Annotated in this window: 55 protein-coding genes (2 of these 55 only partly in view); 26 read left to right on the plus strand and 29 right to left on the minus strand. The window is 69.4% G+C overall.

Going from position 1 to position 55,969, the window contains the following annotated elements:
• The 9 genes from ACWIHT_RS20035 to ACWIHT_RS20075 all read left to right on the plus strand — a co-directional run.
• Positions 1–173, plus strand: partial view of a nitrate- and nitrite sensing domain-containing protein gene (locus tag ACWIHT_RS20035; RefSeq protein ID WP_456169455.1) — the end only. The gene continues 3,742 nt to the left of window position 1, outside the view; only the last 173 of its 3,915 coding nucleotides appear in the window; its start codon lies off the left edge, out of view; the stop codon is at positions 171–173.
• Between the two features lie 9 nt (positions 174–182).
• Positions 183–596 (plus strand): roadblock/LC7 domain-containing protein, encoded by a 414-nt coding sequence (locus tag ACWIHT_RS20040; protein WP_005479910.1) that lies wholly within the window; start codon positions 183–185, stop codon positions 594–596.
• Positions 597–707: 111 nt separating this feature from the next.
• A complete protein-coding gene (locus ACWIHT_RS20045) occupies positions 708–1,106 on the plus strand; it encodes a DUF742 domain-containing protein (RefSeq protein ID WP_019058642.1) in 399 nt (132 codons plus the stop codon).
• The gene (locus tag ACWIHT_RS20050; protein WP_006375318.1) at positions 1,087–1,662 is read left to right on the plus strand and encodes a GTP-binding protein; all 576 of its coding nucleotides are present in this window, start codon (positions 1,087–1,089) and stop codon (positions 1,660–1,662) included. The genes ACWIHT_RS20045 and ACWIHT_RS20050 overlap by 20 nt, the downstream gene beginning before the upstream one ends.
• Positions 1,663–2,063: 401 nt before the next feature.
• Positions 2,064–5,378 (plus strand): nitrate- and nitrite sensing domain-containing protein, encoded by a 3,315-nt coding sequence (locus ACWIHT_RS20055; RefSeq protein WP_456169456.1) that lies wholly within the window; start codon positions 2,064–2,066, stop codon positions 5,376–5,378.
• A gap of 10 nt (positions 5,379–5,388) precedes the next feature.
• Entirely contained in the window at positions 5,389–5,802 is a 414-nt protein-coding gene (locus ACWIHT_RS20060) for a roadblock/LC7 domain-containing protein (RefSeq protein ID WP_005479603.1), read from the plus strand.
• A gap of 94 nt (positions 5,803–5,896) precedes the next feature.
• Positions 5,897–6,469, plus strand: coding sequence for a DUF742 domain-containing protein (locus ACWIHT_RS20065; protein ID WP_200686380.1), 573 nt, complete (start codon positions 5,897–5,899; stop codon positions 6,467–6,469).
• The gene (locus ACWIHT_RS20070) at positions 6,450–7,031 is read left to right on the plus strand and encodes a GTP-binding protein (RefSeq protein WP_009314218.1); all 582 of its coding nucleotides are present in this window, start codon (positions 6,450–6,452) and stop codon (positions 7,029–7,031) included. Before ACWIHT_RS20065 ends, ACWIHT_RS20070 begins: the two co-directional genes overlap by 20 nt.
• 94 nt (positions 7,032–7,125) lie before the next feature.
• Entirely contained in the window at positions 7,126–10,233 is a 3,108-nt protein-coding gene (locus tag ACWIHT_RS20075) for an NACHT domain-containing protein (protein ID WP_456169457.1), read from the plus strand.
• 59 nt (positions 10,234–10,292) lie between these two features.
• On the opposite strand, the gene ACWIHT_RS20080 is transcribed toward ACWIHT_RS20075, so the two are convergent.
• Both ACWIHT_RS20080 and ACWIHT_RS20085 read right to left on the minus strand, forming a co-directional pair.
• A complete protein-coding gene (locus tag ACWIHT_RS20080; protein WP_456169458.1) occupies positions 10,293–10,484 on the minus strand; it encodes an acyl-CoA carboxylase subunit epsilon in 192 nt (63 codons plus the stop codon).
• A 35-nt stretch (positions 10,485–10,519) separates the two neighbouring features.
• On the minus strand, positions 10,520–12,103 hold the full coding sequence (locus ACWIHT_RS20085) for an acyl-CoA carboxylase subunit beta (protein WP_456169459.1): 1,584 nt from the start codon (positions 12,101–12,103) through the stop codon (positions 10,520–10,522).
• A gap of 436 nt (positions 12,104–12,539) precedes the next feature.
• Between ACWIHT_RS20085 and ACWIHT_RS20090 the strand changes: the two genes are divergently transcribed.
• Entirely contained in the window at positions 12,540–13,148 is a 609-nt protein-coding gene (locus tag ACWIHT_RS20090; RefSeq protein ID WP_456169460.1) for a YceI family protein, read from the plus strand.
• A gap of 14 nt (positions 13,149–13,162) precedes the next feature.
• On the opposite strand, the gene ACWIHT_RS20095 is transcribed toward ACWIHT_RS20090, so the two are convergent.
• Positions 13,163–13,927, minus strand: coding sequence for an AraC family transcriptional regulator (locus ACWIHT_RS20095; RefSeq protein WP_456169461.1), 765 nt, complete (start codon positions 13,925–13,927; stop codon positions 13,163–13,165).
• A gap of 54 nt (positions 13,928–13,981) precedes the next feature.
• On the opposite strand from ACWIHT_RS20095, the gene ACWIHT_RS20100 reads away from it, so the two are divergent.
• The gene (locus tag ACWIHT_RS20100) at positions 13,982–15,199 is read left to right on the plus strand and encodes an MFS transporter (RefSeq protein WP_456169462.1); all 1,218 of its coding nucleotides are present in this window, start codon (positions 13,982–13,984) and stop codon (positions 15,197–15,199) included.
• On the opposite strand, the gene ACWIHT_RS20105 is transcribed toward ACWIHT_RS20100, so the two are convergent.
• The 4 genes from ACWIHT_RS20105 to ACWIHT_RS20120 form a co-directional block, all read right to left on the minus strand.
• Positions 15,168–15,494, minus strand: a complete 327-nt coding sequence (locus tag ACWIHT_RS20105; RefSeq protein ID WP_456169463.1) for a DUF1048 domain-containing protein — start codon at positions 15,492–15,494, stop codon at positions 15,168–15,170. The two genes, ACWIHT_RS20100 and ACWIHT_RS20105, sit on opposite strands and share 32 nt — an antisense overlap.
• 1 nt (position 15,495) lies before the next feature.
• Positions 15,496–15,852, minus strand: coding sequence for a DUF1048 domain-containing protein (locus ACWIHT_RS20110; RefSeq protein ID WP_456169464.1), 357 nt, complete (start codon positions 15,850–15,852; stop codon positions 15,496–15,498).
• Positions 15,849–16,175: a PadR family transcriptional regulator gene (locus tag ACWIHT_RS20115; protein ID WP_456169465.1), complete on the minus strand. Its 327-nt coding sequence runs from the start codon at positions 16,173–16,175 to the stop codon at positions 15,849–15,851. The genes ACWIHT_RS20110 and ACWIHT_RS20115 overlap by 4 nt, the downstream gene beginning before the upstream one ends.
• 136 nt (positions 16,176–16,311) lie before the next feature.
• Positions 16,312–16,890, minus strand: a complete 579-nt coding sequence (locus tag ACWIHT_RS20120) for a TetR/AcrR family transcriptional regulator (RefSeq protein ID WP_456169466.1) — start codon at positions 16,888–16,890, stop codon at positions 16,312–16,314.
• 91 nt (positions 16,891–16,981) lie between these two features.
• On the opposite strand from ACWIHT_RS20120, the gene ACWIHT_RS20125 reads away from it, so the two are divergent.
• Positions 16,982–17,428, plus strand: a complete 447-nt coding sequence (locus ACWIHT_RS20125; RefSeq protein WP_456169467.1) for an anthrone oxygenase family protein — start codon at positions 16,982–16,984, stop codon at positions 17,426–17,428.
• Here ACWIHT_RS20125 and ACWIHT_RS20130 read toward each other — a convergent pair.
• Positions 17,421–17,834 (minus strand): ATP-binding protein, encoded by a 414-nt coding sequence (locus ACWIHT_RS20130; RefSeq protein WP_456169468.1) that lies wholly within the window; start codon positions 17,832–17,834, stop codon positions 17,421–17,423. The two genes, ACWIHT_RS20125 and ACWIHT_RS20130, sit on opposite strands and share 8 nt — an antisense overlap.
• Before the next feature lie 112 nt (positions 17,835–17,946).
• Between ACWIHT_RS20130 and ACWIHT_RS20135 the strand changes: the two genes are divergently transcribed.
• The 5 genes from ACWIHT_RS20135 to ACWIHT_RS20155 all read left to right on the plus strand — a co-directional run bounded on the left by ACWIHT_RS20135 (position 17,947) and on the right by ACWIHT_RS20155 (position 19,725).
• On the plus strand, positions 17,947–18,765 hold the full coding sequence (locus tag ACWIHT_RS20135) for a helix-turn-helix domain-containing protein (RefSeq protein WP_456169470.1): 819 nt from the start codon (positions 17,947–17,949) through the stop codon (positions 18,763–18,765).
• Entirely contained in the window at positions 18,765–19,010 is a 246-nt protein-coding gene (locus ACWIHT_RS20140) for a DUF397 domain-containing protein (protein WP_456169471.1), read from the plus strand. Before ACWIHT_RS20135 ends, ACWIHT_RS20140 begins: the two co-directional genes overlap by 1 nt.
• Positions 19,007–19,198: a DUF397 domain-containing protein gene (locus ACWIHT_RS20145; protein WP_456169472.1), complete on the plus strand. Its 192-nt coding sequence runs from the start codon at positions 19,007–19,009 to the stop codon at positions 19,196–19,198. Before ACWIHT_RS20140 ends, ACWIHT_RS20145 begins: the two co-directional genes overlap by 4 nt.
• 96 nt (positions 19,199–19,294) lie before the next feature.
• Positions 19,295–19,477, plus strand: coding sequence for a DUF397 domain-containing protein (locus tag ACWIHT_RS20150; protein WP_456169473.1), 183 nt, complete (start codon positions 19,295–19,297; stop codon positions 19,475–19,477).
• Entirely contained in the window at positions 19,474–19,725 is a 252-nt protein-coding gene (locus ACWIHT_RS20155; RefSeq protein WP_456169474.1) for a DUF397 domain-containing protein, read from the plus strand. The genes ACWIHT_RS20150 and ACWIHT_RS20155 overlap by 4 nt, the downstream gene beginning before the upstream one ends.
• Here the strand turns inward: ACWIHT_RS20155 and ACWIHT_RS20160 are convergent.
• The 3 genes from ACWIHT_RS20160 to ACWIHT_RS20170 are packed head-to-tail and all read right to left on the minus strand — an operon-like array spanning position 19,706 to position 22,931.
• Complete coding sequence (locus tag ACWIHT_RS20160) at positions 19,706–20,455, minus strand: ABC transporter permease subunit (RefSeq protein ID WP_456169475.1); 750 nt, start codon at positions 20,453–20,455, stop codon at positions 19,706–19,708. The genes ACWIHT_RS20155 and ACWIHT_RS20160 overlap by 20 nt on opposite strands.
• Positions 20,452–21,990 (minus strand): hypothetical protein, encoded by a 1,539-nt coding sequence (locus tag ACWIHT_RS20165; RefSeq protein WP_456169476.1) that lies wholly within the window; start codon positions 21,988–21,990, stop codon positions 20,452–20,454. Before ACWIHT_RS20165 ends, ACWIHT_RS20160 begins: the two co-directional genes overlap by 4 nt.
• The gene (locus tag ACWIHT_RS20170) at positions 21,987–22,931 is read right to left on the minus strand and encodes an ABC transporter ATP-binding protein (protein WP_456169477.1); all 945 of its coding nucleotides are present in this window, start codon (positions 22,929–22,931) and stop codon (positions 21,987–21,989) included. The genes ACWIHT_RS20165 and ACWIHT_RS20170 overlap by 4 nt, the downstream gene beginning before the upstream one ends.
• Positions 22,932–23,908: 977 nt before the next feature.
• On the opposite strand from ACWIHT_RS20170, the gene ACWIHT_RS20175 reads away from it, so the two are divergent.
• A complete protein-coding gene (locus tag ACWIHT_RS20175; protein ID WP_456169478.1) occupies positions 23,909–25,000 on the plus strand; it encodes a sensor histidine kinase in 1,092 nt (363 codons plus the stop codon).
• Positions 24,997–25,656, plus strand: a complete 660-nt coding sequence (locus ACWIHT_RS20180; protein ID WP_456169480.1) for a response regulator — start codon at positions 24,997–24,999, stop codon at positions 25,654–25,656. The genes ACWIHT_RS20175 and ACWIHT_RS20180 overlap by 4 nt, the downstream gene beginning before the upstream one ends.
• On the opposite strand, the gene ACWIHT_RS20185 is transcribed toward ACWIHT_RS20180, so the two are convergent.
• Positions 25,620–26,687 (minus strand): FUSC family protein, encoded by a 1,068-nt coding sequence (locus ACWIHT_RS20185; protein WP_456169481.1) that lies wholly within the window; start codon positions 26,685–26,687, stop codon positions 25,620–25,622. The genes ACWIHT_RS20180 and ACWIHT_RS20185 overlap by 37 nt on opposite strands.
• A 62-nt stretch (positions 26,688–26,749) precedes the next feature.
• Here ACWIHT_RS20185 and ACWIHT_RS20190 point away from each other — a divergent pair, with 62 nt between their 5' ends.
• The gene (locus ACWIHT_RS20190) at positions 26,750–27,169 is read left to right on the plus strand and encodes a MarR family winged helix-turn-helix transcriptional regulator (protein WP_456169482.1); all 420 of its coding nucleotides are present in this window, start codon (positions 26,750–26,752) and stop codon (positions 27,167–27,169) included.
• Between the two features lie 114 nt (positions 27,170–27,283).
• Here ACWIHT_RS20190 and ACWIHT_RS20195 read toward each other — a convergent pair whose 3' ends face one another.
• Together ACWIHT_RS20195 and ACWIHT_RS20200 are read right to left on the minus strand one after the other, a co-directional pair.
• On the minus strand, positions 27,284–28,636 hold the full coding sequence (locus ACWIHT_RS20195) for a hypothetical protein (RefSeq protein ID WP_456169483.1): 1,353 nt from the start codon (positions 28,634–28,636) through the stop codon (positions 27,284–27,286).
• 131 nt (positions 28,637–28,767) lie between these two features.
• Positions 28,768–31,779, minus strand: a complete 3,012-nt coding sequence (locus ACWIHT_RS20200) for a glycoside hydrolase family 3 protein (protein WP_456169484.1) — start codon at positions 31,777–31,779, stop codon at positions 28,768–28,770.
• Between the two features lie 134 nt (positions 31,780–31,913).
• Between ACWIHT_RS20200 and ACWIHT_RS20205 the strand changes: the two genes are divergently transcribed.
• The 3 genes from ACWIHT_RS20205 to ACWIHT_RS20215 are packed head-to-tail and all read left to right on the plus strand — an operon-like array spanning position 31,914 to position 34,766.
• Entirely contained in the window at positions 31,914–33,782 is a 1,869-nt protein-coding gene (locus ACWIHT_RS20205; RefSeq protein ID WP_456169485.1) for a ricin-type beta-trefoil lectin domain protein, read from the plus strand.
• A gap of 7 nt (positions 33,783–33,789) precedes the next feature.
• Positions 33,790–34,281, plus strand: coding sequence for a hypothetical protein (locus tag ACWIHT_RS20210; RefSeq protein ID WP_456169486.1), 492 nt, complete (start codon positions 33,790–33,792; stop codon positions 34,279–34,281).
• Positions 34,275–34,766, plus strand: a complete 492-nt coding sequence (locus ACWIHT_RS20215) for a hypothetical protein (protein ID WP_456169487.1) — start codon at positions 34,275–34,277, stop codon at positions 34,764–34,766. Before ACWIHT_RS20210 ends, ACWIHT_RS20215 begins: the two co-directional genes overlap by 7 nt.
• A gap of 7 nt (positions 34,767–34,773) precedes the next feature.
• On the opposite strand, the gene cimA is transcribed toward ACWIHT_RS20215, so the two are convergent.
• The 10 genes from cimA to ACWIHT_RS20265 all read right to left on the minus strand — a co-directional run bounded on the left by cimA (position 34,774) and on the right by ACWIHT_RS20265 (position 46,959).
• Positions 34,774–36,378 carry a citramalate synthase gene (cimA, locus tag ACWIHT_RS20220; RefSeq protein WP_456169488.1) on the minus strand — a complete coding sequence of 535 codons (1,605 nt, stop codon included), beginning with the start codon at positions 36,376–36,378 and terminating at the stop codon, positions 34,774–34,776.
• Positions 36,379–36,800: 422 nt separating this feature from the next.
• Positions 36,801–37,538: a TolB family protein gene (locus tag ACWIHT_RS20225; RefSeq protein ID WP_456169489.1), complete on the minus strand. Its 738-nt coding sequence runs from the start codon at positions 37,536–37,538 to the stop codon at positions 36,801–36,803.
• A 122-nt stretch (positions 37,539–37,660) separates the two neighbouring features.
• A complete protein-coding gene (locus tag ACWIHT_RS20230; protein ID WP_456169490.1) occupies positions 37,661–38,266 on the minus strand; it encodes a TetR/AcrR family transcriptional regulator in 606 nt (201 codons plus the stop codon).
• A 25-nt stretch (positions 38,267–38,291) separates the two neighbouring features.
• Positions 38,292–39,308, minus strand: coding sequence for an agmatine deiminase family protein (locus ACWIHT_RS20235; RefSeq protein WP_456169491.1), 1,017 nt, complete (start codon positions 39,306–39,308; stop codon positions 38,292–38,294).
• A 17-nt stretch (positions 39,309–39,325) separates the two neighbouring features.
• Positions 39,326–40,996, minus strand: a complete 1,671-nt coding sequence (locus ACWIHT_RS20240; RefSeq protein WP_456169492.1) for an urease subunit alpha — start codon at positions 40,994–40,996, stop codon at positions 39,326–39,328.
• Positions 40,993–41,676, minus strand: coding sequence for an urease subunit gamma (ureA, locus tag ACWIHT_RS20245; RefSeq protein ID WP_456169493.1), 684 nt, complete (start codon positions 41,674–41,676; stop codon positions 40,993–40,995). The genes ACWIHT_RS20240 and ureA overlap by 4 nt, the downstream gene beginning before the upstream one ends.
• 101 nt (positions 41,677–41,777) lie before the next feature.
• Positions 41,778–43,082: a KamA family radical SAM protein gene (locus ACWIHT_RS20250; RefSeq protein WP_456169494.1), complete on the minus strand. Its 1,305-nt coding sequence runs from the start codon at positions 43,080–43,082 to the stop codon at positions 41,778–41,780.
• 315 nt (positions 43,083–43,397) lie between these two features.
• Positions 43,398–44,468: a hypothetical protein gene (locus tag ACWIHT_RS20255; protein ID WP_456169496.1), complete on the minus strand. Its 1,071-nt coding sequence runs from the start codon at positions 44,466–44,468 to the stop codon at positions 43,398–43,400.
• 95 nt (positions 44,469–44,563) lie between these two features.
• The gene (locus tag ACWIHT_RS20260) at positions 44,564–45,652 is read right to left on the minus strand and encodes a branched-chain amino acid aminotransferase (protein WP_456169497.1); all 1,089 of its coding nucleotides are present in this window, start codon (positions 45,650–45,652) and stop codon (positions 44,564–44,566) included.
• 263 nt (positions 45,653–45,915) lie between these two features.
• Positions 45,916–46,959 carry a 3-isopropylmalate dehydrogenase gene (locus ACWIHT_RS20265; RefSeq protein WP_403978952.1) on the minus strand — a complete coding sequence of 348 codons (1,044 nt, stop codon included), beginning with the start codon at positions 46,957–46,959 and terminating at the stop codon, positions 45,916–45,918.
• A 142-nt stretch (positions 46,960–47,101) separates the two neighbouring features.
• On the opposite strand from ACWIHT_RS20265, the gene ACWIHT_RS20270 reads away from it, so the two are divergent.
• Positions 47,102–48,670 (plus strand): purple acid phosphatase family protein, encoded by a 1,569-nt coding sequence (locus tag ACWIHT_RS20270; protein WP_456169498.1) that lies wholly within the window; start codon positions 47,102–47,104, stop codon positions 48,668–48,670.
• A 55-nt stretch (positions 48,671–48,725) separates the two neighbouring features.
• Here ACWIHT_RS20270 and ACWIHT_RS20275 read toward each other — a convergent pair whose 3' ends face one another.
• From ACWIHT_RS20275 to ACWIHT_RS20295, 5 genes are all read right to left on the minus strand, one after another.
• Complete coding sequence (locus tag ACWIHT_RS20275; protein WP_019068673.1) at positions 48,726–48,857, minus strand: hypothetical protein; 132 nt, start codon at positions 48,855–48,857, stop codon at positions 48,726–48,728.
• Positions 48,858–49,119: 262 nt separating this feature from the next.
• Positions 49,120–49,659: a GNAT family N-acetyltransferase gene (locus tag ACWIHT_RS20280; protein WP_456169500.1), complete on the minus strand. Its 540-nt coding sequence runs from the start codon at positions 49,657–49,659 to the stop codon at positions 49,120–49,122.
• A gap of 105 nt (positions 49,660–49,764) precedes the next feature.
• A complete protein-coding gene (locus ACWIHT_RS20285; RefSeq protein WP_456169653.1) occupies positions 49,765–50,613 on the minus strand; it encodes an alpha/beta fold hydrolase in 849 nt (282 codons plus the stop codon).
• A gap of 50 nt (positions 50,614–50,663) precedes the next feature.
• The gene (gene pruA / locus ACWIHT_RS20290) at positions 50,664–52,295 is read right to left on the minus strand and encodes an L-glutamate gamma-semialdehyde dehydrogenase (protein ID WP_456169501.1); all 1,632 of its coding nucleotides are present in this window, start codon (positions 52,293–52,295) and stop codon (positions 50,664–50,666) included.
• 38 nt (positions 52,296–52,333) lie between these two features.
• Positions 52,334–53,260, minus strand: a complete 927-nt coding sequence (locus ACWIHT_RS20295; RefSeq protein ID WP_456169502.1) for a proline dehydrogenase family protein — start codon at positions 53,258–53,260, stop codon at positions 52,334–52,336.
• A 144-nt stretch (positions 53,261–53,404) separates the two neighbouring features.
• On the opposite strand from ACWIHT_RS20295, the gene ACWIHT_RS20300 reads away from it, so the two are divergent.
• Both ACWIHT_RS20300 and ACWIHT_RS20305 read left to right on the plus strand, forming a co-directional pair.
• Complete coding sequence (locus ACWIHT_RS20300) at positions 53,405–54,679, plus strand: PucR family transcriptional regulator (protein WP_456169503.1); 1,275 nt, start codon at positions 53,405–53,407, stop codon at positions 54,677–54,679.
• A gap of 113 nt (positions 54,680–54,792) precedes the next feature.
• Positions 54,793–55,969: the 5' portion of an NAD(P)/FAD-dependent oxidoreductase gene (locus ACWIHT_RS20305; protein ID WP_456169504.1), read on the plus strand. It continues 17 nt past the right edge of the window; the window shows 1,177 of its 1,194 coding nt (coding positions 1–1,177); its start codon is at positions 54,793–54,795; the stop codon falls past the right edge of the window.

Here is a 55,969-nt window from a genome sequence, read left to right on the forward strand (position 1 = left end):
GCACGGCTCAGCAGCAACAGCACCAAACCGGTCCGCAGGTCTCGCGTGCGCCTGATGACGTACGCGGCCGGCTGACCAATCTCCGTCGGGGCATCGCACAGGGCCGCCAGGCCGGTACGGGTACCGGCCAGACCGGCAGCTTCCCCAGCCCCACTCACCAGCAGGAGCGTTAGTTGAGCCAGATGAGCCAGGCGGCACAGAACCTCAACTGGTTGATAACCAACTTCGTGGACAACACCCCGGGTGTGTCCCACACCGTCGTCGTATCCGCCGACGGACTCCTTCTGGCCATGTCGGAAGGCTTCCCGCGCGACCGCGCCGATCAACTCGCGGCCGTGGCCTCCGGGTTGACCTCGCTGACGGCCGGGGCCTCCCGGATCTTCGAGGGCGGCGACGTGGCACAGACCGTCGTGGAGATGGAGCGAGGGTTCCTCTTCCTCATGTCCGTCTCGGACGGCTCGTCGCTGGCGGTGCTCGCGCATCCGGAATGCGACATCGGCCTCGTCGGCTACGAGATGGCACTGCTCGTCGACCGTGCAGGGGCGGTCCTCACACCGGACCTGCGCGCCGAACTCCAGGGCAGTCTGCTTCACTGACCGGCCCCGGCACCACCCGTCTCACCAAATCACCGTCCGGCCGCCACAATCCCCCCACCGGCCCTGTCAGACGGCTAGCCCGACCGACTTGCTGTCCCGCCCGGAGGATTCATGACCCCGCCCACCGCCTCTCATGATCCGTACGCCGAGCCGTACGGGGACGAGGGCGACCAGCCGCTGGTACGTCCGTACGCGATGACCGGCGGCCGGACCCGGCCGCGTTATCAGCTCGCCATCGAGGCACTGATCAGCACCACGGCCGACCCGGCAGCGCTGATGGGACTGCTCCCTGAGCACCAGCGCATCTGCCACCTGTGCCGTGAGGTCAAGTCGGTCGCGGAGGTGTCGGCACTCCTCGCCATGCCCCTCGGTGTGGCGAGGATCCTCGTCGCGGACCTCGCCGAGGCCGGACTGGTGGCCATCCACCAGCCGGGCGGCGACGAGAACAACGGCGGCGCACCGGACGTGACGCTGCTCGAAAGGGTGCTCAGTGGACTTCGCAAGCTCTGACGGAGGGCGGGCGACCACCTCCGCGAAGATCGTGGTGGCGGGTGGCTTCGGCGTCGGCAAGACCACGTTCGTGGGTGCCGTCTCCGAGATCAACCCGCTGCGCACGGAGGCCGTCATGACGTCCGCCTCGGCGGGCATCGACGACCTCACCCACACCGGGGACAAGACCACCACCACGGTGGCCATGGACTTCGGCCGTATCACCCTGGACCAGGACCTGATCCTGTACCTCTTCGGTACGCCGGGTCAGGACCGTTTCTGGTTCATGTGGGACGACCTGGTGCGCGGCGCGATCGGCGCCGTCGTCCTGGTCGACACCCGCCGTCTCGCCGACTGCTTCCCGGCGGTCGACTACTTCGAGAACAGCGGGCTGCCTTTTGTCATAGCCCTCAACGGTTTCGACGGCCACCAGCCGTACAACCCGGAGGAGGTGCGCGAGGCCCTTCAGATCGGGCCGGACGCGCCGATCATCACGACCGACGCCCGGCACCGTTCGGACGCCAAGAGTGCGCTGATCACGCTGGTCGAGCACGCGTTGATGGCCCGGCTCCGGTAGCTGTCGGCGGGCCTCGACATGCGGTTCACAAGTCGGCAGCGCCATACGGCAGTTGTCGTAGACACCCCGGAGCCGGCTGTGGCCTTTGACACGGTCGGCCCCGGTGTTCATAACGTTTCGGCAGAGGTATTGGGTGGTATCGCAACGCGTCGCGGTCACCCGGTGCCACTGCGCTAACAAAGCCCCGTCTTTTGGCGGGGCTCGCTCTTTATGACCGTTTTATGTGGGGCTTACATCACTCGGAATCCGCCGTTCCGACTGTTTGGAATCGCGCAGGCTGACGTGCTGGAATGCCTGAACTGCCCAATAGTCAACGACGTACTCATAGTCAGCGCTCGTTGACGGGCCTGAGACACTGCGGCACGAGGATAGGTGCCGACCGCCGGAAGGTTGTTGGTCGAGTGAGGCGAAGCAAGAACGGTCCCGAGCCGTCGGCCCGGGGCAACTTCACCCCGCCGCCGCGCGGAGCGGCGCCCGCCCCTGTGCCAGGCTCGGAGCCTTCGGCACCACCCCCTCCCAGCGGGGGCCGTTTCTCGCCCCGCAACTGGCGGGTGCCGACCCGGCTGAACGCGATCCTGCTCATACCCGTGGGCGTCGGCCTCATCATGGGCGGCTTCCAGGTCAAGAGTTCGATCGACACCTGGCAGAACGCCGAGGACGCGGAGAAGACCGCCCGCGTGGTGCAGGCCGCGCTGACCTACAGCAACGCGGTCACCAACGAGCGTGACGTCACCGCCGCTCCGCTGCTGGAGGGCAAGGGCCAGAAGAACGCGACCGTCGTCGCGGCCCGCAAGGCCACCGACGACGCGGCCGACGCCTTCGACAAGGCCGTGCAGAACATGCCGGACTCCCCCGGCCTGGAGCGCCGCCTCAGCCGCTTCCGCAAGGTGGAGCCGTCGCTTCAGACGGTCCGGGCCAACGCGTACACCTCCAAGAACAAGGGCGTCCAGACCGAGGAGAGCTACGTCAACCTGGAGCACCCGCTCCTGGAGTTCTCCAACGAACTGGGCCTCGGCACCGGCAACATCACCAGCTACGGCCGCTCGGTCTACGCCATCGCGCTGGCCAAGGGCGCGCTCTCCCTGGAGCGCTCCATCGGCACCCACCTGCTGATCAACCCCGGCCCCGACGCCAACAGCCTGGCCACCCAGCGCACCGCCCTCACCTCGTACGCCTACCTGGAGGGCATCGCCATCCAGGAGTACCAGGCCGGTGGTACGGACGCGGACATCGCGAAGCTGAACACCGCCCTGGCGAAGGTGCAGACCGACGGCGCGGCCATGGTCAAGCAGGCCGCCGCGCAGGCGAAGGCCGCCGGCAAGACGTATGTGCCGCCGCCGACCGACCCGGTCAAGACGGTCACGGCCATGTCGCAGCTGAACACCACCGACATCTCGGCGCGTGACGCCCTCGCCCAGCAGGGCATCACCGCGCAGAACTGGTGGGCGGGCACGACCCTCAAGTACGAGGCGTACCGCAAGATCGAGGAGGACAAGGCCGACATCGCGGTGAGCGAGGCCTCCGACATCGCGAACAACGCCAAGCGTGACGCCATCATCACCGGTGCCGCGGTCGTCGTCGCCCTGCTCCTCGCCTTCATCCTCGCCGGCGCGGTCGCCCGCCAGATGAGCCGCGCGATGCGCCAGCTGCGCAACGCGGCCTTCGGCATCGCCGAGCAGCGCCTGCCGATGCTGGTCGACCAGCTCTCCCGCACCGACCCAGGCCGCGTGGACACCCGGGTCCAGCCGATCCCCATCACCACCACGGACGAGATCGGCGAAGTCGCGAGAGCCTTCGACCAGGTCCACCGCGAGGCCGTACGACTCGCCGCCGAGCAGGCCCTCCTGCGGGGCAACATCAACGCGATCTTCACGAACCTCTCGCGCCGCAACCAGTCGCTGATCGAGGGCCAACTGACCCTGATCACCGACCTGGAGAACAACGAGGCCGACCCGGACCAGCTGGAGAACCTCTTCCGCCTGGACCACCTCGCGACCCGTATGCGCCGCAACGGCGAGAACCTCCTGGTCCTCGCCGGCGAGGAGCCCGGCCGCCGCTGGGACCAGCCGGTCCCGCTGGTCGACGTGCTGCGCGCCGCCTCCTCCGAGGTGGAGCAGTACGAGCGCATCGAGCTGTCGGGTGTCCCGGAGGCCGAGATCCACGGCCGCGCGGTCACCGACCTCGTGCACCTGCTCGCCGAGCTGCTGGAGAACGCCACCACGTTCTCCTCCCCGCAGACCAAGGTCCGCGTCACCGCGACCCGTCTTCCCGACGGCCGCGTGATGATCGAGATCCACGACAAGGGCATCGGCCTCACCGCCGAGGACTTCGCGGACATCAACCACAAGCTGGCCAACCCGCCGACCGTGGACGTCGCGATCTCCCAGCGCATGGGCCTGTTCGTGGTCGGCCGCCTCTCCGACCGGCACGGCATCCGCGTCCAGCTCCGCCCCTCGGGCGAGCAGGCCGGCACCACCTCGCTGGTCATGCTGCCCGACGCGATCACCCACGGTGGCGGTGGCGAACAGCAGCTCCAGCGCGACGAGTTCACCGTCTCGCAGATCATGCCGGAGCAGCCGCAGTACCCGGGCGAGGACTTCAACCAGACCCCGATCCGCACGGCGGCCGAGCTGGGCTTCGACGACACCCGCTACCCCGAGGTGCCGGACGACATCCGCGAGCTGGACCCGGTCGGCCGTTCGCTGATGCGCGAGGAGCGCCGGGCGGCCCTGGAGTCCCAGAAGCCGGGCCAGGAGGCCCTTGAGCCGGGCGCCTACCCGGAGTTCGGCGAGTTCGAGGAACCGCAGCAGCAGCCGTACGCCGAGAACGGCCAGCAGGCGTACCAGGAGCAGCCGACGGCGTACAACGGGCAGCCGACGTACGAGGAGCAGCAGCAGACGTCGTACGACGAGCCGCTTCAGCCCGCGTACGACGAGCAGTACTTCGCGCCGAACGGCAACGGGACGCAGAACGACACCTTCGCCGACTCCTTCGCGGCCAACGGCGGTTACCCGGAGCCCGGGTACGCCGAGCCGGTGCGGGAGGAGCACGCGTCGGCGCACTCGGTGGCCCCGGAGACGTATCCGGGCTTCGAAGAGCCGTCCTATCAGGACGACTGGCCGCAGCAGGACGGTTACCGCAACGGTTACCCGGACCAGTACGCTCCGGATCCGGAACCTTCGCAGGCCGCTGACGTGAGTGAGCGGGATCACGTAGGCTTCGACCGTCCGGGACCGGCCCCCTCGGCTGTCCACGCGCTGACCGACGCCGGGCTGCCGCGCCGCGGTTCGGCCGCGAAAGGCACCAACGGTTCGCAGCCCGCGCGCCAGGAGTCGTCGGCCTCCGCCCCGGAGAGCAGCACCAACATCTTCGGTACGGCGAACGGCACCGCGAACGGCAGCGCCAACGGCACCACCGGCACCGTGGACTGGCAGTCGGCGAACGACGCGCGCTGGCAGCAGGCCTCGGCGCTGAAGAAGCCGAAGGCCGGCGGGGTCACCTCCTCCGGTCTGCCGAGGCGGGTGCCCAAGGCCAACCTGGTCGAGGGCACCGCCGAGAGCACCCCTCAGGGCGGCCCCCAGGTCTCCCGCGCTCCCGAGGACATCCGGGGCAGGCTCAGCAACCTGCGCCGTGGCGTCCAGCGGGGTCGCAGTGCGGGAAGTGAAACGAACGGTCAGGGTTTCGGCTCTGACAGCACCTACAACCAGGAGCGTTAGTGTGAGCCCGATGAGCCAGGCGGCGCAGAACCTGAACTGGTTGATCACCAACTTCGTGGACAACACCCCCGGTGTCTCCCACACGGTGGTGGTCTCCGCCGACGGACTCCTTCTGGCGATGTCCGAAGGGTTCCCGCGTGACCGTGCCGATCAGTTGGCGGCCGTCGCGTCGGGTCTGACCTCACTGACCGCCGGTGCCTCGCGCATCTTCGAGGGCGGCAGCGTGAACCAGACGGTTGTGGAGATGGAGCGGGGATTCCTCTTCATCATGTCCGTGTCCGATGGTTCCTCGCTCGCGGTTCTCGCACACCCCGAGGCGGACATCGGCCTCATCGGGTACGAGATGGCCCTTCTGGTGGACCGTGCCGGTACGGTCCTGACCCCGGACCTTCGAGCAGAGCTCCAGGGGAGCCTTCTCAACTAACAAGCGGACGGTGCGTTTTGGCGTCCCGAGGCCATAAGGTTTCGGGACGCGGCTCCACATTGATGGGTGCCCGGCACAGTCGGAGGAGGAGAAAGTGGCAACACCCCCAGGCGGTTCGTCTTCGGGCAACTGGTCGTACGGCCCCGGCCAGGGGCAGGGCGACGGTTCCGGGAACCGGTACAACTTCCCCTCCTCGCCTTCCCCGCGTCACCCTCAGTACCCGCAGGGCCCCGGTCCGTCACCGTACGACCAGCCGCCGGCGCCGCGCATCCAGCCCGTGCAGCCGCACCGGCGCTCCCCCGAGGCCGCGCCCGCGGGTTCGTCGAGCAATCCCCTGGTGCGTCCGTACGCCATGACCGGCGGCCGGACCCGCCCCCGCTACCAGCTCGCCATCGAGGCGCTGGTGCACACCACCGCGCAGCCGCACCAGATGCAGGGCCAGTTGCCCGAGCATCAGCGGATCTGCAACCTCTGCCGGGAGATCAAGTCGGTGGCCGAGATCTCGGCCCTCCTGACGATCCCTCTCGGTGTGGCCAGGATCCTCGTCGCCGACTTGGCGGAGGCGGGCCTGGTCGCCATTCATCAGCCCGGCGGCGACGAGAACGCCGGCGGCCAGCCAGACGTGACACTGCTCGAAAGGGTGCTCAGTGGACTTCGCAAGCTCTAGCGGCGGTCCTTCCCGCTCCACCACCTCGGCGAAGATCGTGGTGGCGGGTGGCTTCGGCGTGGGCAAGACCACGTTCGTCGGGGCCGTCTCGGAGATCAACCCGCTGCGTACCGAGGCCGTCATGACGTCCGCTTCCGCGGGCATCGACGACCTCACCCACACCGGAGACAAGACGACCACCACGGTCGCCATGGACTTCGGACGCATCACCCTGGACCAGGACCTGATCCTGTACCTGTTCGGCACCCCCGGTCAGGACCGCTTCTGGTTCATGTGGGACGACCTGGTACGCGGCGCGATCGGCGCGATCGTCCTCGTGGACACTCGCCGTCTCGCCGACTGCTTCCCCGCGGTCGACTACTTCGAGAACTCGGGCCTCCCCTTCGTCATCGCCCTCAACGGCTTCGACGGCCAGCAGCCGTACAACCCCGACGAGGTCCGCGAGGCCCTCCAGATCGGCCCCGACACCCCGATCATCACGACGGACGCCCGGCACCGCGCCGACGCGAAGTCGGCCCTGATCACCCTGGTGGAGCACGCGCTGATGGCCCGCCTGCGGTAGCAGTTCCGCTGTATCCGGCTCGTTCGGCTTGCGGCCCCCGTTCCTCCTGTGGGAGGAACGGGGGCCGTAGGTCATATGCGGGAGGGGTACGGGGATGAGCGCGGAAGTCGCCGCACTACGTCTGGGCACGACCGTGGCGAACACGGCGGCGCAGATGTGGCTCGGAGGAAAACGGCGAGAGCAGGAGCGCCTGCTGCCGATGGAGGATCTCCTACGGCTACGGGTGCCGGGGTTACGTCAACAGCGCAGCGTCCGGCGGCAGTTCGAGGGAATGGCCGACGCGGTGGCCGAACGGATCGAACCGTTCCTGGCCCAGAAGTTCCGCGGCCTCGACGAGAACAGCCGCGAGGCCGCGCTCAACGGCGTGTGCGACACGCTCGCACACGCCGACCTGTCCGACGAGGCGATCCTCGCGGCCGACGCACAGCCGGCCGAACTGATCCGCCACATCAGGCGATCGGTGAGCCCACCGGTAGGCCTGAACGAACCGGAGACACAGCTCTACGACCTCCTCTTCAGCGAGTGCTGCGAGTACTACGTCAGCATCGTGCGGACGCTGCCGGTCTTCGAGGAACGGACCCTGGCCGAACTCCTGGCCCGCACCAGCTCGTTGAGCGACGGAGTCACCCGCGTCCTCGAACGCCTCCCGGACCGCTCCCTGTTCGCCCCGGACGGCACCGACCAGGACGGGGGGTTCCGCCGCTGGTACATGGAGCTGGTCAGCAACAGCCTCGACGAGGTGGAACTGTTCCGCCGCACGTCCGACCGCGCCGCCGCGCAGGTACGGCTGTCCGTGGCCTACGTCAGCCTGCGCGCCACCGGGGACGACGGCACCCGCCGCCGTACGGCCCGCGCGCTGCCGCCCCTGAGGCCGGATCTGAGCGGCTGGGAGGAGTTCGGGGCGGAGAGCTCCGGGATGCGGGTGGAGTCGGCGCTGGGGGGCGCCTCACGGGTGCTGCTGCGCGGGGAAGCGGGATCCGGCAAGACCACGCTGCTGCGCTGGCTGGCGATCACGGCGGCACGCGGCGCCTTCACCGCCGAACTGGCCGACTGGAACGGCCTGACGCCCGTCTTCGTCAAACTCCGCGAGTACAGCGGCCGTTCGCTCCCCAAGAAGCCCGAGGAGCTGCTGGACGGCGTAGCCGGGAACATCACCGGCATCATGCCCAGGGGCTGGGTGGAACGCCAACTCCATGACAACAAAGTCCTGTTGCTGGTGGACGGGGTCGACGAGCTCCTCGGCTCGGAACGCCGCTCGGTACGGGACTGGCTGCGCAAGCTGCTCGGGACATACGCCGGCATACGGGTCGTGGTGACCTCACGCCCGACCGCCGCCGGGGCGGACTGGCTGCGCCGGGAGGACTTCACCGCGCTCCACCTGGACCGGATGACACCGCCGGACCTGGCCGCGTTCGTACGGCAGTGGCACGAGGCGGTACGGGAGCTGGGTGATGAACTCCCTTGCGGGGTGGACGAGTTGCCGTGCTACGAACAGTCCCTGCTGAACAGCCTCAAGGACCGCGCGCATCTCCAGTCGTTGGCGGGGACGCCACTGCTGGCGGCGATGCTGTGCGCGATGCATCTGAACCGGGGCAGTCAACTCCCCCGGGATCGAATGGAGTTGTACCGCAACGCGCTGCACACGCTGGTCCACGACCGAGACGCAGACCGGGGCGTACCGAGCGCGCAGGACAGCAAGCTGAGTCTCAGCGACAAGTTGGTGGTGCTGCGGGATCTGGCGTGGCGGCTGTCGGACAACAACCGTAGTGAGATCGCCTTGGACCAGGCTGCGGTCCATGTCACGGCCAAGCTCACGGCGATGCGGCATCTGGAGGTGCAGGACGGCCACGGGGTCCTGGAGCAGCTACGGGACCGGTCCGGGATCCTCCGCTCCCCCGTCGAGGGGCGGCTCGACTTCGTCCACCGGACGTTTCAGGAGTACCTGGCGGCGAAGGAGGCCACGGAGGAGGATCGGATCGGCAATCTGGTCGGGCGGGCGCATCTGGACCTGTGGCGCGAGACGATCATCATGGCGGCGGGGCACGCCAACTCCCGCCAGCGGGAAGAGCTGTTGGACGGCATCCTCGACCGGGCGGAGGCGGAGCCTCGGCATGCGCGGGTGCTGCGGTTGCTCGCGGCTTCTTGTCAGGAGACGTTGCCGACGGTGCCGGAGGGGTTGGCGGGGCGGCTGGACGGGGCGATGTCAGCGCTGCTTCCGGCTCGTCGGCGCACGGACCCTCCGGCTCTGGCAGCTGTGGGGACGAGTCTGCTGCGACGGTTGCCACGCTCGCTGGGCGAGTTGACGGAGAAGGCCGCGATACAGACGGTGCGGACCGTGGCGATGGTCGGTGGTGAGGAGGCGCTGGCGTTGATGGTGGGGTATGCCGAAGACCGGCGTGCCTCAGTCGTCGCCGCAATCATCGAGGCCTGGGCGTACTTCGACGCGGACGCCTACGGCGAGCAGGTACTGGCCGGGTTGCCGTTGGGTGGACACCACGTACGTCTCACGCACTCCCAGCAGTGGCGCGCAGCGACTCAGTTGAAGTCCATCACACAGCTGTCGATTCACTACCCACTCCCGACGCTCGCTGTCGTGGACCAGCTCCCATCTGTGGCGGGCCTGTCGGTCTACGACCTCCGTGGCACCGGAGACCTCTCAGTGCTGCTGACGGCTCACCCACAGTTGGAGTTGCTCACAGTCCTTGGACAAGGAAAGCTGCATGGACTCGAATCCGTGGAGACCTTGGGGAACCTTTCCTACCTGGGGCTTGGTCACGGGGGCACGGTTGGCCTCGACAGTTTGCGTCTCGCGCCGGTCACATCATGGCTGAGCCTCAGCGAGCTGAACTGGACCAGCGAACTGACCGCTCTGAGTAACTTCCCCTACGTCAAATATCTTTCGGTGTCGACCGCGAGCACTTGTACGCCGCGTAGCCTGAGCAGCGTCTCCGCCATGCCCGGGCTCCATGCCCTCAACCTCAGAGGCCTGCACTTGCAGGAGTGGCTGACAGCGCGTGAACCTCTTCCGGCCGGATTGCGAACGCTCACGCTCACGCTGGAGGATTGCGTCGTGCCTGGAGACTCCCGTGCCTACCGCGACCTCAGGTCCCTCGGCTTGCTGCTCATCACATCTTGCCGGTCTCCCGACGGCGACCCCATCACTACCCTCGACCTTCCGATCGAATACCTCATCATCGACTGAACAGCAACGACCCCACCCTCCCGAAGAAGAGTGGGGCCGCAGCGAACGCGCCAAAAGCCTCAGTGCCAGCTGTGCGGCGCCCGGAACCCGCCCTCGCGCTCCAGCCGGCGCCAGCCGGCCTTGGGCAGGGGGCGGTGAGCCGGGGCTTCGGTGGGGGCGGCCGCCGCGCGGGCCAGCAGGATCGCCGTGATCGCGGCGACTTCCTCGGGCTCGGCGTGGCCCTTCTCGACACGAATGTCAGGGGTGCTCATAGGTCTCAGTCTCCGTGAGAGAGGTTTCCGCGGGGTTACTGCGGGGGGTTGCCGTGCTTGCGCGAGGGAAGGTCCGCGTGCTTGGTGTGCAGCATCGCGAGCGACTGGATGAGTACCTCGCGGGTCTCGGCCGGGTCGATGACGTCGTCGACGAGTCCGCGCTCGGCCGCGTAGTACGGGTGCATCAGCTCGGACTTGTACTCCTTGACCATGCGCGTCCGCATGGCCTCGGGGTCCTCGGCGTCGGCGATCTGGCGGCGGAAGATGACGTTGGCGGCACCTTCGGCGCCCATCACGGCGATCTCGTTGGTGGGCCAGGCGTAAGTGAGGTCCGCACCGATGGACTGGCTGTCCATGACGATGTAGGCGCCTCCGTACGCCTTGCGCAGGATGAGCGAAATCCTCGGCACGGTGGCGTTGCAGTACGCGTAGAGCAGCTTCGCTCCGTGCCTGATGATTCCGCCGTGTTCCTGGTCGACGCCGGGAAGGAATCCCGGGACGTCCAGAAACGTAACGATCGGAATGTTAAAAGCGTCACACATCTGGACAAAGCGCGCAGCTTTTTCGCTCGCTTCGATATCCAGGACGCCCGCGAGGGTCTGCGGCTGGTTGGCGACGATGCCGACGACCTGGCCGTCGAGGCGGGCCAGCGCGCAGATGATGTTGCGGGCCCAGCGCTCGTGGATCTCCAGGTAGTCGCCGTCGTCGACGATCTCCTCGATGACCTTGGCCATGTCGTACGGCCGGTTGCCGTCGGCCGGGACCAGGTCGAGCAGGATGTCCGAGCGGCGGTCGGCGGTGTCGGAGGACTCGGCGCGGGGCGGGTTCTCGCGGTTGTTCTGCGGGAGCATCGACAGGAGGTAGCGCACCTCGGCGAGGCAGGTCTCCTCGTCGTCGTAGGCGAAGTGGCAGACGCCGCTCGTCTCGGCGTGCACGTCGGCGCCGCCGAGGCCGTTCTGGGTGATCTCCTCGCCCGTCACCGCCTTCACGACGTCCGGGCCGGTGATGAACATCTGGGACGTCTCGCGGACCATGAACACGAAGTCCGTCAGGGCGGGCGAGTACGCCGCGCCGCCCGCGCACGGGCCGAGCATCACGCTGATCTGCGGGATGACCCCGCTCGCCTTGGTGTTGCGCTGGAAGATGCCGCCGTAACCGGCGAGGGCCGAGACGCCCTCCTGGATGCGGGCGCCCGCGCCGTCGTTCAGCGAGACCAGCGGCGCGCCGGCCGCGATGGCCATGTCCATGATCTTGTGGATCTTCGTGGCGTGGGCCTCGCCCAGCGCGCCGCCGAAGATCCGGAAGTCGTGCGCGTAGACGAAGACCGTGCGGCCCTCGACCGTGCCCCAGCCGGTGATGACACCGTCGGTGTAGGGCTTCTTGGCCTCCAGGCCGAAGCCGACGGCGCGGTGCCTGCGCAGCTGCTCGACCTCGCGGAAGGACCCGGGGTCGAGGAGCAGGTCGATGCGCTCCCGGCCGGTCAGCTTCCCCTTGGCGTGCTGCGCCTCGGTCGCCTTCTCGCTCGGGCCGGCCAGTGCCAGGGCTCGGATCTCGCGCAGTTCGGCCACTCGCCCGCGCGCGTCCGTCGGCTCACCCGGCGCCTCATCCAAAACGGTCATGTACCGACCCTACGAAGCACACCAAGGATTGTGCGCCGTCGACTCTGCACAGTCTCCGGCCCGTTTTCCTGGTACCACCGAACAGAACCTCACCGGCATGCAGCCGTTCCGACTGCTCAGGGGGCGTGCCGGTTGTAGGAGTCACACAAAGGCGTCAGCTGAGAGCCACCTCACATTCACATGGGGAGGATGCCATCCCCAGAGTGATTCCCGGAGTGGTTCCCAGAGTGGTTCCCGAAGCGATTCCCCGAGGGCCCCGGGCGCGATTCTCGCGTTGCCGACCCCACCGGGAGGGCGTACTCGTAGTAGTTGATGCAACACCCTGCGGATGATGTTGAAAATTGAATGGAATAGGTCTACGGTCCTTCGTGTTGGCATCGTTGAACATTCAACAGCTTCATCCCCGCACACCCCCGTCCCCCCTTAGGAGCACGTCATGGGCATCTTCGGCCGCAAGAGCGACGAAACCGAAACCACCTCGGCCCCCGCCGCCGTCAACCCCGACCTGGCCGCGCTGACCGGTGACTACAGCATCGACCCGTCGCACACCACGCTCGGCTTCACCGCCCGCCACGCGATGGTCACCAACGTCAAGGGCAAGTTCCTCGACTTCACGGGCACGCTGCACCTGGACGGTTCCGACCCGGCCAAGTCCACCGCGTCCCTGGACGTGAAGATGGAGAGCATCGAGACGGGCTCCCCGGACCGTGACGGTCACCTCAAGAGCGCGGACTTCTTCAAGACGGAGGAGTTCCCCACGATGACCTTCCGTTCCACCTCCGCGGAGTCCCTCGGCGGCGACGACTACCGCATCACCGGTGACCTGGAGATCCTCGGCACCACCAAGCCGATCACCATCGACCTGGAGTTCAACGGCGCCGCGAAGGACCCGTTCGGCAACGAGCGCGTCGGCTTCGAGGGCAAGGCCGAGATCCTGCGCTCCGAGTTCGGCCTCACCTGGAACGCGTCGCTGGAGACCGGTGGCGTCCTCGTCTCCGACAAGATCAAGCTGAACTTCGACATCTCGGCGATCAAGAGCGCCTGACGTCACTCCCCCCTTCACCCCGTCGACGATGCCCGTCGGCGGGGTTGATGTGTTCCGGGGGTGTGTCCGAAGGTGCGCCGGAAGACGTCGATGAAGGCACTCGCGGACGACCAGCCGCACTGATGGGCGACGGTGGTGACCGGGGTGTCCTCGGCGAGCAGCACCAGGGCGCGGTACAGGCGGAGTTGGGTGCGCCACTGCGGAAAGCTCATGCCGAGGTCGGACTTGAAGAGCCGGGACAGCGTACGGTCGCTCGCCCCGACCTCCCTGCCGAGCGCGGCCAGAGTGCGGTCGTCGGCCGGGTTCGCGCGCAGGATCTCGCAGACTGCCCGCAGGAGAGGGGCAGTTGGGGTGGGCAGGTGCAGGGGCTGCTGGGGCGAGGCCTTCAACTGGTCGAGCAACACGGCTCGTAGGCGGGCGCGTTCGGGACTGCCGTCGTCGGGAGTCTGGGTGTAGGCGAGGATCAACTCCCGTAGCAGGGGCCCGACTTCGAGCACCGTCGGCTGGTCGAGCCCCAGCGGGTTGTCGCTCGCGGGCAGGCCGACCGTCCGCAGTTCGAGTTCGCCGTGGGCCTGGTGGGCGTGCACGGTGCCGGCCGGTACCCAGATGGCGCGGGTGCCCGGCGCGATCCACGAACCCGCGCCGGTCGTCACGGCCAGCACGCCTCGCCCCGCGTAGACGATCTGGTGGTCGTCGTGGCGGTGGGCGTCGATGGCGGCGCCGGGGGCCAGCCACAGGGTGCGGGTCGGCGCCACCGGCTCATGGCGGATTTCTGTCATTGCCTGGCAGTTTATCGGAAGCGCGACAGACCGCCCGGCCATGAGCATGGCGACATGTCGAGCATCAACGCATCCCGGAACAAGGCGATCACGCTGCTGGCGGTCGGCCACGCCTGCGTGGACATCTACCAGGGCGCGGTCGCCGCGCTCATCCCCTTCTTCGTCGCCGAGCGCGCCTACAGCTATGCCGCGGTGTCGGGCATCGTGCTCGCCGCGTCCCTGCTCTCCTCGGTGGCGCAGCCGGTGTTCGGTCTGCTGACCGACCGCTGGGCGATGCCGTGGATCCTGCCGCTGAGCACGGTCCTCGGCGGACTCGGTATCGCGCTGAGCGGCCTGACCGGCTCCTACGCCCTCACCCTGGTGTTCGTGGCCGTGTCCGGTGTCGGGGTCGCCGCCTACCACCCGGAGTCCGCCAGGGTCGCGCGCCTCGTCAGCGCGGGCAGCCACAGCGCGATGGGCTGGTTCTCGGTCGGCGGCAACCTCGGTTTCGCCGCCGCGCCGCTCATGGTCAGCGGCGTGATCGCCACGGGCGGTCTGCGCCTGTCACCGCTGCTCGTGCTCCCCGCCCTCGCCGGCAGCGCGCTGTGCCTGCCGGTGCTGCGCGCGCTGGGGCGGCCGGAGACCGCCGCCGCCCACGGCACGCTCGCGCCGGGCACCGACGACAAGGCGTCGTTCGTACGCCTCTCGCTCTCCGTGGTCCTCCGCTCCATCGAGTTCATCGGCCTGAGCACCTTCATCTCGCTCTACGCCCAGCAGCGCATGGGAGGCGGTACGGCGTCCGGCACGGTGGCGCTGTTCGTCCTGTATCTCGGGGGCGCCCTGGGCTCCGTGGTGGGCGGCAACCTCGCGGGCCGCTGGGACCGGGTTACGGTCGCCCGCTGGTCGTACGTGCTGACGATCCCCGCGATCGCGGGCACGGTGTTCGTCCCCGGCCCGGCGTTCTACGTCTTCGTGGCGCTGGCGTCGCTCGCCCTGTACGTCCCCTTCTCCCTGCATGTCACCCTCGGCCAGGACTACTTGCCCACCCGCGTCGGCACGGCCAGCGGCATCACGCTCGGCCTGACCGTCAGCATCGGCGGCATGGTCACTCCGCTGATCGGGGCGATCGCCGACGCGACGTCCCTGCGGACGGCACTGGCACCGCTGATCGTGCTGCCCGCGCTGAGCTGGCTGCTGTTCCGGGGGCTGCCCGAACCGACCGCGCCGGGCAACGGCCTCTCCCCGGCCGAGCCCGTCGGGCCTACTTCCCTGCCGTACCGGGCTTCCCGCTGATGGACTCGCGATAGATGTCCCCGTAGGTGCGCTGGTCCTTGATCAGGTCGTCGGCGAAGGCGGCGACGTCGGTGCCGATGAGTTCCAGGACTCCCTTGCCGTCCGCGGCGCCCTCCTCGAAGAATTCGACGATTCCCGGGAGCAGGGTCAGGTCGGGCAACTCGACCGGCCCGACCTTGAAGTAGTACTTCTGCATTTCCTTGTAGACGACCTGGTAGTCCGGCGGGAGCGCTTTGACCCGCGCCATGTGTGCCCGCCAGTGCTTCTTGCCCTCGATGATGTCCTGAATGCTCACGTCAGCCTCCCAGCCGGGCCAATTTCCTGGCGACGTTCCGGTTCAACTGCTCGCGCCACCGGTCGCGATAACTCCGGGTTCCTTTTCCGCCGGCCAGCGCCGCGCAGAAGCCCGCGATGTCGTCGCCCAGTACGTCGTGAATGCTCTGGCCGTCCGCCGCGGTCTCTTCGAGCAGCCCCAGGGCGCTGTCGAGGATCGGCATCAGGTCGCGGCCCGTGAAACCGGAGTACGGGGAGAGGTGGACCTTGATCTCCTCCCACGCCGCCCGGTAGTCGTCCGGCAATGCCTCGGCCCGGGCTTCGAAGCCCTTCCATTCCCGGGTGAGGTCGCTGCCGGTGATGGTCTGCCAGTAGTTCATCTCCCGCCCTCCTTCAGCTTGTTGATGCGCGCGGAGAGGTAGTCCCATTTCGCCCAGAATCGCGTGAGCTCTTTACGTCCCGCCGCGTTGAGCGCGTAGAACTTGCGCGGCGGACCCACTCCGGACGGTCGCTTCGTCACCTCGACGAGCCCGTTCTTTTCGAGTCGCAGCAGGATCGTGTAGACCGTGCCCTCGATGACATCGGCGAAGCCGAGTTCATTCAGCCGGCGCGTGATGGCGTACCCGTAGGTCTCCTCGCCGCCGATGATTTCGAGCACGCAGCCCTCAAGGGTGCCCTTCAGCATCTCCGTCAGGTCGTCCATCGCCGGCCTCCGCTCCGCCCGTTCCACCCGCTCCAGGTACTCCGTAGTACCGAGTACCACTATACGGTATCACCGAGTAGCTGGGCCAGGGGCGGACGCCAAGCGACGAACGGCGAACGGCGAACGGCGAACGGCGTCAGACCACGGCGAGGCGATCCACCAGTAGCCGGGTCCTCCGCTCGGCATCGGCCGAGGGCAGGCGGCCCGCTCGCGTCAGGGTGGCCAGGCCGTGCAGGGACGCCCAGAACACCTCGGTGAACAGGCCCGGTTGGACACCCTCCCCGGCGACCGCGTCGAGGTTCTCCAGTAGCGCGGCGAAGGCGTCCTTCATCGGCTCCGGGGTGTCCTCCTGCGCGAACGTCAGGCCGCCGTCGAGCTGGAACATCGCGTCGTAGACCGCCGGGTTGCGCTCGGCGAAGTCGAGGTAGGCGCGGGCGAGGGCGGCGGCCCGGGCGCGCGGGCCGTCCGCCGCGGAGGCCGCGGCCCGCAGCTCTACGGCCATCTCGGCGGCGCCCTGGAGGGCTACGGCGCCGATGATCTCGCGCTTGCCGCGGAAGTGGCTGTAGAGGACGGGCTGACTGTACTCGATGCGCTCGGCCAGCCGACGGGTCGTGACCGCGTCCCAGCCCTGCTGTTCGGCGAGTTCGCGGGCCGTCGCCAAGATGAGGCGCTCGCGGCCCGCCCGTTCGCGCTCCTTGCGTTCCTGTACCGACATGATTCGACACTAGCACCGCTAGACATTCGATCGGCAGTAGGTCTAGCGTTGCCTCGTCAGCTAGCAATGCTAGAAACGAGGGAGAGTCGTCATGCTCACCGCACTTGAGGTCTTCACCACCGTGGTCGTCGGCGTGATGGTCGGGGTGGAGTTCTCCGTCGCCTTCGTCATGAACCGGATCTTCAACGCCCTTCCCGACGACAGCGGCCAGCTCGCCCGCGCCCACGGGGGCCGGATGCTCGGCGCCGTCATGCCGTTCTGGTACATCGGCTCGCTCGTCCTCAGCGCGGTTTGGGCCGTCGCCGAATGGCACCACTCCGGCGCCAGCCTCGTCGTCAGCGCCGCCGGGCTACTGATCGTGAGCGTGGTCATGTCGATCCTGCTGCTCGTACCGATCAACAACCGGGGCAAGACCTGGACCCCCGAGAACCGGCCCGCCGACTGGAAGGAGCAGCTGAACCGCTGGGACCGGTACCACTACGTCCGCGTCGCCGTCATAGTCGCCGCGTTCGCTCTGCTGGCGGCGGCCCTCACGTGAGCGCGAACTCGCACCAGACCACCGTGCCCGGGTCCCGTTCCCCCACCCCCCACTTGTCGGACAGCGCGGCGACCAGCATCAGGCCCCGCCCTTCCTCCGCATCCAACTGCCGGTACGGCGTACGCACCTTGCGGAGTTCTGTGGTGCCGCTGTCGTGGACCTCGATACGGAGGATTCCGTCGGGGTGCAGCGACAGGTGGACGGCGAAGCCCCGGCCCGGCGGTACGCCGTGGAGGATCGCGTTGGTCGCCAACTCGCTTACGCAGAGCAGCACATCGTCCATCCGGCTGGTGACCGACCAGGACGTGAGCGTCTCCCGGGTGAAGTCGCGGGCCAGGGCGACCGATCTGCGGTCCCGCCGGTAGAACGCCTCGCGGGTGTGGCCTTGTTGGAGTTGTTCATTCACGGGACCACTGTCACAGGGAGTCACTATCGTGGGTCAGTGAGTGAGGTCGTAGTTCTTTTTGCTACGACCTCACTACGACGTCTTCGGGTGTGCGCGGGGGAAAGGGACACGCATGCAATCGGCGAAGAGGCCTAAGAAGGTCGGCACTTGGGAAGCGGTGGGTGGGCTGGTCGCCCACTTTCGGAGGAAGGCGGGGTACACGCAGGAGCGGTTCGCCGAGATCGCGAGGGTGCACATCGACACCCTCAGGTCCATCGAGCAGGGCCGGCTCGCACTCCAGGACGACCGGGCGAAGCAGTTTGACGAACTGCTGGGTACGGGTGAGGCGTTGTTCGCGCTGGTGGATAAGTTGCCCGTGCGGGAGCGGATGCCGCAGTTCGCTCAAGAGCTGGCCGACAACGAGCAGGAGGCGCTCAGCATTCTGTCGTACGAGAGCCAGGTGATCCCTGGGCTGCTCCAGACCAGGGACTACTGCCGCGCCATGTTCGAGTACCGGTATCCACGGCTCGGGAACGAAACTGCTGAGCAGTGGGTGGACAATCGGATGGAACGGCAGTTGATCTGGCAGCGTGAGCAACCCCCCGTGGGCCACTTCATCATCGAAGAGAGCGTCCTGCGGAGGCAGGTCGGCGGACCAGAGGCAATGCGGGCGCAGATCCATCAGATCCTGGACTTCACCGAACCCGCGCACATGAGCGTGCAGATCATGCCAATGGATCGCACGCCGCACGCCTGCCTCGCCGGGCCCATGGTGCTGCTGGAGACCCCCCACCACCAGCACCTGGTCTGGCTGGAGGTGCAGCGCGCCAGCTTCCTCGTAGAGGATCCCGACGAGGTCAGCGACTACCACCACAAGTATGGAATGCTGCGGTCACAGGCCCTCACTCCTGACGAGAGTGCGCGCCTCTTGGAGAGACTGCTAGGAGACTGATGAACACTGTGGACGCGCTGACGTGGTTCAAATCCAGCTACAGCAGCAGCGAGGGCGGCAACTGCATCGAAGTCGCCTACACCTGGCGGAAGTCCACTTACAGCAGTGACGAGGGCGGCAACTGCATCGAAGTCGCCGCCCACCCCTCCGCCATCCACGTCCGGGACTCCAAGGTCACCGCCGGTCCCATCCTCACCGTCACCCCCGGCACATGGGGCGCCTTCCTCGACGCGGTCACGCAATGACCACCGCAGCGCTGCACTGGTTCAAGTCCAGCTACAGCGGCAGCGAGGGTGGCAACTGCATCGAGGTTGCCGTGCACCCCTCCGCCATTCACGTTCGTGACTCCAAGGTCGCCACCGGCCCCATCCTCACCGTCACCCCCGGCGCTTGGACCATCTTCCTCGACACCGTCACGCATCCCGCAGCCTGAACCACACTCCCCGACCCACCGCGCACGCCGCCAGGACGCCGAGGCCCTCGCTCTCTCCGAGAGTGCGAGCCTCTTGGAGAGACTGCTAGGAGAGTAATGAACAGCGCAACACTGCAGTGGTTCAAGTCCAGCTACAGCAGCAGCGAAGGCGGCGACTGCATTGAGGTTGCCGCGCACCCCTCCGCCGTCCACGTCCGGGACTCCAAGGTCACCGCCGGGCCCATCCTCACCGTCTCGTCGGGCACTTGGGGCACCTTCCTCGACGCGGTCACGCAATGACCACCGCAGCACTGCACTGGTTCAAGTCCAGCTACAGCGGCAGTCAAGGCGGGGACTGCCTTGAAGTCGCTTACGCCTGGCGGAAGTCCAGTCACAGCAGCAACGAGGGCGGGGACTGCGTCGAAGTCGCCGCTCACCCCTGCGCCATTCACGTCCGGGACTCCAAGGTCACCGTCGGCCCCATCCTCACCGTCACCCCCGACACCTGGGGCACCTTCCTCGGCGCCGTCACGCATCCCGCAGTCTGAACCACACTCCCCCGGCCCCCAACAAGCCCACCGCGTACGCCGCCAGGACAGCCAGGCCCGGCCACGGGGCGATTGCCAACGCGCCCAGGTTCTTGGTCGCCTGGATGGACAGGCCCGCCGGCATCGGGGCCCAGCGTTGCAAACGGTGTTGCCAGGTTGGGGAGTTGACCAGGTGGGACAGGATCGGGACTACGTAGAGGATGCCGAGTCCCAGGGTGATCGAGCCTGCCGTGTCGCGGAGCAGGGTGGCCAGGGACAGGCCCAGGAGTGTTACCAGGACGAGGATCAGGATCGAGCCCGTCGCCGGTCGGAGCAGGGCACCGTCCGGCGGGGTCGGGAGGATCACGCGGGCCAAGCCCAGGGAGGCCAGCACCCCGACCGCTCCCGCCACCGCCGTGAGTAGTGACAGGATCGCTGCCTTTGACGCCAGTACTCGCCATCTGCCCGGCATCGCCGTCAGCGTCGTACGGATCGTGCCCGTCGCGTACTCCGCGCTTATCGACAGGGCGCCCAGGACCAGGCAGATGGCCTGGCTCAACTCGACGCCCGAGAGGGTCAGTTTGGTCGTGTCCGCGTTGCAGGGGGACGGGCAGATCCGGGGCGTGACCGACGAGGCCGCCGCCGCGCCGATCGCCGCTGTGAGGACGACCGTTGCCGCCAGGAGCCACCAAGTGCTGGGCAGGGTGCGGAGTTTGGTCCATTCGGCGTGGAGAGAGCCCGGCCACCTCACGCGTCTCGCCTCCTTACCGTCCAGGCCGCCAGCACGAGTGCCGCCACGGTGTAGGCGACCAGGACCGCCAGGCCGTTGTACGGGGTCAGGGGGTAACAACCGTTCTCCGGGAGGCAGTTGTGTTGGACCTGCGGGTAGTACTTCTTGCCCTGTTCGATCGCGAAGGCCGCTGCGGGGGTGACTCGTAGGAGCCATTGCGCCGCCGGGAGCGGGAAGGCGAACGAGAGGATCTGCGGGAGGACCACGAGGACGACGACCGTGGCGATCGTGCCCGCGCTGTTGCGCAGCACCACTCCCACGGACAGGGCCAGGACCGCTACCAGGGAGAGGAGTGCTGCGCTGCCCACCACCGCCCGCAGGGACGGGTTCTCCAGGAGGGACAGATCGGGGAACTCGGGGGGCTTGAAGCCGTTGGAGCGCAGGGTTTGTTGGGCCCAGGTGAAGCCGACTGCCGTTGCCAGCAGACCTGTTGTGAAGGTGATCGCCGCGACGACCGTCGCCTTCGCCGCCAGCACCTTCAGCCGGGACGGGGTCGCCGTGAACGTCGTACGGATCAGGCCCCGTTTGTATTCGGTGGTCACGAAGAGCGTGCCGAGGGCGGTCATGAAGAGGAGGCCGACGAAGACTCCCTGGAAGCCCATCTGGACGGTGTCGGGGCCGTTCTCCTCGGGGGCGATGTCGCCCTGACCGGTGAGGGTGTACGTGCCGGTCGCGGACACCCGGGTGGTGTTCGGCGGTGCGTTCCGGGCGCTCGGGTCGTTGGGCTCGGCACCTCCGATGTCCGTGCTCGACCAGCCGGTGTCGGACGACGTGCCCTGGAGGGTCAGGTGGTCGAAGGTGGCGGTGACCGAACTCCGGCCCGCCCGCGCGCTCGTGCCGCCCAGGGATCGCCGCACGATCTCATGATCGGGCGTCCCGAGCAGCAGCCCCACCTGAACCGTCCTCCCCAGCCCCCCGACCCCCACCTCCCCAAGCTGGGTCCATTTCTGACCGTCTACCGACGCATAGCCAGTTAGATTTCCCCCCACGCTTTTCAACCTGAGCCACTGCGGGGCCGTGGCCAGATCGCTGCCCGGGCCCGCCGTGTCATGAGTGAAGTCCCACTGCATACGGACGCCATGGCCAGGGGTCACCACCACCGCCGCGTACGGCGAGCCCTGCCTCAGGCTCGACTTGACGATGATCCCGGCCTTCGCCCAGGGCTCCAGGGCCTTGCCGTCACCGCTCTTCAGCCCGGTGACCCGGACGGTGAGCGTGCCGTCGCCGGTCAGCGCGCGGTGGGTGAAACGGAAGGAGTCGTTGACCACCTCACCACCCGGCCCGAGGACGATCGGTGGACCGCCCCCCGTGACGGACCCGCTCGCGCCCATCTGACTGATCCCGACCGTGACCACGGCCGCCGCCGCCAACACCAGCAACCAGGCCCTGACCGTCCAGAACTTCGTCCATTCCGCCCGCAGCAGCCGCCCGAACCCGGCCCGGGCCGGGTGCAGCGCCGAACGGTACGGCGCGGGCGTCCTCGTCGGCGCCGTCATCGGGTCACCTCGTCCGTCGTCCCGGCGGGCGTCGACGTGAACTCGACGGCATCCCGGGTGAGTTCCATGTACGCCTCCTCCAACGAGGCCCGATGCGCGCCCACTTCGGCGAACGGGACCCTGGACGCGGACAGCAGCTCCACGATCCGCTCGGCGGGCAGCCCGGTCACGGTGAGCAGCTCACGGTCGACGACGGCCACGGTCCCGCCCTCCCGGGCGAGCAGTTCCATCGCCTCCGTACGACTGCTCGTACGCAGCCGTACCCGGTCGCCGGAGGCCGCCGCGAGAAGGTCGGCCACCGCGGTGTCGGCGATGAGACGACCCCGGCCGATGACCACCAAGTGGTCGGCGGTGTCTTCGAGTTCGCTCATCAGATGGCTGGAGACGAGGATCGCCCGGCCCTCGGCGGCAAGGTGGCGGAGCAAGGTACGGATCCACTGAATGCCCTCGGGATCCAGGCCGTTGACCGGTTCGTCGAGAAGCAGAACCGGCGGGTCGCCGAGCAACGCGGCTGCTATGCCGAGCCGTTGGCGCATCCCGAGGGAGTAGCCGCCGGCTCGTCTCCGAGAGGCCTGCTCCATACCGACCTGTTCGAGGACCTCGTCCACGCGACGCATCGGCAGCCCGTGCGAGTTGGCCAGCCAGCGCAGGTGATCACGGCCCCGGCGGGCGGGATGCAGCGCGGCGGCGTCAAGGAGCGCGCCGACCTCCAACAACGGTGTGCGCAGCGCCTGATAGGGCCGCCCGCCGATCAGCGCCCGCCCCTCGTCGGGGGTGTCCAGGCCGAGCAGGGAGCGCATGGTGGTGGACTTACCGGCACCGTTGGGACCGACGAATCCGGTCACCGTACCGGGCTCGACCGTGAAGGAAAGGCCGTCAACCGCGAGGGTCCGACCGAACCGCTTCCGTAAGTCGCGGACTTCGATGCTCGCATCACTCATGGTGAGCGAGGCTAGGTGCCCGCCCCACAGGGTGTCGTCACACCGTGGAGGTCCCTCACGAGGGGGACGCCGAGCGGAACGGCGGTCGGCACAATGGCCGGGTGGGCGTGGAGGATTCGTCGGATGCGGAGAGTTCGGGTGCGGAGAGTTCGACACCGCCGAAGAACACCGTCGGCGCGAACACCACCACGGCGGAGGCACCTGGGCGACCGATGACGATTCGAGAACCGGGCGGGGACTCCATACCGGTTCAGGACCCGGGCAAGGGCTCCACGCCGGTTCGGAATCCGGGCGAGGGCTCCACACCGGTTCGGGACCCGGGCACGGTTCAAGGTCAAGGCCGGGCCCCCGGCACGGTTCGGCGCCCGGGCCAGAACTCCACACCAGATCGGGGCCCGGACCGAGCCCCCGGGACAGTTCGGGACCAAGGCCCGGGGCCTGGCACGGTTCGGGCCCCGGACACGACACCGGGCCCCCACCCGAACCAAGACCCCACGCTGAGTCGGCCCCCAGGCCTAGACCCCGGGATCGATCGAAACCCCGACCGAGACCCCAGGACAGACCCGAACCCGGACCAAGACTCCGCGCCGGGCCAACACCCGGACCAGAACCCCACGTCGGGCCAGCCCCCGAGACGGAACCCCGAGACAGATCGGAGCCCGGACCGAGACCTCGGGACGGACCGAGGCGCGGGTCAGGTCTCCACGCCGGATGAGGGCCCGGACCGGGGCCTCAGGGCAGACCGGGAGCCGGAGCAGGACCCCACACCAGGCCGACGCCCGGACCAGAACTCCGCACCGGGCCAACACCCGAGCCAGGACCCCACGCCGGGTCGGGACCCAGACCCCCGGACGGTTCGGGGGCCGGGGCGGGAGTGGGTGGTCGGTGTGGGGCGGGCGGGGGGTGGCGCTGGCTCGTGGTGGGGGGTTCTCGTCGTTTCCGGTGGGCTGGCCGTTCTCGCGGTCTTCGAAGTCCTTTTGCGTGGGGGCGACTTGGGCGGCGGCTTCGCCGCCCTGCTGCTGCTCGCGCTCGCCACCACCGTCCCGCTCCCCTTCGTCCTCGGGACCGGCATCGGGATCGGGGCCGGACCGCTCGCCCGGAGTGGTGCCGCCGTCGCGATCAGCGCGGCCTGTGTGCTGTCCCTCGTGCCGTTCGGCATGCTCACCGTCGGCGGGGTCGTGGCCCAGCTCGTCTGCGTGTACGTGCTGGGGCGGGCCGGAGCCACCGCGCTCGGCGGGCTGTTCGTCCTCCCGTACGTCGTGATCGCGCTGGCCGGTCACGAGGACCCGACCCGGATCGTCGCCGTCCTCGTGGCGACCCTCGCGTCCGCCGCCGCGGCCACCGGCATCGCCCACCACGTGCGCAGCACCGCACTCGCCCACAGCGTGACCGAGCAGGCCTTCGCCGACACCCTCCTCGAACACGCCGCCCGAGGCGAACGCGCGCGTATCGCACGGGAGTTGCACGACGTCGTCGCACACCACATCTCGATGATCGCCGTCCAGGCGGAGACCGCCCGCCTCACCACCCCGGGACTGCCGACCGAGGGCGCCACCCGCCTCCTCGCCATCGGCGACACCGCGCGCACCGCCCTCACCGAGATGCGGCGGTTGCTCGGCGTCCTGCGGGAGGACGCGCACACGGGGGTCCAGCGGCGGCCCCAGCCCGGTCTCCGTCAGCTCATCGAACTCGTCGACGAGTCGCGGGACGCGGCCGGTTCCCGCACCCGGCTCATCATCAGCGGGCCGGTCACCACGCTCGACCCCGGCATCGAGGTCACCGCGTACCGCATCGTGCAGGAAGCCCTCACCAACGCCCGGCGGCACGCGCCCGGCGCCGCCGTGGACGTGGAACTCCGTTACACGGACGCGGACTTGGCAGTGCGCGTCCGCGACAACGGGCCCGGTCAGCCCGCCGCCCACACCTCCGGCCACGGGCTGCTCGGCATGCGCGAGCGCGCCGCCACCGTGGGCGGCACCCTGCGCACCGGCCCCGCCCCCGGCGGCGGATTCCTCGTGGAGGCCCGACTACCCGTCACCCCGGACGACGACGAGGAGGCACCGGCATGACCATCCGTATCGTCGTCGCCGACGACCACGAACTCGTCCGGGCCGGATACGCCGGACTCCTCGCCACCCAAGGCGACTTCACCGTCGTCGGCACGGCACACGACGGCGCCGAGGCGGTACGCGTCTGCCGCGAACAGCTCCCCGACGTGGTCCTGATGGACGTACGCATGCCGGTCATGGACGGCATCGAGGCAACGGCGAGGCTCCAGGGCCCGGACGCGCCACGCGTGCTCGTCCTGACCACCTTCGACCTCGACGAGCACGTCTACGACGCGCTGACCGCGGGGGCGAGCGGCTTCCTGCTCAAGGACGTGACGGCGGAACGGCTCTTCGACGCGGTCCGGGTCGTAGCGGCGGGCGAGGCGCTGCTCGCCCCCGCGATCACCCGTCGGCTCATCTCCGAGTTCGCGCGCCAGCGACCCCGAACCACCCCTGTACGCAGCGCACTTGACTCCCTCACCCCACGCGAGACCGACGTCCTGCGGCTGCTCGCGGAGGGCCTGTCCAACCCGGAACTCGCCGTCCGCCTGCGCGTCGGCGAGGAGACCGTGAAGACCCACGTCAGCCGCATCCTGTCCAAACTGGGGCTGCGGGACCGTACGCAGGCGGTGGTGATGGCCTACGAGACGGGACTCGTCGTGCCGAGAACGGGCTGACGGCGGGCGCGCGGCACCGGCAGCAGCCACCACGCCGACACCACCGACAACACCGCGCCGACCGCGATCCCTTCGAGCCGGGTGGGCAGCAACCGCAGCGCGTCCTGGCCGAAGTAGCCGAAGAGGAGGGACAGGGCGCAGGTCATCCCGGCGGCCCAGTAGGCGTAGTTGAGGGGCCGCAGCCACAACGCGACCGCGAGGACGGCGAACATCAGCGCCACAGAGGTGTCGCCGGTGACGCCGATCGCCGCGACGCCCGCCGCCAGCAGGGTGCCGACCGCGGCTCCGGCCAGGCGCTCAATTCCCTTGCGCAGTACGTCCGTTCGGCCCCGGTTGCCGCTCGCGGCGACGTACGCGGTGAGAACCACCCACGGCCAGTGGTCGTCGAAGAGCAACCGCCCGACCGCGAAGGCGGCGACGATCCCGGCCGCCATCTGGAGCGCCATACGGGTGCTGGGACGGGGGTGGAGGCGCGAGCGGCGCGCCGGTTGTCCGGGGTCGGGTTCGGCTCGCCAGGGCCGGGGGCCGAACCGGTCCCCCAGCCCCTGCACCAGCCACACCACCCCGCACGCCAGCCCTCCGACCAACGCCGACCAGCCCCAAGTGACCAGCCCGCTCTGCGCCTTGGCCGGAAGCGCGGGGCCGGGTACGACGAGGAGGGCCACCAGCGGCAGCGCCAGCAGCGTGCCGGCCTTCGTGGCGACGGGGCCGTAGCGGCGGATCCAGATGGCCAGGGCCATGCCCGCCGTGTAGACGGCGGCGCCGATCGCGTAGTGGGAGACGATCAGCCGGCCGACGAAGATCGAGGCACCGGCCGTGGCAGGCAGCACGACGAGCGCGGTGAGCCTCCGGCGGGTGTCGGCGGTGCGCTGGGTGGAGGACAGGGTGAGGGTCAGGGCGACCGCGAGGACCAGCACGTCGGTGTGCAGTCCCGCGGCACCTTCCAGCCAGAGGGCGACGCCCCAGGAGAGCAGGACGGCGCTCATCGTCAGAGCCGCTTCGTACGCGTTGCGTATTAGTTTTGCGGTCACTATCACCACGGTAGCGGGCGTTACGAGCGCTGAATAGTAAGTTGATGCGTACGATATCCCGCATGGATCATCTCTCCGAAGCCACCCGGATCCGTCGTGGTGTCGTACGGCTGAACCGGCGGTTGCGCCAGGAGCGCGGCGACGGTGGGCTCACGCCCAACCAGCTGATCGTGCTCGGGCATCTGCACCGGAACGGTTCGGCGACGCCGGGTGAGGTCGCGGTGGCCGAGCGGCAGCGGCCTCAGTCGCTCACGCGGGCCTTCGGCGAGTTGGAGGCGGAGGGGTTGATCTCGCGTGAGCCGAGCGCGGTGGATCGGCGGCAGTCCGTGCTCACGTTGACGGCAGCGGGGCGGCAGGCACTCGACCGGGATATGGCTGAGCGGGATATGTGGCTGGCGGAGGCGTTGGGGGCGTTGAGCGAGACCGAGCGGGGGGTGTTGTCGTTGGCGGGGGCAATTATGGAGCGGATGGCGGGTCGTTGATCAGGTGCGGGTCGGTGGGGGCTGGTCGCGCAGTTCCCCGCGCCCCTAAGGGAGTTGCTCTGGGCAGAGTTACCAGCGCACGCCCCCTCGCACTCATCCCCCAGCCACCGTAGATCAGAACCCTCCGCCGAAGTCCCCGCCGCCTCCCCCGTCTCCACCCCCGCCGAAGTCCCCTCCCCCTCCGAAGTCGCCGCCGAAGTCCCCGGGGTCGAAGTTCGCGCCGGACACATCCCCGCCCTCGTAACCGCCGCTGCCGAAGTCGCCGTAACCCGTGCCGTAGTCGGAGGCGTAGGACGGGGTGGACATCATGCTGCCCAGCAGGGTGCCGACGAGCAGCCCGGGGAGGAGGCCGCCGCCGAAGTAGCCGCCCGCCCAGGGGCCGTAGGCCGGGCCCGCGTCCCAGTACGGGCGGCGGCCGTAGTCCGTGTCGACCTCGCGGATCATCGGGTCCCGGCCGTCGGCGAGCCGGGCCTGGTCGGCCGCGCAGACCGGGACCTCGCGGGGTGCGCCACCGGCCGGGGTCCAGGTGGCGTCGGCGACCGAGGGGCCGTGGCGCGGGTCGAAGAAGCAGGGGGCGCGGCGCTCGGGCAGCGGGCGGCCCTCGCGCCGGGCGGCGAGCTGCGCGAGCGAGAAGCGGCCGTCCTCCAGGGCCTGGGTGACCGACCGGACGTCCTCGGGTTTCGTGGCCGCCGCCATGTACGACTTCGCCTGCTCGTACGCGTCGAGGGCGCGTTCGTAGTCGGCGCGCATCGCGTCGTCGGCGCCCGGCTCCGCCGGGTGGAAGTCGAGGCGGTCCAGTTCCTCGCCGAACGCGGTGATGTCCTCGTCGACCACCACCCGCAGCTTGTCGAGGGCGGCCCGCTGCTCCTCCAGCCTGCGGCGGCGGGAACGGCGTACGAGGGTGTACGCCCCGGCGCCACCGGCCACCAGGACCCCGCCCGCGACGATCAGCGCCGTACCGGAGACGCCGTTGTCACTTGAAGAACCGCCCCAGGACGCGGGCGCCGAGCCGCCCATACTGGCGAGCGCGCGGTCGGTGAAGTCGGTGAGCTGGGTCTTCGCGTCCTCGCCCTGCACGCTGCTGACCAGGTTCTTCACCGCCGCGTTCGACAGGACCGAGGAGTCCGCGCGGGCGTCGAAACGGTCGCCGAGGCGGATCGCGTAGAGACCGGTGATGCCGGTGGCGGTACGCAGATCGGAGAACAGGTTCGCCGTCGGGTAGTCGGCCGGGAGGACCGCGACGAACACCGGCTTGTCGGCCTTCTTGATGCGCTGCGCGAGCGCGTCGGCGTCGGCGGACGACAAGGAGGAGGCAGCGGGGTCGACGTAGACGGGCCCCTTGCGCAGGGCCTCCCCGATCGTCGAGACGCCGGTCGCCGCGACGGCCGGGGACACCATGGTCAGCACGGTGAGCAGCAGGGCCACGAGCAGCCCCGGGAGGCTCCGGCCCCAAACGACAGCCTTCATAATCCGACGCTAGCGGAAGCGCCCTGAAGGGGCGCGGGGAAGTATCGATATGCGGCTCCGCCGCGTGGGCGCGACCAGCCACGACGAGTCCGCAGCCGACCGACAACCCTCGCGCCCCTCCAGCGGCGACCTCACGCCACCCGATAAGCCTCCTCCAGCTTCTTCACCGCCGCCCCGTACTTCCCCGTCAGCAGCAGATGGTCCGCGTCAGCGAACGGCTTCGACACCGCCGCCGTGATGTTCTGCCCCACCTTCTGCTGGACGATCAACCGCGCCTGCGTGACGAGCGCCTTGCCCGTCGCCGCCGACCGGGCCTTCGCCGCCGCGGCCTCCAGCGCCTTCAGGGTGGACGCGCCACCCGTCGGCGTCTTCGTCGCGGTCGTCAGACCCCAGCCGTACGGGAACTGCGGATCGTACGTCGTGTCACCGACGTTGATCGGCAGCTGGGCCTCCGACTTCGGCCAGGTGACCGGGAGTTGACCGGTGAAGGAGCGCTTGCCGTAGAGGACGTCGGCCACGCCGTCGCCCTCCGTGCCCGGCAGCCAGGAGGCCACCACGGCGTCGATCTTCGGCAGCCGGTCGCCGATCAGCTGCGGGCGCCCGGAGACGATCAGCACCGCGCACTTCATCGCCGCGCACACCTTGTCCACGGCTGCCTGGTCGGCGGGGGTGAGGGTCAGGTCGTTGCCGTTGCCGACATCGCCGATGCCCTCGGCGTACGGGGTCTCGCCGACCACGACCACACCGACGTCGTAGCCGCTGGTCGAGGCGGACGCGTCCTTGGAGTACGTGACGTCACCGCCGGCGTTCTTCATGCCCTGGAGGATCGTCGTGCCGGTGGTGTTCGTGCCGGACGAGCCCTGCCAGGTGATGGTCCAGCCACCGGTCTGGTTGCCGAGGTCGTCGGCGTTGGAACCGGCGACGTAGACCTTCTGCGACTTCTTCAGCGGGAGGACGCCGTTCGCGTTCTTCAGCAGTACCTGCGACTCGGCCGCCGCCTGCCGTGCCACGGCCCGGTGTGAACTGGACCCGATCTGCGCCGCGTTGCTCGTGTCGGCGTACGGCTTCTCGAAGAGGCCGAGCTTGAACTTCTGCGTGAGGATGCGCGATACGGCGTCGTCGACGCGCTTCTCGGTGACGGCGCCGGCCTTCACCTGGGCGATCAGGGTCGCGGTGAAGTCCTTGTAGCTGTACGGGACCATCATCATGTCGACGCCCGCGTTGACCGAGGTGCTGACGTGGGACGCGTAGTCGCCCGGGAGTTGGTCGATGGCGTTCCAGTCGCTGATGACGAAGCCGTCGAAGCCCATCCGGTTCTTGAGCACGCCGTTGATCATGTCGGCGCGGGCGTGCATCTTCACCGGGCCGAGGCCGTCGCCGACGATGTCGAGCGAGGAGTACGACGGCATGACCGTGCCGATGCCCCGGTCGACCGCCGTCTGGTACGGCGCCAGGTGGATGGCCTCCAACTGCTGCCGGGTGACGGTGGTGACGCCCTGGTCGATGGTGTACGTGCCGGTGGTGGAGGAGCCGTAGGCCGTGCCGCCGTCGCCGACGAAGTGCTTGGCGGTGGCGAGGACCTTGTCGTCGTCCTTCAACTGCTTGCCGTTCGCGGCGCCTTGGAGGCCCTGGATCATCGTCTCCATGGACTGCACGAGCGCCGGGTCCTCGCCGAAGGACTCGTAGGAGCGGCCCCAGCGTTCGTCACGGGTGACGCAGAGGCAGGGCGCGAAGTCCCACGGGACACCGGTCGCGCGGACCTCACTGGCCGTCACCGCGCCTGTCCTCTCGGCGAGTTGGGGGTCGCGGGTCGCGCCGATGCCGATGTTGTGCGGCATGATCGTGGCACCGGCCAGGTTGTTGTGGCCGTGGACCGCGTCGACGCCGTAGATCAGCGGGATCTGGAACCGGGTTGCCTGCGCCCGGAGTTGGAACGAGTCGATCATCTTCGCCCAGGCCGCCGCCGTGTTGGGCGTCGGGGTCGAGCCGCCGCCGGAGAGCAGTGAGCCGAGGTCGTAGGTGGCGATGTCGGCGCCCGTGCCGATGCCGCCGCGCTCGGCCTGGGTCATCTGCCCGGCCTTCTCCTCAAGGGACATGCGCTTGACGAGGTCGGCGACGCGCTTCTTGATGGGCAACTTGCTGTCCAGGTACGGCAGTCCGTGCGCGTCGATGACGACCTGAGGTGTCTCGGTCGGGGCCTTGGCGCCGGTGACCGTGAGCTTCAGCGGGATCGTCTCGGCGTTCTCGGCGGACTTGTCCTTGAGCGTGCGGACCTTGACGGTCTGCGTGGTGCCGGACGCGGTGCCCGCCGGGAAGGTGAGCGTGCCGGAGACCGGGGTGTAGTCCTTGCCGGCGGTGGCGGTGCCGCCGTCGGACGTGTAGGCGACGGTCACCGGGTCGTCCAGCGGGACCGCGCCGGTGGTGGCGACGGTGACCTCGACCGTGGCCGTACCGCCCTCCTTCACCGGGTAGACGGCCGAGTCGGTGACGACGGAGGCGCGCAGCGACTGGTCCGCCTTGCCGTACAACTCGACGTCGTCCATGGCGAATTGGCTGTGGATGCCGACCGGGAGGGTGACCGCGTAGCCCCACATCTGGGTGAGGCCGAGGACGTGGTCGATGCCGCCGACGGGCTGGTAGTCCGTGCGGTAGACGAAGTTCGTGAACGGGATCTCGATCTGCTTCCAGCCCGTGAAGTTGTCCGTGAAGGACGTCGTCCACAGCTCGGAGGCCTCGCCGTTGGCGCCGCCGTCCTTGATCTCGAAGTTGCTCGACTTGCCCGTGTTCTGGCCGTCCCACCAGAAGCGGATGCCCTGATGGGCGGACCAGTCGTGGCCGGGCTCGGTCGCGGCGAAGTCGTGGGTGAAGCCGCCGTAGCCGCTGATGTCGTAGGTGCCGCTGAGTACCTTGTCGCCCTCGGGGGCGTCCGGTCTCGCGGTCAGGGCGAGTTGGGGCGGGTCGTCGTTGTCACTGCCCCAGGTGAAGATGCCCTCGGCGGGCTGGCTCGCGAAGGGCACCTCGCCCTCGAAGCGGTCGACGGGGGTGGGGGCTGGGTCGGCGGCGGCTGCCGCCTGGGACACGGCGGCCGGTGACAGCAGCGCGGCGCACAGGGCGGTGGAAACGAGCAGGGCGGTTCTTGGCATGGACCTTCCCTCGGCTCTGGAGCTCTGGTTCACTCTGGGATCGCACAGTTCACTCATGACTTAGATCACGCCGTGAGTTAACTAACGGCCCGCAGACCCGTCAAGACGTCTCGTCAGGAAGGGCTAACGCATCCATGTCCAGGAGAACCCCCCGCACGGCCCGGCTGCTGCTCGCCGGACTGCTCTCCGTGGCCGGCTTCACCGCGGCCGTACCACCCGCGCACGCGGCCGGTGAACAGGTCACGGCCTGGCTCACCACCACCGACGACGCCGCCGGACGCCATGTCACGCGCGGCCTCCAGGCCCAGACGCCGTTCGCCTTCTCCTCCGGCACGGGCGGCAGCGGCGAGAACATCACCGTCGACGAGAACACCCGCTACCAGACCTTCACCGGCGGTGGCGCGTCCTTCACGGACACCGCGGCCTGGCTGATGAACAGCAGCGGCGCGCTGTCGACGGCGACCCGGAACGCGACCATGACCAAGCTGTTCTCGCCGACGGACGGGATCGGGCTGTCGTTCCTGCGCAATCCGATGGGCGCGTCCGACCTGGCGCGATACGGCTACTCCTACGACGACGTGGCCTCCGGCGCGACCGACCCGAACCTCACGTCGTTCTCGATCGCGCACGACCTGGCCGATGTCGTGCCGCTGACCAAGCAGGCGCTCTCGTTGAACCCCTCTCTGACTGTCATGGCCTCGCCATGGACGGCTCCCGCCTGGATGAAGGACAGCGGCTCGCTCAACGGCGGCTGGCTGAAGTCCGAGGACTACGGGGTCTACGCCAACTACTTCGTGAAGTACCTCCAGGCGTACAAGGACCAGGGCGTTCCGGTCTCGTACGTGACCGTCCAGAACGAACCGACCTGCTGTTCCGGCTACCCGTCGATGAGCTGGAACGCGTCCGGGCTCGCGTACTTCACGAAGAGCGAACTGCTCCCGAAGCTCAACGCGTCGGGGCTCACGACGAAGGTCCTCGCCCACGACTGGAACTGGGACGTGTACGACTCCTACGCGGCCTCGACCGTGGACGACGCGGCCGTCCGCTCCAACCCCAACTTCGGCGGGATCGCCTGGCACGGCTACGGCGGTGACGTCACCAAGCAGACCACCGTGCACAACCAGTACCCCACCCTCGACGCCTTCGGCACCGAGCACTCCGGCGGCACCTGGATCGCCAACCAGCAGCGCGAGGACATGAACAACATCATCGACTACACCCGCAACTGGGCGAAGTCGGTGACGAAGTGGTCGCTGGCCGTGGACCAGAACATGGGCCCGCACAACGGCGGTTGCGGCACCTGCACGGGACTGATCACCGTGCACAACGGCGACGGCGCGAGCGGGACCGTCGACTACACGGTCGAGTACTACACGATGGGCCAGCTGACGAAGTTCGTCCGGCCGGGCGCGCAGCGGATCGCCTCGACGGCGTCCACGAACGTGCCGAACGTGGCCTGGCGCAACCCGGACGGCTCGAAGGCGCTGATCGCCTACAACGACGCGTCCACCGCGAAGACCGTCACCATCAACTGGGCTGGCCAGCACGCGACTTACTCCCTCCCCGGCAAGACCTCCGCGACCTTCACCTGGACGGGGACGCAGTCCGGCGGGGGCAGCCAGACCGGCGCGTTCGTGGGCCTGGCGAGCAAGTGCCTCGACGTGGCCGGTGCTTCGACCACCAACGGCACGGCCGTCCAGCTCTACGACTGCAACGGCTCGACCGCCCAGCAGTGGACCGTGGGCACCGACGGCACGGTGCGCTCGCTCGGCAAGTGCCTCGACGTGACGTCGGCTTCGACGGCGGACGGGGCGAAGGTGCAGTTGTACGACTGCAATGGAACCGCCGCGCAACAGTGGTCGTACAACTCCACGACCGGTGATGTGGTGAATACGGCGGCCAACAAGTGCCTTGACGTGACGGGCAATTCGTCGACGAACGGGACGCGGGCGCAGATCTGGACCTGCACGGGGGCCGCCAACCAGAAGTGGCATCTGCAGTAGGGGAGTTATGAGACGCATGACGGGGGCGGCGGCCGTGCTGGGCACGGTCGCCGGTGCGTTGGTGTTGAGCGGATGTGGGCCGTCCGGGCCGCTGCCGCTGGTCGCGGTGGAGCAGGACACGCACGGGGGCTTCACGGCCGTGCTGCGGCCGTGCGGCGACGACATGATCACGGGGCTGGGGCTCTTCGGCACGCACAACGACCCCGAGCGGAACGTCTCGGGCTGGGACACCACGGTCGAGCGGACCGGGGCCGACGCGCGGTTCCCGCTCTTCTCACCGCCGGCCGGCTGGCGCGCCTCACCCGTGGGCCCGCAGCGGGTGGTGCCGGGCTACAGGTACGAACTCTCCTTCGGCAAGGCCGTGCCCACCTCCGAGTACACCGGCACCGTCACGTTCACCGCCAAGAAGCTGTCCGCCCTGAAACCCGGCCAGGTCTGGGCCGACGGCAAGGCCATGAGCCTCGGCCAGTTCGAGAAACTCGCGGACGACTCGTGCTGACCCGGAGGGCGGCGGCGGTCGTGGGTGTGGTGGCGGGGTGTCTGCTGCTCAGCGGGTGCACGGCCGTCGATCTGCCGCTGGCCGGGGTGCGGCTCGGGGCGGACGGGGCGCCGTACGCGCTGATCCGGCCATGCGGGGACGACAGTTACCAGTCGCCGTCCCTCGACGGCTGGGCCAGGGGGATCGACGACGGGCCGGTCACCACGGGGTGGGACGTGCGGAAGGAGAAGCTGAGCGGGGACGCCGAGTTCCCGCTGTTCTCGCCGCCGGCCGCCTGGCGGGCCCGGCACCGGGGCGAGCAGCGGCTCCTGCCGGGGCACCACTACTCGCTGCGCTTCGGGCACTACATCACGGGCGACTCGTACAACGGGATCGTGGAGTTCACCACCGAGCAGATCACGGCCCTCGAACCCGGCCAGGTCTGGGCCGACGACAAGGCCATGAGTCTCGGCGAGTTCGAGAAACTCGCCGAGAACTCCTGCTGAGGGCGGGCTACTTGGCGGGCTCGACGCCGGCGCGGAGGAGGCCGTAGGTGTACGCGTCCTCCAGCGCCTGCCAGGACGCGGCGATGACGTTCTCCGCGACGCCGACCGTCGACCACTCGCCCGAACCGTCGGACGTGGAGATCAGGACGCGGGTCGTGGAGGACGTGCCGTGGACGCCCTCCAGGATGCGGACCTTGTAGTCGACGAGGTCGAGCTTGGCGAGCTGGGGGTAGATCTTCTCCAGGGCGACCCGGAGGGCGCGGTCGAGGGCGTTGACCGGGCCGTTGCCCTCGGCCGTGGCGACGATGCGCTCGCCCTTGGCGTAGAGCTTGACCGTGGCCTCGTTGGCGTGGCTGCCGTCGGGGCGGTCCTCGACGATCGCGCGCCAGGACTCGACCTGGAAGTAGGAGCGGGCCTTGCCCTCCGCCTCGGCGCGGAGGAGGAGTTCGAAGGACGCGTCGGCCGCTTCGTAGGTGTAGCCCTTGAGTTCGCGCTCCTTGACGCGGTCCACGACCCGGCCGACCAGCTCGCGGTCGTCGCTGATGTCGACGCCGAGTTCCTTGCCCTTGAGCTCGATGGAGGCGCGGCCCGCCATGTCGGAGACCAGCATCCGCATGGTGTTGCCGACCTGCTCGGGGTCGATGTGCTGGTACAGGTCCGGGTCGACCTTGATCGCGGAGGCGTGCAGGCCGGCCTTGTGGGCGAAGGCCGATACGCCTACGTACGGCTGGTGCGTGGACGGGGTGAGGTTGACGACCTCGGCGATGGCGTGGGAGATGCGGGTCATCTCGCGGAGCTTGCCGTCGGGGAGGACCTTCTTGCCGTACTTCAGCTCCAGGGCGGCGACCACGGGGAACAGGTTGGCGTTGCCTACGCGCTCGCCGTAGCCGTTCGCCGTGCACTGGACGTGGGTCGCGCCCGCGTCGACGGCGGCGAGGGTGTTGGCGACCGCGCAGCCGGTGTCGTCCTGGGTGTGGATGCCGAGCCGGGCACCGGTGTCGGCGAGGACGGTGGCCACGACCGCCTGGACCTGCGCCGGGAGCATCCCGCCGTTGGTGTCGCAGAGGATCACGACGGACGCGCCGGCGTCGGAGGCCGCGCGGACGACGGCCTTGGCGTACTCGGGGTTGGCGCGGTAGCCGTCGAAGAAGTGCTCGCAGTCGACGAAGACGCGGCGGCCCTGGGCGACGAGGTGGGAGACGGTGTCGCGGACCATCTCCAGGTTCTCGTCGAGGGTCGTGCGCAGGGCCAGTTCGACGTGCCGGTCGTGGGACTTGGCGACCAGGGTGATGACATCGGCGCCGGAGTCCAGGAGCGCCTTGACCTGCGGGTCCTCGGCGGCCTTGGCGCCGGCGCGGCGGGTGGCGCCGAACGCGACGAGCTGCGCGTGCTTGAAGTCGATCTCCTGCTGGGCGCGGGCGAAGAACTCGGTGTCCCTCGGGTTGGCGCCCGGCCAGCCGCCCTCGATGAAACCGACGCCGAAGTCGTCCAGGTGCCGGGCGATGGCCAGCTTGTCCGCGACGGTGAGGTTGATGCCCTCCCGCTGCGCGCCGTCACGCAGGGTCGTGTCGAAGACGTGGAACGCATCGTCGAGTGCGCTGGTTTCCGTCATGGTGTCTGGCTCCTGAGGATCTGAATCTCGGTCTGTACCGGAATGACCGGCTCCACCGTCCCTCAATGATCCCTCGCACTGCTTTCCCGGCTGAAGATGGGCCAGAAAAGCGAAAAACCCCTCGCGGGTGCGAGAGGTCTGCGCGCGGGTCGAGTGACGACGGTGATCGCCCGTACCTGGTCGTACGAGGCGGTCACTGCGGACCGGCGCGCCTGCTGCCAATAATCGTGGCGAACGAGAACACGGAGGCAGTCTGGCACAGCCCCCGCGCCTCGCTCATGTGCGTCTCAGGATGCGGTCGATCACTTCAGGTGACGGACGAGGACGTCGGTGGTGTCGTTGGCGTAGGTGCACTGGTAGACGATCCGGCGGCCGTCGTCACCGGCCGTCGGCTGAAAGGCGTTGCGGGGCTCCCAGGTCGGTCAGTTGAGGCGGTCGACGGAGACGTCGGAGACGCCGTTGATGTCGGCCGGGACGAGGTTGGTGGCCGGGGACGCGAGCGCGGCGGACCCGCCGTCGGCGTCGAGGTCGACGAGGTAGGCGGGGGCGTCGGCGCCCGGGGTCAGCTGTCGGACCGTGCCGGTGCGCAGGTCCTTGACGAAGATGTCGGCGACGCCGTCCGTGTCGCCGGGGACGAGGTTCGTCGCGCTCGAACTGAACGCCGCGTACCGGCCGTTGGCGCTCAGGCTCACGCCATAGCTGGCCCCGTCCGCCCTGGGTGCCGTCGGCCGTGGTGCTGAGGCGGTCGGTGCGTGGCCGTGGCTGACGCGTTCGGTGCGGCCGGCCCGTAGGTCGCGGAGGTAGACGTCGGCGACGCCGTCCGTGTCCCCCTTCGAGAGCGCGGCCGGGGTGACGAAGACGAGGTACCTGCCGTCCGCGCTGAACGCCGACCGGTCCACGATCGGTCCCTGCGCGACGCGCGCCGTACGGCCGGTGCGCAGATCGCGGACGAAGAGGTCGGCGACGCCGTTCCGGTCGCCCGGGACGAGGTTGGTCTCGGCCGAGGCGAACGCCACATAGCGGGCGCATGCGCTGATCCGTTGGAGGCGGGGCGCGTGCCGTGCCGAGAGTGCCGGGGCGGCGGCGCCCAGCGCGAGGAGCAGCGCGGCCCCTACGGAGATGCTTGAGGTGCGTGTGGGCCGTGTGGGCCGTGTGGGCATGAACATGGTTCCCCCGAAACCTTGTCTTCCCCCCCCGGTCCCGCACCGGGGACTCACCAGGATGCAAGCGCACCGGGCACCTCGGGTCAATGCGCTCGTCCGCGTACAACCCGGGCGCTTCCTCACGCGTCCGCGAGAAGCCCTTCCTCCACGAACTCCCTTACGTGGTCGAGGACTTGCGCCCGGTCCGTGCCGCGCAGGCCGATCGCCACGTGGATGGAGAAGCCGTCCAGGAGGGCACGGAGGCGGGCGGCGAAGCGGTCGGGGTCGACGCGGCGGAACTCGCCGCGCGAGATGCCCTCCGCGATCAGGGCGACGAGGTCGCGGTGCCAGACGCCCTCGATGGCGGCCTGCCGGTCGCGGGCCAGGGCATCGGTGGCAGCGCTCTGCGAGCGGTTCCAGACCTCAAGCCAGAGCGTCCAGTGCGGGTCGCGATGGCCGTCGGGGACGTACAAGTCGACGTAGGCGTCCAGGCGTTGGCGCGCGGAGGCCGTGCGGGTGAGCAGGCGTCCGCGCTCCGCGCCGAGCCTGCCCTCGCTCCACTCCAGGGTCTGGAGCAGCAGTTCGTCCTTGGAGTGGAAGTAGTAGAGGAGATGGCCGCTGCTCATGCCGACCTCGCGGCCGAGCGCCGCCATGGTGAGCTGTTCCAGCCCGTGTTCGGCGATCATGCGCATGGCTGCGGCGAGGACCTCCTCGCGCGGCGGCGCGTTCTTCCGCGCACCGGCCATCGTCCGACTCCCTCTCCCTCGGTCCTCAGACCTTCGGCTGATGCTGGGTGACGCAGTGGATGCCGCCACCGCCCGCGAAGATCGTACGGGCGTCCACCAACGTGACCGTCCGCTCGGGGAACAGGCCCCGGAAGATGCCGGCCGCGATCTCGTCGTGCGGGTCGTCGAAGGCGCAGAGCACGACCCCGCCGTTGCAGAGGTAGTGGTTGATGTAGGAGTAGTCGACCCAGTCGCCGTCCTCGTCCTTGAGGACGGTCGGCGCCGGGATCTCTACGACCTCCAACGGGCGCCCCTTCGCGTCGGTTTCGGCCCTCAGCAGCGCCAGGTACTCCTGGGAGCGGGCGTGGTCCGGGTGGGCCGGGTCGCGCTGGCTGTGGACCAGGACGGTGCCGGGCCGGGCGAAGGCCGCGACGATGTCGACGTGGCCCTGGGTGCCGTAGCGGCCGTAGTCGCCGGTGAGGCCGTGCGGGAGCCAGATCGCCTTTGTGGTGCCGAGGTTGGCATGGATCTCCGCCTCGACCTGCTCGCGCGTCCAGCCGGGGTTGCGGCCCTCGCCGAGCTGGACCGTCTCGGTGAGCAGGACCGTGCCCTCGCCGTCGACGTGGATCGCGCCGCCCTCGTTGACGAGGGTGCTGCTGAGCGCCGGGACTCCGGCCAGGTCGGCGACATGGCGGGCGATCTTGGAGTCGTGCTCCCAGCGGGCCCAGTCCTGGGCGCCCCAGCCGTTGAACGTCCAGTCCACGGCGGCCAGTTGAGAGCCGTCGGTGACGAATGTCGGGCCGATGTCCCGCATCCAGGCGTCGTCGAGGTCGCGCTCGACCAGGTCGACGTCCGGGCCGAGCAACTCGCGCGCCGACTCGCCCTGCCCCGGTCCGTGCACCATCGTCACCGGTTCGAAGCGGCGCACGGCACGGGCCACGGACGCCCACGCGGTACGGGCCTCCGCCAGTTCCCCGTCGGTGGCGAAGGTGGGGTTGGGTCCGGGCCAGGCCATCCAGGTGCGCTCGTGCGGGGCCCACTCGGGGGGCATGCGATAGGTCATGAGGAACTCCGGGGGGCCTAGAGGAAGTAGAGGCGGTTGAGGGAGACGGACTCGGCCGGTTCGGAGCGGAGCGGTTCGCCGTCCAGGGTGACCAGGCCGGTGCGCTGGTCGACGTCGACCGCTCCGGTACGGGAGTTGAGGCACAGGTCGGCGGGGCCGATGCCGCGCGTGCCGCGAACTGCCACCCGTCGGCGGCGAGTTGGCATCGCGTCGTTGCCCTGGTCCAGGGCCGCCTGTGCGACGAACGCCACGGAGATGTCGGCGGGCGTGCTGCCGTGCGCCCCGAACTGCGGTCCCAGGACCAGGGGTTCACAGGTGTCGGTCGCCGCGTTGGGGTCGCCGACCACGCCGTACGCCGGGAACCCGGACTTCAGCACCAACTGCGGTTTCGCGCCGAAGTACTCGGGCCGCCACAGCACGATGTCGGCGAGCTTGCCGACCTCCAGCGACCCCACCTCGTGCGAAAGCCCGTGCGCGATCGCGGGGTTGATGGTCAGCTTGGCGATGTAGCGCAGGACGCGTTCGTTGTCATGGTGCTCAGGGGCGCCGAGTTCGGCCTTCATCTTCCCGGCCATCGCGAACGTACGGCGGACCGTCTCCCCCGCCCGGCCCATGCCCTGTGCGTCGGACGAGGTGATGCCGATCGCGCCCAGGTCGTGCAGCACGTCCTCGGCGCCCATCGTCCCGGCGCGGATGCGGTCGCGGGCCATCGCCGCGTCGCCGGGCAGGTCGGTCTTCAGGTCGTGGACGGAGACGATCATGCCGTAGTGCTCGGCGACCGCGTCCCGGCCGAAGGGGAGGGTGGGGTTGGTGGAGGAGCCGATGACGTTCGGAACTCCGGCCATTTTCAGGACGTTCGGCACGTGTCCGCCGCCGCAGCCCTCGATGTGGAAGGCGTGGATGGTGCGCCCTTCGAGCACGCGCAGGGTGTCCTCGACGGACAGGCACTCGTTCAATCCGTCGCTGTGCAGGGCGACTTGGACGTCGTACTCCTCGGCGACCCGCAACGCGGTGTCCAGCGCGCGGGTGTGGGCGCCCATGTCCTCGTGCACCTTGAAGCCGCTGACCCCGCCCTCGGCGAGCGCCTCGATCAGCGGGGCCGCGTCGGAGGACGAACCCCGGCCCAGGAAGCCGATGTTGACCGGCCAGGCGTCGAAGGCGTTGAAGGCGTGGCGCAGCGCCCAGGGCGAGTTGACGCCGACGCCCCACACCGGGCCGAACTCCTGCCCGATGATCGTGGTGACCCCGGAGGCGAGGGAGGCCTCCATGATGCGCGGCGAGAGCAGGTGCACATGGGTGTCGATGGCCCCGGCGGTGGCGATGAGTCCCTCGCCGGAGACGATGGACGTACCCGTGCCGACGACGACATCGACCCCGTCGAGGGTGTCGGGGTTACCGGCCCGCCCTATCGAGCAGATGCGCCCTTCCCGGATCCCGATGGACACCTTCCGGACGCCCTGCACGGCGTCGATCACGACGACATTGCTGACGACCACATCGCAGGTCTCGCGCACGGCGGCGGCCTTGAGGTGGAGTCCGTCGCGGGCGGTCTTGCCGAAGCCGGCGAGGAACTCGTCGCCGTAGCGCTGCGAGTCGGACTCCACGCGGACGGTCAGGCCCGAGTCGCCGAGGCGGACGCGGTCGCCGGCGCGGGGGCCGTGGGTGGCGGCGTACTCGTACGGGTTCACAGCTCAACTCCCAGGTAGCCGCAGGCGGTTGCCCGGCGCAGGGCCTCTTCCTTCGCGCCCGGCGCGTCCAGCGGGCCGTCGACGAGGCCCGCGAAACCGATGGCGATCCGCTCGCCGCCGATCGGCAGCAGACCGACCTCGGCGCTCTCGCCGGGGCCGAAACGGACGGACGATCCGGCGGGGACGGCGAGCCGCATGCCGTAGGCCTCGGCGCGCGGGAAGTCGAGGCGCGGGTTGGCCTCGAAGAAGTGGAAGTGGGAGGTCACGGAGACGGGGACGGTCGCGGTGTTGGTGACGGTGAGCCGGACGACCGCCTCGGGCTCGGCGTGCGCGGGGCCGGGGAGGAGCGCGCCCGGGGCGCGGTCCGCGAGTCCGCCCCCGCCGATGGGGTCGGAGACGATCGCGAGCCGGGAACCGTCGTCGAAGACGGCCTCGACGTGGACCTCGGTGACGACGTCCGCGACGCCCGGCAGGACGTCGTCGGGCCCCAGGACCGACCGGGCGCGCTCGATCGCGAGAGCGAGCCTGACACCGTCCCGGGCGGCCTCGCACACCGTGTCCGCGATGAGCGCGGTGGCCTCCGGCACGTTGAGCCGCAGGCCGCGCGCCTTGCGGGCGCGGGCCAGCTCGGCGGCGCCGAAGAGCAGGAGGCGGTCGCGTTCGGTGGGGGTGAGCCGCATGAGGATCCATCCCTTCGTTTAGAGCAGCACTCTAAACTCGGGGAGTGGAAAAAGGAAACAAGTCGAACAAGTCCGTTTGAAGTGGTTCGATGTCTTCGCTGTCAGCTTGTGCGGTGCTCTAGATGTCCCAGCCCCGGCAGGAACTCGCTCGCCCCGAACGCCGGCCTCAGGTCGGTGAACCACGTCGCGGTCTCGTCGTAGGCCGCGAAGAACGGGCGCTCGACCAGGGACGGGTCGCGGGCCTGGATCAGGTGGAGGACGAAGACCTTCTCGCCGGCCACCTCCGCGATGCCGTCGACGCAGACCTTGCCGGGCATCGCCGACATGACCGGGCCGCGGACCGTGCGGGCGAGGCCGGAGACCCGGGCGTAGGCGTCGCGGAAGATCTGGTGGCCGCGGGCCAGCGGAACGCCGAAATAGCCCTGGGGGCCGGTGTCACGCTCCACGAACTGGTAGTACGGCACCGCGCCGAGCGTGGTCGTCTCGTCCCACAGTTCGGCCCAGGCCTCGGCGCTGTCGTTGATGCCGGCCACCAGCGGGCCCTGGCAGCGGATGACTGCGCCCGTGCCGCGTACCCGGCGCATCGCCTCCCGGACGACCGGTGGGCGCAGTTCCTGCGGGTGGGTGAAGTGGGCCATCAACGCCAGGTGACGACCACTCGCCACCACCTTCTCGAAGAGGCGCAGCAGGTCGTCGGCGTCGCGGTCGGTCGTGAAGCGGTAGGGCCAGAACGCGAGGGACTTGGTGCCGATGCGGATCGAGCGGATCGTGTCGATGTCGAGGAGCGGGTCGACGTAGCGGCTCAGCACCTCGGTGCTCATGACCAGCGGGTCGCCGCCCGTGATGAGGGTGCTGGTGACCTCGGGGTGGGCGCGGAGGTAGGCGGTGGTGGTCGCGATGTCGTCGGTGGCGATGCGGAGTTCGGACTCGCCGACGAACTGGGGCCAGCGGAAGCAGTACGTGCAGTAGGCGTGGCAGGTCTGGCCCTGACGCGGGAAGACCAGCACGGTTTCCGGGTACTTGTGCTGGAGGCCTTCGAGCCGCTCACCCTCGTGCACGGGCACGTTGGCGTCGAGCTGGCCCGAGGGGTGCGGGTTCAGCTTCATCCGGATCTCGTGGGCCGCGCGCAGGACTTCGGCCTTCGGCGCCTCCTGGGAGAGCAGGTCGGCCATCTGCTTGAGGTCTGGTTCGGGCAACATCCCGGCCTGCGGGAACGTCAGCCGGAAGATCGGATCGTCCGGTACCGCCGACCAGTCGATCAGCTCGTCGACGACGTAGCTGTTCGTACGGAAGGGCAGAACGGAGGAGACGGCGCGGAGGGCGAGCCGTTCGGTGGCCGACAGGGAGACGCGTTTCAGCAGTCCGTCCAGGTCGCGGGGCGTGAAGGCGCGGAAGCGAGGGCTCACTTCGAGAGCCGGGTGGTGCGCTGGACTCATTGGTGCGAAAGCCCTCTATTCCGTGCTGTGCAACGCTGCGTGGCGTGACGCCATGGCCGGTGTGCCACGAAGAGCAGACCTGCCGCCGAGGCAATCATGGGCGCTGCCAACGGCACGTAGGTAGGACTGGTGACGGCGACCAGGGCGAGACAGACCAGGGTGGGGACGGACAGATAGGCCGCCACAGACAGGGCCTTGAGGAACCAGTCGCCGAGGAGGGCACGCGCTTCCGCGCGGATGTCTGCATGGGGAGGTGCCTGTGAGTTCATCTATTGCCGGGGCCCTCTATTCCGTGACCAGGACCGTAGGCGGCCGTAGTTCCACGAAGGCCGCCGCCTGCGCATCGTACTTCTGCGTGAAGTGGTGGGTGAGCCGCCCGTGCAGCTCGCTGCGGTCGTCGACCACCATGACCTCGTACGCCTCGCCCGGGCCCAGCACCCCACTGTGGGCGGAGAGTTGGTCGAGGCGGCGGCGGGCCAGGTAGGTGACGAGGTCGGGGGCCTCGACATACAGGCGGTCGTCGACGTAGACGAAGCGGCAGCTGAACTCCCGCCGTCCGTCGGCCGCGTCGACCAGCGTCACCGGGAGGTGGGTGAAGCGGTCCATCGGTCTGCCCTGCTGCCACAGCTCGTCGAAGCGCTGCTCGACGAACGTGCCGAGCGGGGAGCGGACCGCGACCTCCAACTGGACGCCCTCGCCCGAGAGTCGGCCGACGGTGAGGAAGGAGACGAGACAGCGCTCGTCCCAGCGGTAGAGGGTGACGCCGGGGGAGGTCGAACAGAGCCGTACCTCCAGCAGGCTCCTGGAGTGCTCGTCGAGGCGCTGTGCGAACCGGTCCAGGGTGCGCAGGTTGCGCATGATGTCGCGGCGGATGTCGGCGCTCTGCTCGCCGAGTTCGCGCCCGCGCAGGATCACCGCGAGGGAGTCGGGGTCCAGCAGCAGGATCTGCACCCGGGCGCCGTGCGCGGTGGCCGAGCGGACACCGCGGAAGAGGCGCTCGGAGAACTGCGGGCCGAACAGGTTGGAGAAGGTGTCGAGGACCTTCACGTTGGACGTGGAGCCGTACACCTGCGCGGCGAACCACTCGTAGTCGAGCCGGGTGTGTTCGCGGACCCGGCCCTCCTGGGCGCGGGCGATCAGCGGGCCGATCACGAAGACGGTGATGACGACGCCGGCGATGTCGGTGCCCAGGTTGAGGGCGAGGTTCTCGCCGTAGTTGTCCATGCGCTTGGCGAACCACAGCAACAGGCCCGCGCAGCCGGCGAGCAGGACGAGCACCGTGAGGCTCTGCGGGCGGCGCGGAGTGCGTAACGCGCGCAGCAGCCAGCGCAGTCGCGGTATCGGCCCACCACTCACCGCGTTCCCTCCCCCGTGTTCCCGTGTCCCGCGGAATCAGTGGATACCCGCACGGGGGAGGCGATACGCGTCGAACCGGTGTCCGGCCGCCGGGCTCAGCCCAGGGGGTGCATCCAGCCGTGCTTGTCGACCGAGTCACCGCGCTGGATGTCGAGGAGGGCGCCGCGCAGCCGCAGGGTGACCTCGCCGGGCTCGCCGCCCGACTGCGTCCACTCCGCGCCGGTGCGCTTGACCGTGCCGACCGGGGTGATGACCGCGGCCGTACCGCAGGCGAAGACCTCGGTCAGCGTGCCGTTCTCGGAGTCGCGCTGCCACTGGTCGATGGAGATACGGCCCTCTTCCGGCTCGTAGCCGAGGTCGCGGGCGAGGGTGAGGAGGGAGTCGCGGGTGACGCCCTCCAGGATCGAGCCGGTGAGGGTGGGGGTGACGATCCTGTTGCCGTACACGAAGTACAGGTTCATGCCGCCGAGTTCCTCGACCCACGTGCGCTCGACCGCGTCGAGGTAGCAGACCTGGGCGCAGCCCTGTTCGGCGGCCTCGGCCTGGGCGAGGAGGGACGCGGCGTAGTTGCCGCCGGTCTTGGCGTCGCCCATGCCGCCGGGGACGGCGCGGACGTGGTCCTCGGAGACCCAGATGGAGACGGGCTTCACACCGCCGGGGAAGTAGGCGCCGGCCGGGGAGGCGATGACCAGGAAGAGGTACTCGTTGGCGGGCTTCACGCCCAGGCCGACCTCGGTCGCGATCATGAACGGGCGGAGGTACAGGGACTCCTCGCCGCCGTGCGCGGGGACCCAGTCGCGGTCCTGCTGGACCAGCACGTCACAGGCCTCGATGAACGTCTCGACCGGCAGCTCGGGCATGCCGAGGCGGCGGGCGGAGGTCTGGAAGCGGCGGGCGTTCTTCTCGGGGCGGAAGGTGGCGACGGAGCCGTCGGCCTGCCGGTAGGCCTTGAGGCCCTCGAAGATCTCCTGCGCGTAGTGCAGGGTCATGTTCGCGGGGTCGAGGGAGAGCGGACCGTACGGCACGAGCTGGCCGTCGTGCCAGCCGCGGCCCTCGGTCCACTTGATCGTCACCATGTGATCGGTGAAGTGGCGGCCGAACCCGGGGTTCGCCAGAATCGCGTCGCGCTCGGCGGCGGAAAGTGGCGAGGCCGAGGGCTTGAGCTCGATCGTGGGCGTCGTCATCAGTGGTTGTCCTTCACCGGTTGTGTGTGACGGGCCGCGCTCACGCCCTCGACTGCCAGTGGCCAGTGTTAGGACGTCCGAGCATTGCCTCATTCCGCGGCTCCGCGTTCGATTATCGCGCGTGGTGGACCGTGGACGAAAACGGCGTGAATGCGACCCAGGGATGATGGTGGCACCCGGCGGGGACGTAAGAAAAGCCGCCGGGTGCGGTTGCGACCCGGCGGCTTCGAAATACTGCGTGAGTTTTTCGAGTGGCGGCGGGGTCAGCCGGCTACTCGTACGGCGAGCGCGTCGCCGATCTCGGTGGTGCTGCGCGCGGGCTTGCCGGTGCGCTCCGCGAGGTCGGCGGAGACGGCCTCCTCGATGCGCACGGCCTCGGACTCGTAGCCGAGGTGGCGCAGCAGGAGGGCGACGGACAGGACCGTGGCGGTGGGGTCGGCCTTGCCCTGGCCCGCGATGTCCGGGGCCGAGCCGTGCACGGGCTCGAACATCGAGGGGAACTCGCCGGACGGGTTGATGTTCCCGCTCGCGGCGACGCCGATGCCGCCGGAGACGGCCGCGGCGAGGTCGGTGATGATGTCGCCGAAGAGGTTGTCGGTGACGATCACGTCGAAGCGGGCCGGGTCGGTGACGAGGTAGATCGTCGCCGCGTCGACGTGGATGTAGTCGGTGGTGACCTCGGGGAACTCGGCCGCGACCTTGTTGAAGACGTTCGTCCACAGGTGGCCCGCGAAGGTCAGCACGTTGTTCTTGTGGACCAGCGTGAGCTTCTTGCGCGGACGGGCCTGGGCGCGGGCGAAGGCGTCCCGGACGACCCGCTCGACACCGAAGGCCGTGTTGACGGAGACCTCGGTGGCGACCTCATGCTCGGTGCCCTTGCGGATCGTGCCGCCGTTTCCGGTGTACGGCCCTTCCGTACCCTCACGGACCACGACGAAGTCGATCTCCGGCTCACCGGCGAGCGGGGTCGCCACACCGGGGAGCAGCTTGGAGGGCCGCAGGTTGACGTGGTGGTCGAAGGCGAAGCGGAGCTTCAGCAGGAACCCGCGCTCCAGCACCCCGGACGGAACACTCGGGTCACCGATCGCACCCAGCAGGATCGCGTCGTGCGGCTTCAGCGCGGCGAGGTCGTCCTCGGTGAGGGTCTCACCGGTGGCGTGGTAGCGCCGGGCGCCGAAGTCGAACTCCTTGGTCTCCAGCTTCACATCCTGCGGAAGGACGGCGGAGAGGACTTTGAGACCTTCGGCCACGACTTCCTGACCGATGCCGTCACCGGGGATCACTGCGAGATCGATGCTGCGAGACATGCCCGACACCGTACTCCGCGTCCCATGGGATGACACCGGGTGTCCATGATGCGGACGCGCCTCGGGGTGCGGTGTCGGCCGTTCGACCGGAGTTCACCCCATTGCCGGGAGGGCGTTGGAGTTCTAGGGGAACTTCATCGACATGGAGACACCTGACGTCGGCATCCCGGAGCACCTCGCGGTCCGGATGAGCATGGCCGAGCAGTACGAGTACCTGCGCACGAAGCTGACCCGGCGCCGCACGCTGGTGACGGCGGGCGCGGTGGCGGCGGGCGGGTTGCTGGCGGGGTGCGCCGGCAAGAGCGGCAGCACGGACAGCAAGGCCACGCTCCCCTCCCCCGCCACCTCGAAGGTGCCGGGCGCCGTCGTCACCCCCTTCGGCCGCCATCTCGCCTTCGGCGCCGACCCGAAGACGGAGCTGCGGGTCTCCTGGCAGGTGCCGTTCGCCGTCAAGAAGCCGTACGTACGCGTGGGGTTGAAGCCCGACGACCTCAGCCGCCGCATCACCGCCGAGGTGCGCGCCCTGCACACCCCCGGCCTGACCGGCGTCCGCCCGGCGGTCGAGCAGTACTACGTCCACGCGGCCCTGAACGGCCTCCGCCCCGGCACGACGTACTACTACGGCGTCGGCCACGAGGGCTTCGACCCGGCCGCCCCGGCCCACCGCTCGACGATCGGCTCGTTCCGTACGGCGCCGGGGAGCCCGGAGAAGTTCGTGTTCACGGCCTTCGGCGACCAGGGCGTGAGCAACGCGGCAGCCGCCAACGACCATGTGATCCTGCGCGAGAACCCCGCCTTCCACCTCCACGCCGGTGACATCTGCTACGCGGACACCAACGGGCAGGGCAAGAAGACGGACGGCTACGACCCGACGTACTGGGACCTCTTCCTCAAGCAGAACGAGGGTGTCTCCCGGACCGTCCCGTGGATGGTGACGACCGGCAACCACGACATGGAGGCCTGGTACTCCCCCGACGGCTACGGCGGCCAACTCGCCCGCTGGTCCCTCCCGGAGAACGGCTTCGACCCGTCGCACGCGCCGGGCGTGTACTCCTTCGTCTACGGCAACGTCGGCGTCGTAGCTCTCGACGCGAACGACGTGTCGTACGAGATCACCGCCAACCTCGGCTACACCGGCGGAAAGCAGACGAAGTGGCTGGACCGCAGGCTGCGTGAGCTGCGGGCGACGAAGGGGGTCGACTTCCTCGTCGTCTTCTTCCACCACTGCGCCTACTCGACCTCCGCGCACGCCTCGGACGGCGGGGTACGGAGCGAGTGGCTGCCGGTGTTCGCGAGGCACCAGGTGGACCTGGTGATCAACGGGCACAACCACGTCTACGAGCGGACCGACGCGATCAAGAACGGCGCGGTCGGCAGGGCGGTACCCATCGGCGCGTCCACGGATCCGACCAAGGACGGGATCGTCTACGTCACTGCGGGCGGCGGCGGCCGGGATCTGTACGGGTTCCCGGCGGGCGTCAAGGAGAGCTACGAGGGGCACGTCACGCGGCACGGGACGGTCGACACCATGCAGTGGGCGAAGGGCCAGCACAGCCAGGCGGAGACGGTGGAGTGGTCGCGGGTGCGCTACCGGGGCTTCTCCCTCCTCTCGGTGGAGGCGGAGAGCGGCAGCACGCCGAGGCTCAAGGTGTCGGCGCTGGACCAGAACGGCAAGCGCATCGACCACTTCGAGGTGCGGCGCGGTCGCTGAGACCGCGCCGCACCCCGTGCGGGCGCGGCTCCCGGCTAGTGGGTGTTACTGCTGCTCAGTGGCCGGTCTCGCCGCCGTTGTCGCGGCGGTCGAGGGCGCGCTGGAGGGCGGCGGCGGCGTTCTTGCGCTCGGACTCGCTGGTGCGGGTCACGTGGCGGACGCGGCGGCGGACGGTCGTCTCGGCCATGGGGAACCGACTCCTTCGATAATTCCTGAAGTACTGAAGGGGGTTACGAGACGCCGGAGGAGGCGGGGAGCCACGGACCACAGGGGTTGCCTGCACGCTGTCCGGCTCACGACCGCCATTCGCTTGGTCTAGCGAGACGTTCGGCTCCTACAAAGCTAGGACAGGACCGCACATCTGTCTCCACAATTACTCGGACTTCCTACTATCTGAGACGGTGAAACGAGTCACGTGGCGTTGACCTGCGGTTTCGTTCCAGGGGCCGCTAGAGCACATCCCCGTCACGCCAGTCGAAGAGGAGATCGGCGTCGAGGTCGAGCGGCCCGGCGAGCGCGGGGCGGACGTAGGTGCTGTCCTCCTCCTCGGGGAGATGGACGATGCCGTCCGGGCCGAGGGCGGAGATCTTGCCGCCCCACAGCCGCCAGCCGCGCGCGGTGTAGAGGCGGGCGCCGTCGTCGCTCGCGCCGAGCAGACCGACGTCGTAGGCGTGGTCGACGATCCGCTCCAGTTCGGCCATGATCCGGCCGCCGTGCCCCCGGCGGCGGGCGTCGGGCCGTACGCCGACCCCCTCCACGTACCCGACCCGCAGCCAGCGCCCGCGATACCGCACCCGGCGCATGACGACCGAGCCGTGCGCGACGAGCCCGTCCTCGTCGGCGAGCAGGGCGTGCATGCCACCGAGGCCGTGCTCGAAGTCCTGGTCGGTGAGGTCACCGGCGAAGGCGGCGTCCAGCAGCGCGCGGGCGGCGCGGAGATCGGCCGGGGTGAGGTCGGCCGTGTGGGCGGTGCGCATACGGATGGTCACGGGGTCAGTATCGGAGACACGGGCTCACGACGTGCCGTCATCGCCGCATCGCTGTCATGAACGCGCTGACGTCACGCGTGCGTTGCTGTCATGAACGCGTTGACGTCATGAGCGCGTCTCTCTCAGCACCGCTTCGCGGAATCCGTGCGGGTCCTCGACCCACGGGAGGTGTCCGGCGCCCGCGAGGGTCACCCGCCGTACCCGGGGCAGCGCCCGTTCCAGCGAGTCGACGGCCGAGCGAGGGCGGATGTCCCGCTCCCCGTCGACGATGAGCACGGGGAGGTCGAGGGCCTCGCAGGCGGTGTACAGGGCGGGGGTGCCCGCGGTCTGCCTCGCCTCGGCGTTCAGGGCTTTGTTGCAGGGCGAGTTGATGGGGAACCAGGGGTCGGCCATCCGCTCCGCGTGCTCGACGGCCCGCTTCCGGTCCACGAACTCGGCGGACCACTGGAGCACGGCGCGTTCACGGCTGTCGCCGGGCAACTGCCGCCAGCGGGCGAGTCGTTGGGGGTCCTCGCCGAGGCGGGCGAGGAGGTTCGCCTCGTAGGCGCCGTGCCAGTCGGCGTCCGGGCCGATGCCGGTGCCGCTGACGTAGACGAGCGCGGCGACCCGGTCCGGGTGGGCGAGGGCGTAGTGCAGGGCGAGCGAGGCGCCCCAGGAGTGGCCGAGCAGCACCGGCCGTTCCAGCGCGAAGTGCCGTCGTACGGCGTCGAGATCGGCCACGAACCGTTCGGTGGTCCACGGACCCGCGCACGGCTCGGACCGCCCGCAGCCGCGCTGGTCCCAACGGACCACCGTGGTGCGGGAGTCGAGCATCCCGGCCACGTCCTCGGACATGTCCCAGAGTCCGGGTCCGCCGTGGCACAGCACCAGGGGTGGGGTGTTGGGCGTGCCACGGCCGGACCGGGAGGCCCACAGCCGTACTCCGTCGTCCGCCGTAACCGCCTTGTCCTGCATGGGGGTTGGGGTCATGACGGGGAGTCTGTCGGTTGCGGGCCGCCTGTGGGTCAGCCCATGTGCGGGTACGTGTAGTCCGTCGGTGCGACCAGGGTCTCCTTGATGGCGCGGGTCAACGTCCAGCGGGTCAGGTTCTGCGGGGCGCCGGCCTTGTCGTTGGTGCCGGAGGAACGGCCGCCGCCGAAGGGCTGTTGGCCGACGACCGCGCCGGTGGACTTGTCGTTGATGTAGAAGTTGCCGGCCGCGTAGCGGAGCTTCTCCATCGTGTACGCCGCCGCCGCGCGGTCGCCCGCGATGACCGAGCCCGTCAGCGCGTAGTCCGAGACGGACTCCATCTGGGTCAGCATCTCGTCGTAGGCGTCGTCCTCGTAGACGTGGACCGCGAGGAACGGGCCGAAGTACTCGGTCGTGAACACCTCGTTGGCCGGGTCACTGCACTCCACGACCGTCGGGCGGACGAAGTAGCCGACCGAGTCGTCGTACGAACCGCCCGCGACGATCGTGCAGTTGGGGTCTGCCTTCGCGCGGTCGATGGCCGCCTTGTTCTTGGCGAACGCGCGCTCGTCGATCACCGCGCCGATGAAGTTCGACAGGTCGGTGACGTCACCCATCGTCAAGTGGTCGACCTCGGCGGCGAATTCCTCCTTGAAACCGGAGTTCCAGATCGACGCCGGGATGTACGCCCGGGAACTCGCGGAGCACTTCTGGCCCTGGTACTCGAAGGAGCCCCGGGTCAGCGCCGTCTTCAACACGGCGCGGTCCGCGCTCGGGTGGGCGACGACGAAGTCCTTGCCGCCGGTCTCGCCGACGAGGCGCGGGTAGGTGCGGTACTTCTCGATGTTGGTGCCGACCGTCTTCCACAGGTACTGGAAGGTCTTGGTGGACCCGGTGAAGTGGATGGCGGCGAGGTCGCGGTGCTCAAGGGCGACCTTCGACACCTCGATGCCGTCGCCGGTGACGAGGTTGATGACGCCCTTGGGGAGCCCCGCCTCCTCCAGCAACTGCATGAGGAGGACGGCGGAGTGGGTCTGGGTCGGCGACGGCTTCCAGACCACGACGTTGCCCATGAGGGCGGGCGCGGTCGGCAAGTTGCCCGCGATCGCCGTGAAGTTGAACGGCGTGATCGCGTAGACGAAGCCTTCGAGCGGGCGGTGGTCGAGGCGGTTCCAGACGCCCGGGGAGTTCGCCGGGGGCTGCTCGGCGAGGAGGTCGCGGGCGTACTTGACGTTGAAGCGCCAGAAGTCGACGAGTTCGCAGGGACAGTCGATCTCGGCCTGCTGGGCGGTCTTGGACTGACCGAGCATGGTGGAGGCGGCGAGGGTCTCGCGCCACGGGCCGGAGAGGAGTTCCGCCGCCCGCAGGATGATCGCGGCGCGGTCGTCGAAGGACATCGCGCGCCAGGCGGGCGCGGCGGCGAGGGCCGCGTCGATCGCGTCCTGGGCGTCGTCCTGGGTGGCGTTGGCGTAAGTGCCCAGCCGTGCCTTGTGGTTGTGCGGCTGTACGACGTCGACGCGTTCGCCGCCGCCCATCCGCCGCTCGCCACCGATGGTCATCGGCAGGTCGATCGGGTTCTCGGCCAGCTCCTTGAGCTTGACCTCAAGACGGGCGCGCTCGGGAGAGCCGGGCGCGTAGCCGTGCACCGGCTCGTTGACGGGGGTGGGGACCTGGGTCACAGCGTCCATGGGATCCGTAACTCCTTGTACGTGAGCGGGTGTTGGGGTCAGCCCTTGGTGAGGGTCGAGCGGGCGAAGAAGAGGAGGTTCGCCGGCTTCTCCGCCAGCCTGCGCATGAAGTAGCCGAACCAGTCCGTGCCGTAGGCCGTGTAGACACGCATGCGGTGGCCCTCGGCGGCGAGCCGCAGATGCTCGTCGCTGCGGATGCCGTAGAGCATCTGGAACTCGTACTCGTCGAGCTTGCGGCCCGCGCGGCGGGCGAGTTCCTGGGCGATGGAGATGAGGCGCGGGTCGTGGGAGCCGATCATCGGGTAGCCGGAACCCTCCATCAGGATGCGCAGGATCCGGACGTACGCCTTGTCGATCTCGTGTTTCTGCTGGTAGGCGACCTCGGCGGGCTCCTTGTAGGCGCCCTTCACGAGCCGGACGCGGCTGCCGGCCTCGGCGAGGCGGCGGGCGTCGGACTCGGTGCGGAAGAGGTAGGCCTGGATGACGCAGCCGGTCTGCGGGAAGTCCTTCCGCAGCTCCTCGTGGATCGCGAACATCGAGTCGAGGGTGGTGTGGTCCTCGGCGTCGAGCGTGACGGTCGTACCGATGGCGGCGGCGGCCTCTACGACGGGCCGGACGTTGGCGAGGGCGAGCTCGTGACCGCCGTCCAGCGCCTGCCCGAACATGGACAGCTTGATGGACATCTCGGCCCGGGTGCCCAGCTCCAACTCCTTGAGCCGGTCGACGAGTTGGAGATAGGCGTCGCGGGCGGCGGCGGCCTGCTCGGGGGTGGTGATGTCCTCGCCGACGACGTCCATCGTCAGCTCCAGGCCCTTGGCGGTGAGGTCCTGGACGATCGGCACGATCTCGTCCACGGTCTCGCCGGGGATGAAGCGGTCGACGACCTGCTTGGTCACCGGCGCCGCCGAGATCAGCCGACGCATCTGTTCGCTGCGCGAGGCGGCGAGAATCACGGGACCCAGCACGGGGGTACCTCCAAGCAGTCGGACATACGGGCAACCACCGTGAAACCTAGGGTTGTCTCCGATCGTCGACCATCGACAGCTGTCACGCATCCGTGCCGCAGATCTCAGACAGATGTATGAAGGCGGCACGGATTCGGCACGGTAATGCGGGAGAATGCCCGGGTGACAACCGATTCCACCGGCGACTACCAGGAACTGGTCGACGAGATCTCGGAACTCCTCGGCGCCCCCGCGACCCTGGAGAACCGCGACTTCGAGCTGATCGCCTTCGGGGCCTACGACGGTGAGGGCGACCTGGACCCGTCCGCGCTGGACCCGGTCCGCACCCGCTCGATCCTGACCCGGCGCTCCACGGCGGCGATCCGCACCTGGTTCGAGGGCTTCGGCATCACCCGGGCGACCGGGCCGGTCCGCATCCCGCCCACCCCCGAGGCGGGTGTCTACCGGGGCCGTATCTGCCTCCCGGTACGCCATCGGGGCGTGGTCCTCGGCTACGTCTGGCTCCTGGACGACGACGATCCGGGCCCTGCCGCTCCACAACTGGACGCGGCCATGGAGGTGACGACCCGGATCGGCGCGCTGCTCGCGGACGAGGCGCAGGCGGGCGCCGACCTGACGCGTGAGTTGCGCGCTGTGCTCACCGCCGAGCGCGGCTGGCAGCGGGACATGGCGGTGGCCGCCCTCCGCACCGCCCTCGGCGCACGCGGCGACGGCCCGCACACGATGGTCTGCGTCGCCCCCTGGCCGTCGACCGCCGACCCGGACGACGCCCCGTCAGCCCGTACGGTGCCGCACGCGACGGCGCTGTGCACGGTTCCGTGGGGGGCCGCGGAGCAGCAGTGCCTGGCGGTGCTGGTACGGCTGCGGTCGACGTCCACGTCCACGTCAACGTCCACGTCCACGGATGTCCGGGGCCCGGCGGAAGCGGCTGCCGCCCGCCTGCTGAAGGACGGGCCTTCGCCCGACGCCTCCGGGGTCGGGCAGCCCCATGCTTCAGGTGGCGGGCAGCCCCGGGCCGCCGGTATCGGGCAGCCCCGCGCCGGACTCGCCGACCTCGGCACAACCTGGCAGGAGGCCACGGCGGCGGCCCGCGCCGCCCTCGCGGAACCCCGCTTCGCCCCGGTGGCCGACTGGTCCCGCATCGGCCCGTACCGCCTGCTGACCTCCCTCACCCCGGAGTCCACCCACGACCCCGCCGTAGCACCGCTCCTCTCCCCCACACACCACGAACTCGCCCGCACCGCCGAGGTGTACCTCGACCACGCGGGCCAAGCGGGGCGCACGGCAGCCGAGTTGGGCATCCACCGCCAGACCCTCTACTACCGCCTGTCACGGGTGGAACAACTGACGGGTCTCGACCTTGACGACGGGGAGGACCGGCTGTTGCTGCACATGGCGCTCAAGTCGGCCCGCCTGTAAGGGATTTGCGTGACGCGGGTCACATCGGCCCCATGTCACGAACCGCGGGGCAGCTTGCGTCTGGTGGTCGTTCGCACGGCGGGAACGACCGACACGAAAGAGGCAGCAGAGCGATGAACGCGACAGCAGTGCAGCAGCACGAGGTCCTGGTCCTGGGCGCCGGTTACGCCGGGCTCTCCGCAGCGATCCAGCTCGCGGCCCGCACCAGGAAGCGTGGTGACCTGCGAGTGACGCTGGTCAACCCGTACGACACCTTCACCGAGCGGCTCCGACTGCACATGACCGCCACCGGCCAGGACACGGCCGAGATGAACATCCCGGAACTGTTGGACGGCACCGGGGCCGACTTCGTCCGCGGCTGGGTCACCGCCGTCGACACCGAGGCGAAGACCGTCCGGATCGACGACGACCGGGTCCTGCGCTACGACACCTTGGTCTACGGCTTGGGCAGCGTCGCGGACACCGTCGCCGTTCCCGGAGTGGACGACCACGCTCATACCCTCAACAGCCCGGAGGACGCCGCCATCCTTGCCGACCGGCTGACCCGGCTCGCCGGTGGGACCGTCGTGGTCGGCGGCAGCGGACTCACCGGTGTCGAGGCCGCCGCGGAGATCGCCGAGCGGCACCCGGAGCTCCAGGTGGTGCTGCTGGGCCGGGAGGAGCCGGGCGCGAGCCTGCACCCGAAGGCCAAGGCCTACCTGGACACGGCGCTCGCCCGGCGCGGCGTGCGGGTACGCGGCGGCGTCGAGGTGGTCAAGGTGCTGCCGGACAGCGTCGAACTCGCGGACGGCTCCAGCATCCTGGCGGCCGCGGTGCTGTGGACCAGCGGCACCCGTGTCTCGCCGCTGGCCGCCGCCGCGGGCCTGACCGTCGACGAGCGCGGCCGGGTGGTCACCGACAGCGCGCTGCGCTCGGTCTCCCACCCGGACGTCTACGCCGTGGGCGACGCGGCGGCGATCCGTCAGGGCTACGGCGTGATGCACGGGACCTGCCAGGGCGGTATGCCCACCGGGGTGCACGCGGCTCTCTCGATCCTGCGGGTGCTGGCCGGCAAGAAGCCCAAGCCCTTCCGCTTCGGCTACTACCACACACCCGTCAGCCTGGGCCGGAACGACGCCGTCGTACAGTTCACCCACCCCGACGACAGCCCGCGCCGGATCGTGCTGACCGGCAAGCGGGCCGCGAAATACAAGGAGACGGTCACCGCCGCACCGTGGCCGACCTTCGCCCGCATGAAGAAGATGCCCGCCTCGGGCGCCTTCTGGCCGCACGGTGGCCGCTACACCCGGA

Source organism: Streptomyces sp. NPDC002276, assembly GCF_053891435.1.

What these genes read in the sequence shown, in the direction of transcription:
- ACWIHT_RS20040 (WP_005479910.1), top strand. Translation starts at nt 183, where the DNA reads ATGAGCCAGGCGGCACAGAACCTCAACTGGTTGATAACCAACTTCGTG.
- ACWIHT_RS20045 (WP_019058642.1), top strand. Translation starts at nt 708, where the DNA reads ATGACCCCGCCCACCGCCTCTCATGATCCGTACGCCGAGCCGTACGGG.
- ACWIHT_RS20060 (WP_005479603.1), top strand. Translation starts at nt 5,389, where the DNA reads ATGAGCCAGGCGGCGCAGAACCTGAACTGGTTGATCACCAACTTCGTG.
- ACWIHT_RS20075 (WP_456169457.1), top strand. Translation starts at nt 7,126, where the DNA reads ATGAGCGCGGAAGTCGCCGCACTACGTCTGGGCACGACCGTGGCGAAC.
- ACWIHT_RS20080 (WP_456169458.1), bottom strand. Translation starts at nt 10,484, where the DNA reads ATGAGCACCCCTGACATTCGTGTCGAGAAGGGCCACGCCGAGCCCGAG.
- ACWIHT_RS20085 (WP_456169459.1), bottom strand. Translation starts at nt 12,103, where the DNA reads ATGACCGTTTTGGATGAGGCGCCGGGTGAGCCGACGGACGCGCGCGGG.
- ACWIHT_RS20090 (WP_456169460.1), top strand. Translation starts at nt 12,540, where the DNA reads ATGGGCATCTTCGGCCGCAAGAGCGACGAAACCGAAACCACCTCGGCC.
- ACWIHT_RS20095 (WP_456169461.1), bottom strand. Translation starts at nt 13,927, where the DNA reads ATGACAGAAATCCGCCATGAGCCGGTGGCGCCGACCCGCACCCTGTGG.
- ACWIHT_RS20100 (WP_456169462.1), top strand. Translation starts at nt 13,982, where the DNA reads ATGTCGAGCATCAACGCATCCCGGAACAAGGCGATCACGCTGCTGGCG.
- ACWIHT_RS20110 (WP_456169464.1), bottom strand. Translation starts at nt 15,852, where the DNA reads ATGAACTACTGGCAGACCATCACCGGCAGCGACCTCACCCGGGAATGG.
- ACWIHT_RS20115 (WP_456169465.1), bottom strand. Translation starts at nt 16,175, where the DNA reads ATGGACGACCTGACGGAGATGCTGAAGGGCACCCTTGAGGGCTGCGTG.
- ACWIHT_RS20120 (WP_456169466.1), bottom strand. Translation starts at nt 16,890, where the DNA reads ATGTCGGTACAGGAACGCAAGGAGCGCGAACGGGCGGGCCGCGAGCGC.
- ACWIHT_RS20125 (WP_456169467.1), top strand. Translation starts at nt 16,982, where the DNA reads ATGCTCACCGCACTTGAGGTCTTCACCACCGTGGTCGTCGGCGTGATG.
- ACWIHT_RS20135 (WP_456169470.1), top strand. Translation starts at nt 17,947, where the DNA reads ATGCAATCGGCGAAGAGGCCTAAGAAGGTCGGCACTTGGGAAGCGGTG.
- ACWIHT_RS20140 (WP_456169471.1), top strand. Translation starts at nt 18,765, where the DNA reads ATGAACACTGTGGACGCGCTGACGTGGTTCAAATCCAGCTACAGCAGC.
- ACWIHT_RS20145 (WP_456169472.1), top strand. Translation starts at nt 19,007, where the DNA reads ATGACCACCGCAGCGCTGCACTGGTTCAAGTCCAGCTACAGCGGCAGC.
- ACWIHT_RS20150 (WP_456169473.1), top strand. Translation starts at nt 19,295, where the DNA reads ATGAACAGCGCAACACTGCAGTGGTTCAAGTCCAGCTACAGCAGCAGC.
- ACWIHT_RS20155 (WP_456169474.1), top strand. Translation starts at nt 19,474, where the DNA reads ATGACCACCGCAGCACTGCACTGGTTCAAGTCCAGCTACAGCGGCAGT.
- ACWIHT_RS20165 (WP_456169476.1), bottom strand. Translation starts at nt 21,990, where the DNA reads ATGACGGCGCCGACGAGGACGCCCGCGCCGTACCGTTCGGCGCTGCAC.
- ACWIHT_RS20170 (WP_456169477.1), bottom strand. Translation starts at nt 22,931, where the DNA reads ATGAGTGATGCGAGCATCGAAGTCCGCGACTTACGGAAGCGGTTCGGT.
- ACWIHT_RS20180 (WP_456169480.1), top strand. Translation starts at nt 24,997, where the DNA reads ATGACCATCCGTATCGTCGTCGCCGACGACCACGAACTCGTCCGGGCC.
- ACWIHT_RS20190 (WP_456169482.1), top strand. Translation starts at nt 26,750, where the DNA reads ATGGATCATCTCTCCGAAGCCACCCGGATCCGTCGTGGTGTCGTACGG.
- ACWIHT_RS20195 (WP_456169483.1), bottom strand. Translation starts at nt 28,636, where the DNA reads ATGAAGGCTGTCGTTTGGGGCCGGAGCCTCCCGGGGCTGCTCGTGGCC.
- ACWIHT_RS20200 (WP_456169484.1), bottom strand. Translation starts at nt 31,779, where the DNA reads ATGCCAAGAACCGCCCTGCTCGTTTCCACCGCCCTGTGCGCCGCGCTG.
- ACWIHT_RS20205 (WP_456169485.1), top strand. Translation starts at nt 31,914, where the DNA reads ATGTCCAGGAGAACCCCCCGCACGGCCCGGCTGCTGCTCGCCGGACTG.
- ACWIHT_RS20210 (WP_456169486.1), top strand. Translation starts at nt 33,790, where the DNA reads ATGAGACGCATGACGGGGGCGGCGGCCGTGCTGGGCACGGTCGCCGGT.
- cimA (WP_456169488.1), bottom strand. Translation starts at nt 36,378, where the DNA reads ATGACGGAAACCAGCGCACTCGACGATGCGTTCCACGTCTTCGACACG.
- ACWIHT_RS20225 (WP_456169489.1), bottom strand. Translation starts at nt 37,538, where the DNA reads ATGCCCACACGGCCCACACGGCCCACACGCACCTCAAGCATCTCCGTA.
- ACWIHT_RS20230 (WP_456169490.1), bottom strand. Translation starts at nt 38,266, where the DNA reads ATGGCCGGTGCGCGGAAGAACGCGCCGCCGCGCGAGGAGGTCCTCGCC.
- ACWIHT_RS20235 (WP_456169491.1), bottom strand. Translation starts at nt 39,308, where the DNA reads ATGACCTATCGCATGCCCCCCGAGTGGGCCCCGCACGAGCGCACCTGG.
- ureA (WP_456169493.1), bottom strand. Translation starts at nt 41,676, where the DNA reads ATGCGGCTCACCCCCACCGAACGCGACCGCCTCCTGCTCTTCGGCGCC.
- ACWIHT_RS20260 (WP_456169497.1), bottom strand. Translation starts at nt 45,652, where the DNA reads ATGACGACGCCCACGATCGAGCTCAAGCCCTCGGCCTCGCCACTTTCC.
- ACWIHT_RS20265 (WP_403978952.1), bottom strand. Translation starts at nt 46,959, where the DNA reads ATGTCTCGCAGCATCGATCTCGCAGTGATCCCCGGTGACGGCATCGGT.
- ACWIHT_RS20270 (WP_456169498.1), top strand. Translation starts at nt 47,102, where the DNA reads ATGGAGACACCTGACGTCGGCATCCCGGAGCACCTCGCGGTCCGGATG.
- ACWIHT_RS20275 (WP_019068673.1), bottom strand. Translation starts at nt 48,857, where the DNA reads ATGGCCGAGACGACCGTCCGCCGCCGCGTCCGCCACGTGACCCGCACC.
- ACWIHT_RS20285 (WP_456169653.1), bottom strand. Translation starts at nt 50,613, where the DNA reads ATGCAGGACAAGGCGGTTACGGCGGACGACGGAGTACGGCTGTGGGCC.
- pruA (WP_456169501.1), bottom strand. Translation starts at nt 52,295, where the DNA reads ATGGACGCTGTGACCCAGGTCCCCACCCCCGTCAACGAGCCGGTGCAC.
- ACWIHT_RS20300 (WP_456169503.1), top strand. Translation starts at nt 53,405, where the DNA reads ATGCGGGAGAATGCCCGGGTGACAACCGATTCCACCGGCGACTACCAG.